53 protein-coding genes (2 of these 53 cut by a window edge) are annotated in these 56,899 nt (G+C 58.0%); 34 read left to right on the plus strand and 19 right to left on the minus strand.

The window, feature by feature from the left end:
* The 3 genes in view from ABVT35_RS19775 to ABVT35_RS19785 are tightly spaced (at most 13 nt apart) and all read right to left on the minus strand, a layout consistent with a single transcriptional unit that may run on beyond the window.
* Window positions 1–1,827, minus strand: the 5' portion of a protein-coding gene (locus ABVT35_RS19775) for a xanthine dehydrogenase family protein molybdopterin-binding subunit (protein ID WP_368468692.1). 513 nt of this gene lie to the left of the window's left edge; 1,827 of the gene's 2,340 nt are visible here — the first part of the coding sequence; the start codon lies at window positions 1,825–1,827; its stop codon lies beyond the left edge, outside the window.
* Complete coding sequence (locus tag ABVT35_RS19780; protein WP_368468694.1) at window positions 1,824–2,312, minus strand: (2Fe-2S)-binding protein; 489 nt, start codon at window positions 2,310–2,312, stop codon at window positions 1,824–1,826. The genes ABVT35_RS19775 and ABVT35_RS19780 overlap by 4 nt, the downstream gene beginning before the upstream one ends.
* Before the next feature lie 13 nt (window positions 2,313–2,325).
* Entirely contained in the window at window positions 2,326–3,183 is an 858-nt protein-coding gene (locus ABVT35_RS19785) for a xanthine dehydrogenase family protein subunit M (RefSeq protein ID WP_368468696.1), read from the minus strand.
* Between the two features lie 156 nt (window positions 3,184–3,339).
* On the opposite strand from ABVT35_RS19785, the gene ABVT35_RS19790 reads away from it, so the two are divergent.
* From ABVT35_RS19790 to ABVT35_RS19885, 20 genes are all read left to right on the plus strand, one after another.
* Window positions 3,340–4,251 carry a LysR family transcriptional regulator gene (locus ABVT35_RS19790; protein ID WP_368468697.1) on the plus strand — a complete coding sequence of 304 codons (912 nt, stop codon included), beginning with the start codon at window positions 3,340–3,342 and terminating at the stop codon, window positions 4,249–4,251.
* 540 nt (window positions 4,252–4,791) lie between these two features.
* Entirely contained in the window at window positions 4,792–5,802 is a 1,011-nt protein-coding gene (locus tag ABVT35_RS19795) for an ABC transporter substrate-binding protein (protein ID WP_368468699.1), read from the plus strand.
* 136 nt (window positions 5,803–5,938) lie between these two features.
* Window positions 5,939–6,811 (plus strand): ABC transporter permease, encoded by an 873-nt coding sequence (locus tag ABVT35_RS19800; RefSeq protein ID WP_368468700.1) that lies wholly within the window; start codon window positions 5,939–5,941, stop codon window positions 6,809–6,811.
* A gap of 4 nt (window positions 6,812–6,815) precedes the next feature.
* The gene (locus ABVT35_RS19805; RefSeq protein ID WP_368468701.1) at window positions 6,816–7,997 is read left to right on the plus strand and encodes a glycine betaine/L-proline ABC transporter ATP-binding protein; all 1,182 of its coding nucleotides are present in this window, start codon (window positions 6,816–6,818) and stop codon (window positions 7,995–7,997) included.
* A 205-nt stretch (window positions 7,998–8,202) separates the two neighbouring features.
* Window positions 8,203–9,204: a Gfo/Idh/MocA family protein gene (locus tag ABVT35_RS19810; RefSeq protein ID WP_368468703.1), complete on the plus strand. Its 1,002-nt coding sequence runs from the start codon at window positions 8,203–8,205 to the stop codon at window positions 9,202–9,204.
* A gap of 3 nt (window positions 9,205–9,207) precedes the next feature.
* On the plus strand, window positions 9,208–10,782 hold the full coding sequence (locus tag ABVT35_RS19815) for an acyl CoA:acetate/3-ketoacid CoA transferase (RefSeq protein WP_368468705.1): 1,575 nt from the start codon (window positions 9,208–9,210) through the stop codon (window positions 10,780–10,782).
* Complete coding sequence (locus tag ABVT35_RS19820) at window positions 10,779–11,546, plus strand: enoyl-CoA hydratase/isomerase family protein (protein ID WP_368468706.1); 768 nt, start codon at window positions 10,779–10,781, stop codon at window positions 11,544–11,546. Before ABVT35_RS19815 ends, ABVT35_RS19820 begins: the two co-directional genes overlap by 4 nt.
* Before the next feature lie 2 nt (window positions 11,547–11,548).
* Complete coding sequence (locus tag ABVT35_RS19825; protein ID WP_368468707.1) at window positions 11,549–13,084, plus strand: aldehyde dehydrogenase family protein; 1,536 nt, start codon at window positions 11,549–11,551, stop codon at window positions 13,082–13,084.
* Window positions 13,085–13,137: 53 nt separating this feature from the next.
* Window positions 13,138–14,388 carry an ABC transporter substrate-binding protein gene (locus ABVT35_RS19830; protein ID WP_368468708.1) on the plus strand — a complete coding sequence of 417 codons (1,251 nt, stop codon included), beginning with the start codon at window positions 13,138–13,140 and terminating at the stop codon, window positions 14,386–14,388.
* A gap of 56 nt (window positions 14,389–14,444) precedes the next feature.
* Window positions 14,445–15,341 (plus strand): carbohydrate ABC transporter permease, encoded by an 897-nt coding sequence (locus tag ABVT35_RS19835; RefSeq protein WP_368468709.1) that lies wholly within the window; start codon window positions 14,445–14,447, stop codon window positions 15,339–15,341.
* Complete coding sequence (locus tag ABVT35_RS19840) at window positions 15,341–16,222, plus strand: carbohydrate ABC transporter permease (protein ID WP_368468711.1); 882 nt, start codon at window positions 15,341–15,343, stop codon at window positions 16,220–16,222. The genes ABVT35_RS19835 and ABVT35_RS19840 overlap by 1 nt, the downstream gene beginning before the upstream one ends.
* 4 nt (window positions 16,223–16,226) lie before the next feature.
* Entirely contained in the window at window positions 16,227–17,339 is a 1,113-nt protein-coding gene (locus ABVT35_RS19845) for an ABC transporter ATP-binding protein (RefSeq protein ID WP_368468713.1), read from the plus strand.
* Between the two features lie 5 nt (window positions 17,340–17,344).
* Window positions 17,345–18,829, plus strand: a complete 1,485-nt coding sequence (locus ABVT35_RS19850) for an FAD-dependent oxidoreductase (protein WP_368468715.1) — start codon at window positions 17,345–17,347, stop codon at window positions 18,827–18,829.
* Window positions 18,826–19,584, plus strand: coding sequence for a 3-ketoacyl-ACP reductase (locus ABVT35_RS19855; RefSeq protein ID WP_368468716.1), 759 nt, complete (start codon window positions 18,826–18,828; stop codon window positions 19,582–19,584). The genes ABVT35_RS19850 and ABVT35_RS19855 overlap by 4 nt, the downstream gene beginning before the upstream one ends.
* Window positions 19,585–19,595: 11 nt before the next feature.
* A complete protein-coding gene (locus ABVT35_RS19860) occupies window positions 19,596–21,179 on the plus strand; it encodes a GMC family oxidoreductase (RefSeq protein WP_368468717.1) in 1,584 nt (527 codons plus the stop codon).
* Window positions 21,180–21,187: 8 nt separating this feature from the next.
* Window positions 21,188–22,348, plus strand: a complete 1,161-nt coding sequence (locus tag ABVT35_RS19865) for a dihydrodipicolinate synthase family protein (RefSeq protein WP_368468719.1) — start codon at window positions 21,188–21,190, stop codon at window positions 22,346–22,348.
* Between the two features lie 12 nt (window positions 22,349–22,360).
* Complete coding sequence (locus tag ABVT35_RS19870) at window positions 22,361–23,368, plus strand: LacI family DNA-binding transcriptional regulator (RefSeq protein ID WP_368468721.1); 1,008 nt, start codon at window positions 22,361–22,363, stop codon at window positions 23,366–23,368.
* A gap of 3 nt (window positions 23,369–23,371) precedes the next feature.
* Window positions 23,372–24,640: a glycerate kinase gene (locus ABVT35_RS19875; RefSeq protein ID WP_368468723.1), complete on the plus strand. Its 1,269-nt coding sequence runs from the start codon at window positions 23,372–23,374 to the stop codon at window positions 24,638–24,640.
* A 1-nt stretch (window position 24,641) separates the two neighbouring features.
* Window positions 24,642–24,953: a Dabb family protein gene (locus tag ABVT35_RS19880; RefSeq protein ID WP_368468725.1), complete on the plus strand. Its 312-nt coding sequence runs from the start codon at window positions 24,642–24,644 to the stop codon at window positions 24,951–24,953.
* Window positions 24,954–25,058: 105 nt separating this feature from the next.
* Window positions 25,059–25,844, plus strand: coding sequence for an HAD-IIA family hydrolase (locus tag ABVT35_RS19885; RefSeq protein WP_368468727.1), 786 nt, complete (start codon window positions 25,059–25,061; stop codon window positions 25,842–25,844).
* Between the two features lie 35 nt (window positions 25,845–25,879).
* On the opposite strand, the gene ABVT35_RS19890 is transcribed toward ABVT35_RS19885, so the two are convergent.
* The 3 genes from ABVT35_RS19890 to ABVT35_RS19900 all read right to left on the minus strand — a co-directional run bounded on the left by ABVT35_RS19890 (window position 25,880) and on the right by ABVT35_RS19900 (window position 29,038).
* Complete coding sequence (locus tag ABVT35_RS19890; RefSeq protein WP_368468728.1) at window positions 25,880–26,950, minus strand: YeeE/YedE family protein; 1,071 nt, start codon at window positions 26,948–26,950, stop codon at window positions 25,880–25,882.
* 127 nt (window positions 26,951–27,077) lie between these two features.
* Complete coding sequence (locus tag ABVT35_RS19895) at window positions 27,078–28,133, minus strand: sugar phosphate isomerase/epimerase family protein (RefSeq protein ID WP_368468729.1); 1,056 nt, start codon at window positions 28,131–28,133, stop codon at window positions 27,078–27,080.
* 41 nt (window positions 28,134–28,174) lie between these two features.
* Window positions 28,175–29,038 carry a sugar phosphate isomerase/epimerase family protein gene (locus ABVT35_RS19900; protein WP_368468730.1) on the minus strand — a complete coding sequence of 288 codons (864 nt, stop codon included), beginning with the start codon at window positions 29,036–29,038 and terminating at the stop codon, window positions 28,175–28,177.
* A gap of 312 nt (window positions 29,039–29,350) precedes the next feature.
* Here ABVT35_RS19900 and ABVT35_RS19905 point away from each other — a divergent pair, with 312 nt between their 5' ends.
* From ABVT35_RS19905 to ABVT35_RS19920, 4 genes are all read left to right on the plus strand, one after another.
* Window positions 29,351–30,238 carry a sugar phosphate isomerase/epimerase family protein gene (locus ABVT35_RS19905; protein WP_368468731.1) on the plus strand — a complete coding sequence of 296 codons (888 nt, stop codon included), beginning with the start codon at window positions 29,351–29,353 and terminating at the stop codon, window positions 30,236–30,238.
* Between the two features lie 76 nt (window positions 30,239–30,314).
* The gene (locus ABVT35_RS19910; protein ID WP_368468732.1) at window positions 30,315–31,484 is read left to right on the plus strand and encodes a mandelate racemase/muconate lactonizing enzyme family protein; all 1,170 of its coding nucleotides are present in this window, start codon (window positions 30,315–30,317) and stop codon (window positions 31,482–31,484) included.
* On the plus strand, window positions 31,481–32,185 hold the full coding sequence (locus tag ABVT35_RS19915; protein ID WP_368468733.1) for a FadR/GntR family transcriptional regulator: 705 nt from the start codon (window positions 31,481–31,483) through the stop codon (window positions 32,183–32,185). Before ABVT35_RS19910 ends, ABVT35_RS19915 begins: the two co-directional genes overlap by 4 nt.
* A gap of 8 nt (window positions 32,186–32,193) precedes the next feature.
* Window positions 32,194–33,180 carry an NAD(P)-dependent oxidoreductase gene (locus ABVT35_RS19920; RefSeq protein WP_368468734.1) on the plus strand — a complete coding sequence of 329 codons (987 nt, stop codon included), beginning with the start codon at window positions 32,194–32,196 and terminating at the stop codon, window positions 33,178–33,180.
* 203 nt (window positions 33,181–33,383) lie between these two features.
* Here the strand turns inward: ABVT35_RS19920 and ABVT35_RS19925 are convergent, their stop codons facing one another.
* From ABVT35_RS19925 to ABVT35_RS19935, 3 genes are all read right to left on the minus strand, one after another.
* Window positions 33,384–34,880 carry a PLP-dependent aminotransferase family protein gene (locus ABVT35_RS19925; RefSeq protein ID WP_368468736.1) on the minus strand — a complete coding sequence of 499 codons (1,497 nt, stop codon included), beginning with the start codon at window positions 34,878–34,880 and terminating at the stop codon, window positions 33,384–33,386.
* 120 nt (window positions 34,881–35,000) lie between these two features.
* Entirely contained in the window at window positions 35,001–36,497 is a 1,497-nt protein-coding gene (locus ABVT35_RS19930) for an aldehyde dehydrogenase (protein ID WP_368468737.1), read from the minus strand.
* Between the two features lie 33 nt (window positions 36,498–36,530).
* The gene (locus ABVT35_RS19935) at window positions 36,531–37,679 is read right to left on the minus strand and encodes an epoxide hydrolase family protein (RefSeq protein ID WP_368468738.1); all 1,149 of its coding nucleotides are present in this window, start codon (window positions 37,677–37,679) and stop codon (window positions 36,531–36,533) included.
* 416 nt (window positions 37,680–38,095) lie between these two features.
* Between ABVT35_RS19935 and ABVT35_RS19940 the strand changes: the two genes are divergently transcribed.
* The 3 genes from ABVT35_RS19940 to ABVT35_RS19950 all read left to right on the plus strand — a co-directional run bounded on the left by ABVT35_RS19940 (window position 38,096) and on the right by ABVT35_RS19950 (window position 41,200).
* Window positions 38,096–39,136 carry a TRAP transporter substrate-binding protein gene (locus tag ABVT35_RS19940; protein ID WP_368468740.1) on the plus strand — a complete coding sequence of 347 codons (1,041 nt, stop codon included), beginning with the start codon at window positions 38,096–38,098 and terminating at the stop codon, window positions 39,134–39,136.
* Between the two features lie 128 nt (window positions 39,137–39,264).
* Window positions 39,265–40,554: a TRAP transporter large permease gene (locus tag ABVT35_RS19945; RefSeq protein WP_368468742.1), complete on the plus strand. Its 1,290-nt coding sequence runs from the start codon at window positions 39,265–39,267 to the stop codon at window positions 40,552–40,554.
* A 76-nt stretch (window positions 40,555–40,630) separates the two neighbouring features.
* Window positions 40,631–41,200 carry a TRAP transporter small permease gene (locus ABVT35_RS19950; RefSeq protein WP_368468743.1) on the plus strand — a complete coding sequence of 190 codons (570 nt, stop codon included), beginning with the start codon at window positions 40,631–40,633 and terminating at the stop codon, window positions 41,198–41,200.
* A gap of 151 nt (window positions 41,201–41,351) precedes the next feature.
* Here the strand turns inward: ABVT35_RS19950 and ABVT35_RS19955 are convergent, their stop codons facing one another.
* The 7 genes from ABVT35_RS19955 to ABVT35_RS19985 all read right to left on the minus strand — a co-directional run bounded on the left by ABVT35_RS19955 (window position 41,352) and on the right by ABVT35_RS19985 (window position 47,847).
* Entirely contained in the window at window positions 41,352–42,422 is a 1,071-nt protein-coding gene (locus tag ABVT35_RS19955; protein ID WP_368468744.1) for an ABC transporter ATP-binding protein, read from the minus strand.
* Window positions 42,422–43,522 carry an ABC transporter ATP-binding protein gene (locus ABVT35_RS19960; protein ID WP_368468746.1) on the minus strand — a complete coding sequence of 367 codons (1,101 nt, stop codon included), beginning with the start codon at window positions 43,520–43,522 and terminating at the stop codon, window positions 42,422–42,424. The genes ABVT35_RS19955 and ABVT35_RS19960 overlap by 1 nt, the downstream gene beginning before the upstream one ends.
* A 15-nt stretch (window positions 43,523–43,537) precedes the next feature.
* On the minus strand, window positions 43,538–43,720 hold the full coding sequence (locus ABVT35_RS19965) for a hypothetical protein (protein WP_368468747.1): 183 nt from the start codon (window positions 43,718–43,720) through the stop codon (window positions 43,538–43,540).
* 9 nt (window positions 43,721–43,729) lie between these two features.
* Complete coding sequence (locus tag ABVT35_RS19970; RefSeq protein ID WP_368468749.1) at window positions 43,730–44,686, minus strand: carbohydrate ABC transporter permease; 957 nt, start codon at window positions 44,684–44,686, stop codon at window positions 43,730–43,732.
* Window position 44,687: 1 nt separating this feature from the next.
* A complete protein-coding gene (locus ABVT35_RS19975) occupies window positions 44,688–45,584 on the minus strand; it encodes a carbohydrate ABC transporter permease (protein ID WP_368468750.1) in 897 nt (298 codons plus the stop codon).
* Window positions 45,585–45,662: 78 nt separating this feature from the next.
* Window positions 45,663–46,961 (minus strand): extracellular solute-binding protein, encoded by a 1,299-nt coding sequence (locus tag ABVT35_RS19980; protein ID WP_368468752.1) that lies wholly within the window; start codon window positions 46,959–46,961, stop codon window positions 45,663–45,665.
* A 322-nt stretch (window positions 46,962–47,283) separates the two neighbouring features.
* Window positions 47,284–47,847: a TetR/AcrR family transcriptional regulator gene (locus ABVT35_RS19985; RefSeq protein WP_368468754.1), complete on the minus strand. Its 564-nt coding sequence runs from the start codon at window positions 47,845–47,847 to the stop codon at window positions 47,284–47,286.
* A gap of 164 nt (window positions 47,848–48,011) precedes the next feature.
* Between ABVT35_RS19985 and ABVT35_RS19990 the strand changes: the two genes are divergently transcribed.
* From ABVT35_RS19990 to ABVT35_RS20005, 4 genes are read left to right on the plus strand one after another with little or no spacing between them, the layout of a single operon-like run.
* On the plus strand, window positions 48,012–49,214 hold the full coding sequence (locus ABVT35_RS19990; RefSeq protein ID WP_368468755.1) for a Tm-1-like ATP-binding domain-containing protein: 1,203 nt from the start codon (window positions 48,012–48,014) through the stop codon (window positions 49,212–49,214).
* 9 nt (window positions 49,215–49,223) lie between these two features.
* Window positions 49,224–50,063 carry a phosphoenolpyruvate hydrolase family protein gene (locus ABVT35_RS19995; RefSeq protein ID WP_368468756.1) on the plus strand — a complete coding sequence of 280 codons (840 nt, stop codon included), beginning with the start codon at window positions 49,224–49,226 and terminating at the stop codon, window positions 50,061–50,063.
* Between the two features lie 24 nt (window positions 50,064–50,087).
* Window positions 50,088–50,507, plus strand: coding sequence for a cupin domain-containing protein (locus ABVT35_RS20000; RefSeq protein ID WP_368468757.1), 420 nt, complete (start codon window positions 50,088–50,090; stop codon window positions 50,505–50,507).
* A gap of 42 nt (window positions 50,508–50,549) precedes the next feature.
* The gene (locus ABVT35_RS20005; protein ID WP_368468759.1) at window positions 50,550–51,728 is read left to right on the plus strand and encodes a M24 family metallopeptidase; all 1,179 of its coding nucleotides are present in this window, start codon (window positions 50,550–50,552) and stop codon (window positions 51,726–51,728) included.
* A 6-nt stretch (window positions 51,729–51,734) separates the two neighbouring features.
* Here the strand turns inward: ABVT35_RS20005 and ABVT35_RS20010 are convergent, their stop codons facing one another.
* Window positions 51,735–52,202 carry a MarR family winged helix-turn-helix transcriptional regulator gene (locus tag ABVT35_RS20010; protein ID WP_368468760.1) on the minus strand — a complete coding sequence of 156 codons (468 nt, stop codon included), beginning with the start codon at window positions 52,200–52,202 and terminating at the stop codon, window positions 51,735–51,737.
* A gap of 316 nt (window positions 52,203–52,518) precedes the next feature.
* On the opposite strand from ABVT35_RS20010, the gene ABVT35_RS20015 reads away from it, so the two are divergent.
* From ABVT35_RS20015 to ABVT35_RS20025, 3 genes are read left to right on the plus strand one after another with little or no spacing between them, the layout of a single operon-like run.
* Entirely contained in the window at window positions 52,519–53,292 is a 774-nt protein-coding gene (locus tag ABVT35_RS20015; RefSeq protein ID WP_368468761.1) for an aspartate/glutamate racemase family protein, read from the plus strand.
* A 35-nt stretch (window positions 53,293–53,327) separates the two neighbouring features.
* The gene (locus ABVT35_RS20020) at window positions 53,328–54,413 is read left to right on the plus strand and encodes an NAD/NADP octopine/nopaline dehydrogenase family protein (protein ID WP_368468762.1); all 1,086 of its coding nucleotides are present in this window, start codon (window positions 53,328–53,330) and stop codon (window positions 54,411–54,413) included.
* A complete protein-coding gene (locus tag ABVT35_RS20025) occupies window positions 54,410–55,381 on the plus strand; it encodes a 3-hydroxybutyryl-CoA dehydrogenase (RefSeq protein WP_368468764.1) in 972 nt (323 codons plus the stop codon). The genes ABVT35_RS20020 and ABVT35_RS20025 overlap by 4 nt, the downstream gene beginning before the upstream one ends.
* A gap of 12 nt (window positions 55,382–55,393) precedes the next feature.
* Here ABVT35_RS20025 and ABVT35_RS20030 read toward each other — a convergent pair whose 3' ends face one another.
* Complete coding sequence (locus ABVT35_RS20030; protein ID WP_368468766.1) at window positions 55,394–56,488, minus strand: histidinol-phosphate transaminase; 1,095 nt, start codon at window positions 56,486–56,488, stop codon at window positions 55,394–55,396.
* A 22-nt stretch (window positions 56,489–56,510) separates the two neighbouring features.
* Window positions 56,511–56,899: the 3' portion of a TRAP transporter large permease subunit gene (locus ABVT35_RS20035; protein WP_368468768.1), read on the minus strand. The gene runs 949 nt beyond the window's last position; only the last 389 of its 1,338 coding nucleotides appear in the window; its start codon lies beyond the right edge, outside the window; it ends in the stop codon at window positions 56,511–56,513.

Consider the following 56,899-nt stretch of genomic DNA (forward strand, 5'->3'; position numbering starts at 1 on the left):
TGTCTGGTGAAACATTGCCAGTTCCGTCCGGCTTATGCCCTCATCTCTGCAGATTTTTGCAAGGGCGCCCAGGCTCATTGAAAGACCGGGATTCGATTTTGCCGCCACCGTACCGTCAGCCATTTCAATCTCATCCTGCCGTACGTCAAACGCCTGTGCGGCCCGGTGTGTCAACCGGGTGCGTATGGCCTCGGCCGCCTTTTTGGTGGCGTTGCCGGTCATGTACAGAGTGCGGGTTGCGGCGGTTCTTCCGGACATTGGCGTCACGGCCGAGTCGGTGGAGTAAACGGTCACCTTATCAAGTGAAACGCCCAAAATTTCCGCTGCAATCTGGCAGAGGGCAGATACCTGTCCCGCGCCAATATCCGCGACGCCTGACCGCACAATAACGGTTCCGTCCAGTTCCACGCCAACCCAGGCTTCGGAGGAGTCGTCGAGAAAACTCAGGCGGCCGTAGCTTTGCTGATAGGCGGCAATCCCGCGTCCGATCTTTACGGGGCCTTGTGCGGGCTTTGCGCGACCACCGATTGCCTTCCACGCAAGATCCACGCATTGTTCGGTCCAGATTGCACCGGGCGGGACAAATCCGGTGGCAACCGGATCGCCGGTCCGCAGATAGTTGAGCCGGCGGAATTCGATCGGGTCCATCTCCAGGACCTTTGCCACTTCTTCCATCTGCTGCTCATAGGCGGCGCAGGCCTGCATGGCGCCATAGCCGCGAAAGGCGCTCGTATACATGTTGTTTGTCGCAACGGCGCGAGCGCGAACATTCAGATTGTCGATCCGGTAGGGTCCGGGCGAAGCGACCGCCGCATACAGCAACACATAGGGGCTGAGATAAAGATAGGCGCCGGAGTCCGCGATGATTTCGACGTCGAGTCCGCAGATCGTTCCGTCTTTCATCACGCCGGTCTTGTATCGAAGAATGAGTGGGTGACGTTTGCCGTGACCGACAAATGAATCTTCCCGGCTATATTCAAGTCGTACGGGGCGTCCCGTCTTCCTGGCCATCACAGCCAGGAATTTCTCAAGTGTGCAGTCTTCCTTGCCCCCGAAACCGCCGCCGACGAGCGCACCGCGAATGCGCACCTTGTTGTGGGGAACACCGATGGCATCCGCGATCGCCCGGAAATGGGCGATATCCTGGGTGCATACCCTGATGTTGACCACATCGTTCTCGTCAACCCATGCCAGCCCGGCCTCCGGCTCAAGAAAGGCATGTTCCTGGAAGGGTGTCCTGAACGTGTTTTCTATAATAAAATCAGCATTTTCCAGCGCTGCGGCGGCATCACCTTTGCGGATCTTGCGCTCCGCCACGATATTGCTGTTTCCCTGAATGACGGGAGCCCCGGGTTTCATGGCTTCAAGCGGGTCGTAAACACCGCGAACGGGCTTCAGCTCGAATTCAACCAGTTGCCTGGCTTGCTCTGCTATGTCGCGGGATTCGGCTGCAATCAGCGCCAACGGCTCGCCGTAATAACGTATGCGCTCAGCGGCCAGTATCGGCGATTCAGTATCCGCACCGTTCGTTCTGTCCTGACCGGAAATTTCCTCCTGAACGTCTGGAGTCGGCATATCCGCAGCCGTCAATATTTCAACCACGCCTTTCAGTGCACGGGCTTTTTCAACGTCCAGGGCTACCAGAATTGCACTGGCTACATTTGCGCGCACGACACACATATGCAGCATGCCCGGCATGGTGTGGTCACCCGCAAAGCGCGTGCTTCCGAAAACCTTTCCGGGTGCGTCGGTGCGCGGCAGGGGCTTGCCGATCTGGCTGCGTTTTACGTTTGGCGCGGTCTGGTCCGGATAGTCGACGCAGGTCAAGACTTTCCCCCTTCTTCACGCATGAGCAGAGCGGCATGTTTTACGGCGTCAAGGATTTTGGCGTATCCGGTGCAACGGCATAAATTGCCGCTGAGCGCCATCCGGATGTCGTCGTCGGTGGGGTCGGTAACTTCCTCAAGAAATCCCTTGGCCGCCACAATCATACCCGGGGAACAATATCCACACTGGGCGGCGCCGAGATCAATGAATGCAGTTTGCAGGGGATGTGGATCCTGCGCATTTCCAAGGCCGGAAACGGTGGTGATTTCGGAGCCCTCGCACATCCATGCCAGGGTCAGGCAACTGTCCAGCGCTACCCCGTCAACAAGCACCGCACAGGCACCGCAGTCGCCCTTTTCACATCCTCGCTTGACTTCGACATGACCGAGGTCCCGCAATGCTTCGAGCAGGGTTCGATGGGCGGGTACGTTGATCTCTTCGTTGCGGCCGTTGATGCACAGCGTTACTGGTTTGCTGTTTGACATGGCTACCAACTCCTCACGCAAGCCTGTTCCATGCTTGTAAAAGCAGACGGCCCACAAGGACCTGAACGCAGTGACGGCGATAGACAGCGCTCGCGCGGACATCATCAATGGGATTACACTGAGCCGCGGCCTGCTCAGCGGCATCTGCTATCAGCGTTTCGCTGAGTATTTGCCCCTCAAGCAGCTGTTCCGGTTCTTTTGCGCGGACGACACAGGGCGCAACGGCGCCAAGCGCAATGCGGGCCCCGGCGCACTTTCCATTCGACATGCTCAGGGTAACGGCAACACTCGTAACGGTGATGGCATCGCCTTTGCGCCGCGCCAGTTTGTAAAACATGTTGACGCTATTGCGCGGAAGCTGGGCCCAGGAAATCCGGGTGATCAGTTCGTCGGGACGCCGGATGTCCTGTTTATAACCTTGATAATAGTCGGCCAGCGCAACGGTTCTGTTTCCTGACGAACCGGCAAGCGTCACTTCGGCGTCCAGCGACATGAGCGGAGGGATCAAGTCGGCCGCGGGCGAAGCGCAGGCGATATTGCCGCCGACCGTTCCGGCGTTGCGAACCATCTGACCTGCAAAAACCCGTGCAGCCTCAATCAGCGAGGGGCCTGAATTCGCAATCTCCGGTGACTGCAACAGGTCGCTTATGGTTGTGCGGGCGCCGACAACGGTTTTTTCTCCGTCAAAACTGATCCCCCGCAATCCGGTGACACGACCAAGGGCAACGACGCGTTTCGGCCTTTCCCGCTGAGACCGCACATCAACCAGTAAATTGGTTCCGCCGGCCAGCGGCGTGCTTTCCATGTCGGACAGGACGTTCAGGGCGTCTTCCAAACTGTCAGGCATATGCAAGTCGAATTCACGAGACATTTGCTGTTGTCCGAACTTCCAAAATGCGCGCGGGATTGCATTTGGCTGGATGGAAATACTGACAATAGAGAGCTGAAATCCGCTTGATTTTTGAAATTCAAAAATCCACAATATTAATTAGAAAAAATTATAAATGTATCCGATGGCCTGCCGATCATGAAATCCGCGGTAAATATGAGGCATCTGCGTGCCTTCATTGCGGTTGCCCGCGAAGGCAGCTTTACCCGCGCCGCTGAGCACCTGCTGTTGTCCCAATCGGCACTCACCGTGACGATCCGCCAGCTTGAGGAACAGCTGGGGGTATCGCTGTTCAACAGGACAACCCGGCAGGTCATATTGACCGCCGACGGAGAAAACTTTCTCAGTTCTGCAGAAGAGGTGGTCGACAAATTCGACGAGGCGATCATAGGCGTGCGCCAATCGGCAGCCCAGCGCGGCGGTCAGGTATCCATTGCAGTGCTGCCGTCAATCGCCATTCGACTGTTGCCGGAAATCGTCCAGGGATTCCACGACGCCCATCCCGATATCCGCGTTACGCTGCGGGACGACAACGGGCGCGGTGTGCATCGCCAGGTACTCGACCGGGACGTGGATTTCGGTGTGAGCAATATGTGGCACCCGTATCCGGAACTTGAATTCACGCCGCTGACCACGGATCGGTTCGGTCTTGTCTGCAGGCGGGATGATCCACTGGCCAAAATCGACTCTCCCCTGAACTGGACGATGATCGATGAAGAACGTCTGTTCGTCATGGCCGGCGACACCGGCGTCTACAAGGCCCTGCAGGAATCTGACGAGTTTACCGAGCGTTTTCAGACTCCGGCAGGCGAGGTGTTGGCCATGGTTACGTTGCTGGAAATGGTTCGTGCAGGCCTTGGCGTTACAGTCGTGCCCCAGCTTGCCCGGCCTGCTGCCAACGAGCCGGATCTGATTTTCAGGCGTCTTTCAAATCCTGTGCTGATCCGCAAGATCTGCCTTATCCGGCGTCGCAACGAAGCTTTGTCCCCTGGCGCCCGGCGTGCCTGGGACGCCATTCGTGCCCAGGTGCCGCGCGAAGTCGATATCTAGAGCAATTCAGAAATGCTCTAGGCATGTGCGCCCAAGCGGGGGACGCCGACCGGAACCCTATTCGGCAGATTTATTCTTCTGATCGAATAATCCATTTTATTTTTGAAATTGTTTGATTAATTCGTGTGCCCTTACTGTCTACCCACAGGACGGAACGGAAAGCGACGCTGCCCGTTCCCGGCTGACAATCGTGTCGCCGGCCGAAAGAGAGGATTGGGCAAGGCAATTGTTAGCCGGAATGCCGGTGCCACGGCCAGCCAGCCGGAGGAACATGGCTCTGTCCTGCATATATGTCCGTTCGCCGGGAAGCGCGTTGGATGCAGGCCCGTTCTTGGGAGCAACGTCGTTAGAAACGTTGGAATGATCCTGTAAGCACCCAACAGACAGCGGTCGCCGCGCTTACCATATGTTCAATTTTTTTGAAATCCATCTAAGATGTTTCGATTTGCCTGAAGTTCTCAATTGGAACATCTTTTAGATTGGCTGTTGATGACAGCCGGCCGGGGCGTGCTTGGGAGCCCCGCCAACGGGAGGAAACTGATGACCAAACTGACTTCACTGATCGTCGGAGCCGCGGCAATGGCGACGCTATCGCTTGGCACGGCCAACACCGCGTCGGCCACTGACTGCGGCACCGAAGACAAGATCACCATTGCGGAAATGACCTGGCTTTCGGCCAGTTCGCTTGCCTTTATCGCCCAAAGAATTCTTGTGGACGGATATGGCTGTAACGCTGAGCTCGTGCCGGGCGATACCGTGCCGACCGCAACATCCATGCTGAGTAAAGGCGAGCCCGATATTGCACCGGAGCTTTGGGTCTCGACCGCACAGTCGATCTGGGACCAGATGCAGGAAAAGGGCAATGTTTACAAAGCCAATGACATTTTTGCCGGTGGCGGCGAAGAGGGCTGGTGGATCCCGGACTATGTCGCCAAGGAACACCCGCAGATCAAGACCATTTCCGATCTGAAGGACAATTGGGAAGTCTTTGCCGATATTTCCGACCCCAACAGGGGAAGGCTTTACGGGTGCCCACCGGGCTGGGGTTGTGAGATCATCACCAACAATCTCTACAAGGCGCTCAAGATGGAGGACACGTTCGAGCTGTTCTCGCCGGGATCGGGTGCAAACCTGAAGGCGTCCTTTGCCCGCCAGGTTACCCGCAAAAAACCGATTGTCGGCTACTACTGGGGCCCGACGGACGTTATCGGCAAGTATAATCTGGTTCGCCTAGGCATGCCCGAATACAACGCCGAAAAGTTCACCTGTCTGACCGACAAGAACTGCGAAAATCCGCAGGTAACGGGCTGGGCGGTCGGTGAAGTGGCGATTGCCGTTGTCAGCGAACTGAAGGATAAGGCGCCCAACGTGGCCGAGTTCCTTTCAAAGATGCAGGTGCCCAATGCCGAGATCAGCGCGGTCCTTGCGTGGGGCGACGACAACAAGGCTTCGCCCGAAGAAGTGGCTGAGTATTTCCTCGTCAACTATGAATCCGTCTGGACACAGTGGGTGCCCGAGGACGTCGCCGCATCCGTGAAATCGTCGCTCTAGCGAATTCACCTGAACCGATGATCAATTCCGGGGGCTGGAAACGTCCCCGGGTTTTGGTCAGATTTGATGGTCCTGCGGATCGCCTGCTGAGCGGCCGCACGGGCCATCCAGAATGGCAGTGACCGGAGTGTCAGACATGACTGCAGATTTCCCCGAACTGATCGATACAAGAGCACTGCGGATCGCGATCGACGACAGCTTCAATCTGATTGTTGCGAATTACGGAGAAGCGCTGGAGATCGCATTCCTGCCGGTGCTGCGCATGTTGACGGCCATGGAGCAGTTCCTGCAGTGGCTTCCCTGGTATGTTGTCCTGATCGCACTTACGGCGCTGACGTATCAGATGGTGAGAAATATCGGCGCTACGGTCGGGACGGCCGTCATGATGTTCCTGATTGGTGTCATCGGTATCTGGGATGCCGCGATGGCAACAATCGCCCTGATGCTGACGGCGACGTTCCTCGCCATCCTTCTCGGCATTCCCATCGGCATCGTGATGTCGCGGTCCAATCCGCTGCAATCGGTTACGCTGCCGGTTCTCGACATCATGCAGACCATGCCGATCTTCGTCTATCTCATTCCGTTTGTCATGCTCTTCGGACCGGGCAAAATCCCTGCGCTCCTGGCAACGATCGTCTTTGCGATACCGCCGGTTATCCGCCTGACCAATCTCGGTATCCGGCAAGTGGATGCCGAGGTGACGGAGGCAATGACGTCGTTCGGCGCAACGTCGAGACAACGTCTGTTCATTGCCCAGATTCCACTGGCACTGCCGACCATCATGGCCGGCATCAACCAGACAACGATGATGGCATTGTCGATGGTGGTGATTGCGTCGATGATCGGCGCCGGCGGCCTTGGCTATCAGGTGCTTCAGGGTATTCAGCGGCTTGAAGTGAGCCGTGGCCTGCTGGCTGGCCTGGCGATTGTCTTCCTGGCCATCATTTTCGACCGTATCGCGCAGGCCTATGGCCGCCGCATGCAGCAACATCTTCACATCGGAGGATGATGCCATGGCTGACGATGAAATGAAGATCCGCGTCAAAAACGTCTACAAGGTGTTCGGCGATAATCCGGCGGCTGTGATGGACAAGGTCAAGGCCGGGGCCAGCAAGTCCGAAATACTCGAAAAAACAGGCCATGTCGTCGGTATCCGCGATGTCAGCCTCGACATCCGCGCCGGCGAAACATTCGTTATCATGGGACTGTCCGGGTCAGGCAAATCGACTCTCATCCGCCACTTCAACCGGCTGATCGAGCCGACTGCCGGACATATTCTGGTCGATGATGTCGATGTTCTGAAAATGAGCGAGACCGAACTGCGCGCGTTTCGCCGCAAGAAGGTATCTATGGTGTTTCAGCGTTTTGCGCTATTGCCCCATAAAACGGTGCTCGACAATGTCGTTTGCGGCCTGACCATCGCCGGCATGGGCAAGGCCGAGGCACGCGAACACGGTATGCGGCAGATCGAGCAGGTCGGTCTGGACGGCTTTGAGAACCAGTATCCGAAGCAGCTTTCAGGCGGCATGCAGCAGCGTGTCGGTCTTGCACGCGCACTTGCAACCGATGCCGAAATCCTGCTCATGGATGAAGCCTTCAGTGCACTTGATCCGCTGATCCGCAACGACATGCAGGCGCAACTCAAGGAACTTCAGGAAAGGCTTCACAAGACGATCGTGTTCATTACCCACGATCTCGACGAGGCGCTACGGCTCGGCGATCACATTGCAATCCTCAAGGATGGCGAGCTGCGTCAGGCAGGAACCGGCGCTGACATTCTGATGAATCCGGCCGACGATTATGTCGCGCGCTTTGTCAACGATGTGAACCGCGCTCGGGTGGTGACGGTGGGCTCGCTTGTCGAAAAGGCCGGTCTTCTGCCGCTCAGCGATGCCAATGCCGCGAATTGCGGTGCGTTGCTGGAGGACAATGAGGCCATCATCCTGACAGATGAGGGCAAGCCGCGCCATGTTGTCGGGCAGGGCGACCGCCATCGGCTCGATGATCTGCTGCGCAGCAAATCGGCGATGCCTGCGGCGGTCTGTGTTGACGGTGGCATGGTGCTGGAAGACGGCTTTTCAATTCTTGCCGGGTCGCACAATCCGCTTGTCATCACCAACGGGTCAGATGTGCCGGTAGGCGTTGTCACCCAGCAAAGTGTCATGCGTGCACTTGCGCGCGATGCTGCCGGATAATCGGGATCTCCGAATTCCAACTGGCGGTGTCTTTTTGCAAGATGCTTTCATTTCGCGAGCATTTCCCCGTTGCAAACGAGCGCTGAAAACCAATTTGCATAAATTTCTGGAATTAATTCGAGCAAACTCACTTGACTCTTTTGGAACGATCCAATAATTCAGTTTTTGAGTAATTTGGAACGTGCCAAAAGTAGAGGGTGTGAGAATGCAGTGGGGTCTAATCGGTGCAAGCACCATCGCATCCGAACATGTGATTGCCGCAATCAGGGCCCAGGAGGGAAACAGCATTAAGTCCGTGCTGAGTTCCAATCCGCAGCGCGGTGCCGACTACGCGGCCAAGCATTCCATCCCGCAAAGCGTCACCGATCTTGATACGGTGGTTGGCGACCCAGACATCGCCGCGGTTTACATCTCCACGACAAATGAGAAGCACTATGCGCAGGCCATGGCGGCGATTGCGCAAGGCAAGCATGTATTGTGTGAAAAACCCCTGGCGATGACGCTGGGCGAGGCTGTCGAGATGGTGCACGCAGCGGACAAGGCCGGGGTCGTTTTTGCCACCAACCATCATCTGCGCAATGCGGGATCGCATCTGGCAATCCGCGATCTTATTCAGTCGGGACGCCTTGGTCAGGTCCTCAGCGTACGTATCTTTCATGCGGTTCACCTGCCGGCGCATCTGCAGGGCTGGCGCATAAATGACGCGGCCGCGGGTGGCGGCGTCATCGCCGATATTGTTGTTCACGACGCTGACACCGTACGATTTTACCTCGGCGAGGACCCGGTGGATGTTGTCGCGAAAGCAGGTGCATCGGGAATGGGGCAGGGCGTTGAGGACAGCGTCATGTCCGTGTGGTCGATGCCGTCTGGAGCGATGGTACAGACCCATGAGAGTTTTACCCATGCATTCGCAGGAACCGGTATCGAGGTGCATGGCACGGAAGCATCGGTTATCGGACGCAATGTCATGACACAGCAGCCGGTCGGTGAGATTGCCCTTGTCGATGAAGACGGCCGTCAGGACATTTCCTATTCCGGTCACGGTCTTTATGTGCGTTCGTTGTCGCTGTTTACGCAGGCGATTGCAGGCAACGGCCGTCCGGCTGCGGACGGTGTCGACGGTGTGAAGTCGCTTGCTGTGGCGCTTGCCGTCCGCGATGCGGCCGAAAGCGGGCAGACCGTGCGCGTCGACTACGGAGGCATCTAGGTCATGGCCTCAAAGACTGTCACCGCCGAAGCTGCTGTTGCCCGAATTGCTGACAATGCGGTTGTTTCTGTCTCCTCCTCATCCGGCCTTGGCTGCCCTGACAAGATGCTTGCGGCCATTGGCGCGCGTTTTGACCGTGAGGGGCATCCAAGGAACCTGACAACGCTTCATCCGATCGCCGCCGGCGACATGTACGGCATCAAGGGTGTCGATCACATCGCGAAAGACGGGCTTTTGGCGACGATTATCGGTGGCTCCTATCCGAGTGGCCCGTCTTCCATGCCGATGCCTGAAATCTGGCGCATGATCGTCGAGAACCGGGTTGCCGCCTATAACGTGCCCTCAGGCATCATGTTCGATATGCATCGCGATGTCGCTGCGCGCCGCCCGGGCGTGTTGACGAAGGTCGGGCTCGGCACCTTTGTCGACCCGGTTCGCGAGGGCTGTGCCATGAACGCTTCGGCTGCCGCCCGTCCCATCGTTTCAAGGGTCGAATTCGGCGATGAGACCTGGCTGCACTTCCCCAATATCGTGCCGGATGTCGCGATCCTGCGCGCCACGACAGCCGATGATAGCGGCAACCTTACCTATGAGCATGAGGGCGCCTATCTCGGCGGTCTTGATCAGGCGATCGCGGTGCGCAATCACGGCGGGCTGGTCATCGCGCAGGTCAAGCGGGTGACCGCATCCGGGTCCCTTCGCCCGCATGACGTGCGCGTTCCGGGCCACCTCGTTGACCTTATTGTCGTTGACCCGGAGCAGAAACAGACCACCGAAACGGATTACGATCCGGCAATATCGGGTGAGATCATCCGGCCGCTGTCGAGTTTTACACTCGCTGAGCATGGCATCGAAAAGACCATCGCGCGCCGCGCTGCGATGGAGCTGTCTGCCGGCCAGACGGCAAATCTTGGCTTTGGAATTTCGGCGATGGTGCCCCGTGTTCTCCTCGAAGAAGGACACGCCGGCTCCGTGACCTGGGCGATTGAGCAAGGCGCTGTCGGCGGAGTCCCGCTGACCGGATTCGCGTTTGGCTGCGCTTCTAATGCCGATGCCTTCGTGCCGTCACCCAATCAGTTCACCTATTTCCAGGGTGGGGGGTTTGATGTCTCTTTCCTTTCTTTCCTGGAAGTCGATGTCGAAGGCAATGTAAATGTCTCCAAGCTTGGCAAAAAGCCCTATCTGACAGCGGGTTGCGGTGGCTTCGTCGATATTACGGCGCACGCCAAGAAGATTGTTTTCGCAGGGCTATTCGAAGCGGGCGCCGAACTCGAACTGACCGGCGAAGGCCTGCGTGTTGTCAGGCCCGGCAAATTCACCAAGATGGTCGATGCTGTCGAGCATGTGACGTTTTCGGGACGCCGCGCCCGCGAAACCGGACAGGAAATCCTCTACGTCACGGAGCGTTGCGTCATTCGCCTAGAAACCGATGGCCTCGTTGCCACCGAAATCATGCCCGGCATTGAGCCGGAAGCCGATATCGTTGCTGCATCGGGGGGGCGTGTGCGCATCGCCGAAGGCGCCCGGACGATGCCTGTATCCCTTCTTGCGGAAGAAAAGATGGGGCTGACACTATGAGCGATCTTCACCTCATCGTCGAAGAAGCAATTGCCGAACTCCGCCTTGACAACCCGGCAAAATTGAATGCGCTGACCATGCCCATGCTGGAAGCGCTCGAAGCCCATTGCGCCAGGCTGGACCGTGATGAAACGATACACGCGGTCGTTCTTACGGCCGTGGGCGATCGCGCCTTTTGCGCCGGTGCCGATATCAATGCCTGGTCGGAACTTCCTCCCGCCGAATTTGCCAGGCACTGGGTGCGGGACGGTCATCGTATCTTCGACCGTCTCGCACGCCTTTCAAAGCCAACCATCGCAGCAATCAACGGCCATGCTTTCGGCGGCGGACTGGAACTTTCAGCGGCCTGCGACATTCGCGTGATGGCCCCTGCCGCCACACTTGCCCTGCCGGAAACCGGCGTCGGAATCATCCCCGGCTGGTCCGGAACGCAGCGTCTCGCGCGTCTGCTGCCAGAACCCGTCCTGAAGGAAATGGCCCTGTTCGGCCGGCGCCTTACCGCGGACCGTGCGCTGGCAGTGGGTTACGTGGCGGCGGTCGCTGAAGATCCCGCCGCCGTCGCACGCGAGATCGCTGAGCGAACGCTCGCCACATCACCGCGCGCGACCGAGATTGCAAAATACATGATCCATGGTGCGGTCGGAGAGGACCGCGGCGCCATGATTGAAGCGCTTGGCGGCGGCATGATCGCGGCAAGTGAAGACAAAGCCGAGGGTGTTTCCGCCTTCCGCGAGAAACGCAAACCACAATTTCCCGGCAGATAAACATGACGAAACACGACCTTACCCTCATTTCCGCAACCGACGGCTCAGAACTGCCGCAAGAGCCGTTTCCCGCCCGCCATCTCATTGACGGGCAGTGGTGTGAGAGCGCCGATGGTGCTGCCTTCGAACGCCGTTCGCCGGCCCACGGCGTTCTGGTGACACGCGCCGCACAAGCAGGTGCGAAAGAAACCGAAGCCGCTATTGCGGCCGCGCGCCGGGCATTTGACGATGGGCGCTGGTCGCAGATTTCCGGCAAGGAAAGAGCAGCGCTGCTGTTGCGAGTGGCCGAACTGATCGAGCGCGACCTCGAGCAGATCGCGTTGATGGAAACGCTGGAAAGTGGCAAGCCGATCAGCCAGGCAAAAGCCGAGATTGAGGGCGCGGCGGACCTTTGGCGCTATGCTGCTTCGCTAGCGCGCACCCTGCACGGCGACAGCCACAACAGTCTCGGTTCTGAAATGCTGGGCGTCGTCTTGAAGGAACCGATTGGTGTCGCCTCCATCATCACGCCGTGGAACTTTCCATTCCTGATCGTTTCACAGAAGCTGCCGTTCGCGCTGGCGGCGGGTTGCACGGCGGTGGTCAAGCCGTCGGAGCTGACGCCGGCGACCACGGTTATTCTCGGCGAACTGCTGCTCGAAGCCGGGCTTCCAGCCGGCGTTGTCAACATCGTACTGGGCTTCGGGCAGCCTGTCGGTGCGCTGATGAGCACCCATGCGGATGTCGACATGGTGTCCTTTACCGGGTCAACCGCCGTCGGCAAGGCAATTGTTGCTGCCGCATCGACAACGCTGAAGAGGGTGTCACTTGAACTCGGCGGAAAGAATCCGCAGGTCGTCTTTGCCGACGCGGATGTCGACAGTGCCGTCGATGCCATCGTCTTTGGAATCTATTTCAATGCCGGCGAGTGCTGCAATTCCGGATCACGCATCATTGTCCACAAGGATGTGGCTGAAGAGGTCACCGAACGGGTCGTTGCCCTGTCGCGAAAGGTGCCTTTCGGCGATCCGCTCCATGCGGACACCAAGGTCGGCGCCATCGTGTCGGCGGAACATCAAAAAAAGATCGACGGCTACGTGAAGTCGGCTGCACAAGCGGGCGCGTCGATCCGTCTTGGCGGTGGCCCGCTCACGGTACCCGGATTGCAAGAACAGTTTTATCAGCCTACCGTCTTGTCAGGCGTGACGGGCGATATGGCAATCGCCCGTGAGGAGGTTTTCGGACCGGTACTGTCGGTACTCGAATTCAGCACGTTTGACGAAGCAGTAGCACTTGCAAATGATGCGGCATACGGCCTTTCGGCAGGTGTGTGGAGCGAAAATGTCCACACATGCCTGGAATTCACCCGCCGGGTGCAGGCAGGAACCGTCTGGACAAACACCTGGATGGACGGATTTGCCGAAATGCCATTCGGTGGCGTGAAAGAAAGCGGTCTCGGGCGTGAGCTCGGGCGCTACGGACTAGAAGAATACCTGGAGGTGAAAACCGTGCAGATGCGGATCGGCCGCACGCGCGCGCCCTGGGTACCCAATCGCTGACCGCCGACACTATCGTTCGGCAGCGTAAAACAACGCAACTTCAGGAGGAAACCATGCGTTTGAAAATCAGAAAAACAATATCGGCCTTTGCCGTGCTCGCTGCATCCGCAAGTTTTGCGCATGCCGGCGACGTGGAAGTTCTTCACTGGTGGACGTCCGGCGGCGAAGCCGCGGCTCTGAACGTGCTCAAGCAGGATCTTGAATCCCAGGGAATCGGCTGGCAGGACATGCCGGTTGCAGGGGGCGGCGGCACCCAGGCGATGACCGTGCTGCGCGCACGCGTGACGTCGGGTAACGCTCCGACCGCTGTGCAGATGCTTGGATTTGACATTACCGACTGGGCCAAGGAAGGCGCCCTTGCCAACCTGAACGATATCGCCGCCGAGGAAGGCTGGGACAGTGTCGTTCCGGAAGCGCTGCAGAAGTTCTCCAAGAATGACGGTCAGTGGGTTGCAGCACCGGTCAACGTGCATTCGACCAACTGGGTGTGGGCCAACAAGGCTGTGCTTGACGAGCTTGGCATTGCCCAGCCCACCACGTGGGATGAACTCGTCGCCGCGATGGACAAGGTCAAGGCATCGGGTAAGACAGCCGTCGCTCATGGCGGGCAGGCCTGGCAGGATGCAACGATCTTCGATGCCGTCGCCATGTCGACCGGCGGACCGGATTTCTACAAGGCGGCCTTCGTCGATCTTGATCCGGCGGCGCTTGGATCCGACACGATGAAAGAAGCATTCGACCGCATGGCGGTCATCAGAAGTTATGTCGACGACAACTTTTCCGGTCGCGACTGGAACCTTGCTTCTGCGATGGTGATCAATGGCGATGCCGCCTTCCAGTTCATGGGTGACTGGGCGAAGGGCGAGTTCATCAATGCCGGCAAGGTGCCGGGGCAGGATTTCCTTTGCTTCCGCTTCCCCGGAACTCAGGAACAGGTCACCTTCAACTCCGACCAGTTTGCTCTGTTCAACCAGGGCGGCACCGTATCGGACGAGCAGGGCGCGCTTGCCAAGGCGATTATGTCACCGGCCTTCCAGTCCGCGTTCAACGTCGTGAAGGGCTCGGTTCCGGCGCGTGTCGATGTTTCCGACGAGGCGTTTGACGCCTGTGGCAAACAGGGCATGAAGGACCTTGCAGCAGCATCGAAATCGGGCAACCTTTATGGCTCGGCTGCTCATGGCCACGCCAACCCCGCATCGGTGAAGAATGCTATCTATGATGTCGTCACCGCGCACTTTAACGGCGAGTACGATTCAGCAACGGCTGTTTCGGAACTTGTGAGTGCCGTTGAGCTTGCTCAGTAAGAACGCAGGAACAGGGGAGAGCAGTCTCTGCTCTCCCTCCACAAGGAGGGCTTTAAATGTCGACGACCGTTCGATCCCGCAGCGGCAATGACTGGCTGCGCGACGCGCTGCCCAGGATCGTGCTCAGTCCCAGTCTCGCAATTGTGCTCGTCTTCGTTTACGGCTTTATCCTCTTTACCTTCTACCTGTCATTCACCGACAGCCGCATTCTGCCGAGTTACGATCTTGTCGGATGGCGGAACTATACGCGCCTGTTTTCGGTCAGGGCCTGGGGCATTGCGGTCGACAACCTTTTGATCTTCGGATCGCTCTATATCGTTATCAGCTGTGCGCTGGGTCTCGGCCTTGCAATCCTGCTTGACCAGAAAATCCGCGCGGAAGGCTTTATTCGCACAATCTATCTTTATCCGATGGCGCTCAGCTTTATCGTCACCGGCACTGCCTGGAAATGGTTTCTCGATCCCGGCATCGGACTGCAGGCGGTGGTGCGGAGCTGGGGCTGGGAAAGCTTCACCTTCGAGTGGATCAAGGACAGCGACATGGCGATCTACACAATCGTCATCGCAGCGGTATGGCAGACCAGCGGCTTCGTCATGGCGATGTTCCTTGCCGGGTTGCGCGGGATCGACAACGAGGTGCTGAAGGCCGCGCAGATAGACGGGGCGTCAAACTGGGCGCTCTATCGGCGCATCGTCATCCCGCAGTTGCGTCCTGCTTTCATGTCGGCCTTTGTGGTGCTGGCGCACATGGCGATCAAATCCTATGACCTGATCATCGCGCTGACCGGCGGCGGACCGGGCACGGCGACGGAGCTGCCCGCGACCTTCATGTATTCCTACACTTTCACACGCAACCAGATGGGCATCGGCGCGGCATCGGCGACAATCATGCTGATGTCGATCGCGGCGATCATGGTGCCCTATATCTGGTCCGAACTGCGGGAGAAAAAGTGATGGCCTCGAACGCTTCCGCAAATGTCATCCGCACAGGTAACAGCGCCAGGTTCGTCATCTATTCGATCCTGATCCTGTTTTGCCTCTATTACCTGCTGCCGCTCTATGTGATGGCTGTCAATTCGCTCAAACCGCTCAGCGAGATTCAGGCAGGCGGCATGATGGCGCTGCCGTCGCAATGGACGATCGCTCCCTGGGGCAGCGCCTGGTCGACAGCTCAGATCGGCGTCGAGGCGACCGGACTTAAACCCTATTTTCTGAATTCGATTCTGATGGTCGTGCCTGCCGTTGCTATTTCCACGGTCCTGGGCGCATTGAACGGCTATGTGCTTACCAAATGGCGATTTCCGGGCGATACGATTGTCTTCGGTCTGCTGCTTTTCGGTTGCTTCATTCCCTTCCAGATGGTGCTCATTCCGATGGCCCGTATGCTCGGTCTGATGGGGCTTGCGGGTACGGTTCCGGGGCTGATCTTCGTTCATCTCGTCTACGGGATAGGCTTTTCGACGCTCTATTTCCGCAATTACTACCAGCAGTTTCCGACGGAACTCGTTCGTGCCGCTATGATAGACGGGGCGGGTTTTTTCACCATCTTCAGACGCATCATGCTACCGTCTTCGGGGCCGATAGCCGTTGTCTGCATCATCTGGCAGTTCACCAATATCTGGAACGACTTCCTGTTCGGCGCGAGCTTTTCCGATTTCGACAGCCAGCCGATGACGGTGGCGCTGAACAATCTGGTTCAGTCCTCCACCGGCGTGAAGGAATATAATGTGCATTTCGCCGGGGCGATCATGGCGGCATTGCCGACACTCCTCGTCTATATCGTCGCCGGCCGGTACTTCGTGCGCGGCCTGATGGCCGGCAGCGTGAAAGGGTAACAGAATGGGTTTTCTCGACATCAAGAACGCAACCAAATCCTACGGTTCCGTCAAAGTGCTGCACGAGACCGATATATCGGTCGAGGAGGGCGAGTTCCTGGTTCTCGTCGGTCCCTCCGGCTGCGGCAAGTCCACGCTGCTCAACATGATTGCGGGCCTTGAAGAGGTGACAAGCGGAGACATCGCCATCAAGGGACGGTCGATGAACGGCGTGCGTCCGGCCGACAGGAACATCGCCATGGTGTTCCAGTCCTATGCGCTCTATCCGAACATGAATGTCGCCCAGAACATTGCATTCGGCCTTGAGATGCACGGTGTGCCGAAGGTTGAGCGCGACAAGGCAGTTGCCGATGTTGCCGAACTGCTGCAGATCCAGCATCTGCTCGACCGCAAGCCGGGCCAGCTTTCCGGCGGCCAGCGCCAGCGTGTTGCCATGGGCCGCGCTCTGGTGCGCAACCCGGATGTATTCCTGTTCGATGAGCCGCTGTCGAACCTCGACGCCAAGCTGCGCGTCGACATGCGCACCGAAATCAAGAAGCTGCACCAGAAGCTCGGCACCACGATTGTTTATGTCACCCACGACCAGATCGAAGCGCTAACGCTCTCAACCCGGATTGCGGTGATGTTCGGCGGCCATGTGCAGCAGCTCGGCACGCCGAAGGAGATTTACGACAATCCGGCCAACATCTTCGTTGCGGGTTTCATGGGTTCGCCATCCATGAACCTTTTTCCCGCCAAGGTTCACGTTGAAAACGGCGCGACCATGGCCAGGGTCGGTCTTTCGAACGGTGCGACGGCTTCACTTCCATTCGCCCGGGCAAACGGCCTTGCACAGCACGATGGTCGCGAGATTATCCTCGGCATCCGCCCCGAAGCGATTACGGATGAGGATGGCGCAGACCGCAAAAGCCAGGCGATCCACAAAGTCGAAGCACGGGTGGAAGTCACGGAACCCGCAGGATCCGACATATTTGTCGTCAGCCATCTCGGCGGCAAGGAGGTTACAGGCCGGTTTCGAGCCGATGTCGATGTGCGGGCCGGAGAAGTATTCCCCTTTGCCATCAATATGGAAAAGGCGGTCGCTTTCGATCCGAAAACGGAAATGCGGATTGGCTGAACAAAATGCCATCTATGCCTGACATCGTCATTATCGGCAGCGGTATGGGCGGCGCTTCCCTTGCGGCCGGACTTGCGCCAACCGGCGCACGGATCGTCATTCTTGAGCGCGGCGAACGCATTCCCGACGATGCCCCGGCGCGCGATCCGAACCGGATCTTCCGCAACAGCGCCTTTCTGTCGGATGAGACCTGGGTCGACGAGAACGGACAGCGCTTTTCCCCGGGCAATTATTATCATGTTGGCGGCAACTCAAAGCTCTATGGCGCGGTGCTGATCCGCTATCGGGCCGAGGATTTTCAGGAAATGGAGCATGCCGAAGGTGTCTCTCCGGCCTGGCCGTTTCCCTATGAGACGCTTGCCCCCTGGTATGATGCGGCTGAACGGCTTTACCGTGTCCGCGGCGATGTGGGTTCCGACCCTACGGAGCCCCCGCATACAGGATCGCTCCCGCATCAACCCGTGCCTGATGAACCGGCAATTGCGCGGGTGCGGGCCCGGTTGAAAGAGGCCGGTGCGCATCCGTTCACGCTGCCGCTCGGTGTCGATATCGAGCGTTGGCTATCGGGTGGAAAAACCGGCTGGGACGGATATCCCGATACCCGGTCGGGCAAGATGGACGCGGAGACCTGCGGGCTCGAGGCGGCACTCGCTAATGACAATGTCGAACTGATCACGAATGCGCGCGTAACAGGTCTCAAGGCAGAACCAGGCACCAAGCGCGTTGCCGAAGTGGTCTATGAAAAGGATGGTGAAACGCACCGTCTGACCCCCCATACCGTTGCCGTTTGCGCCGGCGCTGTGCAGTCGGCAGCGCTTCTTCTAGCCTCAGATGTCGGGAACAGCTCCGATCAGGTCGGCCGCTGCTTCATGAACCACAATGCCAGTGCGCTGATCGCTTTCGATCCGCGATTTCGAAATGACTCGGTCTATCAAAAAACATTCGGCATCAATGACTGGTACCTTTCCGACGGCAATGGCGGTCCGCCGCTCGGCAACGTTCAGCTTCTCGGCCGGGTCGTGCCCGATATTCTGAAGGCCAATGTTCCCTCACTGCCGATGCCCATTGCGCGTTACGTCTCCGGCCACGCCGTCGATTTCTATGCAATCTCGGAGGACCTGCCCGACCAGAACAGCCGTGTCGTGCTCAAGGACGGTGAAATCCAGTTGATCTGGCGGCGCTCGAACATGGTCGCCCACAACCGTCTTGTTGCAAAAACAAAATCTAAACTGCGGGCCGCGGGATTTCCCGTCGTCCTGTCGCGGCTCTTCGACGGGCGCGTGCCTTCGCACCAATGCGGCACCGTGCGTATCGGTTCGGACCCTGCAAAATCGTCGCTGGATCCCGACTGCCGCTCCTGGGACCATCCCAATCTTTTTGTCACGGACGCGGCCTGCCTGCCGACTTCAGCCGCCGTCAATCCGGCGCTCACTGTTGCCGCAATGGCTTTGCGCACCGCCGACACCATCAAAAAGGACCTTGCCGCATGAAACCCGTCGCTCTCATAACCGGAGGTCAGCAGGGTATCGGTTTCGGCGTTGCCGACGCTCTTGCAGAAGCCGGATTTGCGCTCGCGCTGGCATCGCGCAGTGCGCCGGACGATCCGGGCGTTGTCACTGCCCTGGGAAAGTTGGGCAGGGATGCGCGTTATTTCCGGCATGACCTGCAGGAAATAGGCGGTATCGGATCTCTGCTGGACAGCATTGAGGCCGAGCTTGGGCCGGTCGACGCACTCGTATCGAATGCGGGTGTCCCAGCAAGGGTGCGCGGCGACCTGCTGGATATCGAACCCGAAAACTACGATTTCGTGCTCGATGTTAATCTGCGTGGCGCATTTTTTCTGGCACAGGCGGTTGCGCGCCGCATGATTGCTCGGCCTGCCGGCCATTATCGCTCCATTGTGTTCGTCACATCGGTCAGCGCTGCCATGATCTCGATCGAGCGGGCCGAATACTGCATATCGAAAGCGGGTGCTGCGATGATGTCGGAACTGTTCGCTGCTCGTCTGGCTCCCCACGGGATTGGCGTCTTCGAATTGCGACCCGGGATTATCGAGACCGGCATGACGACCGGCGTCAAGGACAAGTACACCGCGCGCATTGAAGGCGGATTGGTGCCCGCCGGGCGCTGGGGTCAGCCCGGCGATGTCGGCTCTGCGATCGTGCCGCTCGTCACCGGCAAGATGGCGTTCGCGAACGGGGCGGTCATTCCCGTCGACGGCGGCTTGTCGATTGCGCGGCTATAGGAAAAGACTGAATGGCTGAGAAATACGATTTCATCATCGTTGGCGGCGGTCCGGCCGGCTGTGTGCTGGCGCGTCGGCTGGTCGATACCGGCAATGTGTCCGTTCTGATGCTCGAAGCGGGCCCGAGCGACTGGCATCCGCTGATCCATGTGCCTGCCGGTTTCACCAAATTGACCGGCACGTCCCACACCTGGGGTTATGAAACGGTTCCACAGCAAGGATTGAACGGCAAGGCAGTGTGGTATCCGCAGGGCCGCGTGCTCGGCGGCGGTTCCTCGATCAACGCGCAGCTTTATACCCGTGGCAACCGCTGGGATTACGACAATTGGGCGGCGCATGGATGCGACGGCTGGAGCTATGACGAGGTGCTGCCCTATTTCGTCAGAGCAGAGGACAACAATCGCTATGTCAACGAGTTCCACGGGCAGGGCGGGCCGCTGCGCGTCTCGGACGTGATCCCGCACAAGCTGACAACCGCCTTTGTGCGTGCGGCACAGCAGGCCGATATGCCATTCAATCCGGATTTCAACGGCGCGCGGCAGGAAGGTCTTGGCTACTATCAGGTCACCAACCGGGACGGCCGCCGCAGTTCCGCCTCGGCATGTTATCTCCCGCAGATCCTGAAGGATCCGAATTTCACACTGCGCACACGCGCGCATGTCGAGCGGATCGAACTGAAGGGCGATCGGGCAGTGGCGGTTCATGTCGGCGGCGAGCGCATCGAGGTCGGGCGCGAAGTCCTGCTGACGGCCGGCGCCATAGGAAGTCCGCGCGTCCTGCTGCACTCGGGCATCGGCCCGTCCGATCATCTGAAATCAGTCGGCGTCGATGTCGTTGTCGACCATCCCTATGTGGGTGAAAATCTGCATGATCATATGGATGTCTTCGTGGTGACGGAATGTTCCGGCGACTATTCCTTCGACCGCTACAAGCCTTGGTACATGTCGGCCGCTGCCGGTGTGCAGTTCCTGATGTTCGGCACCGGCATTCTCGCCTCCAATATCTGCGATGGCGGCGGTTTCTGGTATGCTGACGAGGATGCGCCCGCCCCTGATATCCAGTTTCATTTTCTACCCGGTTCCGGTCTCGAACACGGTCTCGACCCGATCCGCAACGGTGTGACCCTCAATTCCGCATTCCTTCGCCCTCGCTCGCGCGGAACGGTCCGCCTTAAATCGAACGATCCGAAGGAAACGCCGCTCATCAATCCGAATTACTGGAGCGATCCCTATGACGTGAAAATGTCGGTTGAGGGCTTCAAGCTGGCGCGCCGGATCATGGGCCAGCCGGCATTCAAGGAATTCATGAATGGCGAGGCGCATCCGGGCGCACAGGCGAAGACGGACGACGACATCAAGGAATACGCCTATCGCCACGCCAAGACCGACTACCACCCCGTCGGCAGTTGCAAGATGGGCGCGGACGACGATCCGACAGCCGTGGTCAATCCGCGCCTGCAAATGAAGGGGATTGACGGGCTGCGCGTCTGCGACTCCTCAACCATGCCCTTCGTCAATTCATCGAACACCAACGCTCCGACGATGATGATCGCGGAAAAGGCCGCCGACATGATCCGCGAAGATCACAAGCTGTGAGGACCGCAATGCGCCTGCCGACCTATGCCGGAATGCTCGAAGATTACCGCCTTGTTGGCGAAGCCCTTGAGGTGCGCGCACCGGCCGTGCCGCTTACCCGAACGGCATTTGCCGCAGCTCACGTCGTGTCCGATCCGCTTGCCGAGCGTGATCCCTGGGTCGGCCGACCGGCGGTCGACTGGGAAAATACGCTGAAGTTCCGCTGCTGGCTTTGGGATCAGGGTCTTGATCTCGCAGAAGCGATGGATACCGCGCAACGCGGCATGGGCGTCGATTGGCCGACCGCAAGGGAGCTGATCGAAAGGACCATGCGGGCCGCGAAAGCCCATCCGCTGCGCCCGCGCGTTGCGTGTGGTGCCGGCACGGACCATGTGGAACTTTCTGAATTACGTGACGACGATACCCTCATTGCCGCCTACAGCCACCAGATGGAGGCGATCGAGGCGGCCGGCGGGCAGGTTATCATTATGGCATCGCGTGCATTTCCGGCAATGCGCGCCGATATCGACACCTATGCCCGTGTCTACGGCCGTCTGATCGAACAGGCGGCGGAGCCGGTCATCCTTCACTGGCTCGGCGATGCGTTCGACCCGATGCTTGCCGGCTATTGGGGGGCGGGCGATGTTTCATCGGCCACCGATGCCGTTCTTGCGATTATTGCGGCCAACCCGTTGAAGATCGACGGCATCAAGGTCTCGCTTCTCGACCAGGCCCATGAGGAGGGCCTGCGTGCACGCCTGCCGGAGGGTGTGCGCCTCTACACGGGTGACGATTTCAACTATGCAGACCTGATCGCCGGCAGTAGCGGGCAATATTCGCACGCGCTGCTCGGTATATTCGCAGCGATCGCACCGGCGGCCAGCCAGGCGCTTGAGGCGCTGGCAAAGGATGACGTGGAAACCTATCACGCGCTTCTCGCGCCGACGGTTCCGCTTTCGCGTGAAATATTCAAAGCGCCGACACAGTTCTACAAGGCAGGCATTGCCTTTCTGGCGTGGCTCAACGGCGCACAGGACCATTTCATCATGCCGGCCGGCTTTCAATCCGCACGGGAAATCACGCATTACGCGGAGGTGTTTCGGCTGGCCGATCAGGCAAGGCTTTTGACGAGGCCGGATCTTGCCATGGAACGGATGCAAACGCTCTTGCGCCTGCACGGGATAGGCTGAGGACCAGTTGGAATGAGCAAGCGACCGACCATCATTGACGTGGCCCAGCATGCGGGTGTGTCCAAGTCGACAGTCTCGCTCGTTCTGCAAAATAGCCCGCTGGTCAAGCAGGCAACGCGCGAGGCGGTCGAAAAATCGATGGCCGCGTTGAACTATGTCTACAATCGGTCGGCGGCCAATCTGCGAGGAGCGGATGCCGGTCTCATCGGTCTCGTCATCAACGATCTGCGCAACCCTTTCTTTACAGAATTTGCCACCAGTGCGCAGATGACCTTTGCCAGCCGTGGCTTTGCCACTGTCGTTGCCAACACCGACGAGGACCCGGACATCCAGTCGCAGGTGATTGCCTCCATGATCGAGCATGGCGTATCGGCGCTGGTTGTTTCGCCCGCCTATGGCGACGAGGGGGCGATCAGCGGGATCATCAAACGCGCCGGGATACCGGCTATGCAAGTCTGCCGGATGATCGACGACTGCACCGATATCTTCCCATTCGCATCGCTCGACTATGCGACAGGCGGACGACTAGCAGCGCGCCATCTGGTTGACGTCGGTGCAAGGCGCATTGCCTTTGTGGGAGGGCTGGAGGAGCGTCCCGTGACCCGCGAGCGCATGTCCGGCTATCTTGAGGTCATGGCGGAGCTTGGTATCGAACCGGTGACCTTCCACGGTCGCTCCACGCGGGCTTTCGGCCGCGACATGGCGATGACCCTTGTGAGTGAACACCCGGAAATCGACGCCGCCATGGCTTTCAACGATCTGGTGGCGCTTGGCATGCTCTCCGGTTTTGCGCAATGCGGTGTGAATGTCGGCAGTGATTTCCGGCTCGTCGGCTTCGACGACATCGAGGAATGTGCACTCGTCTATCCGCAGCTCAGTTCCGTGCGCTGCGATGTTGCCAGCTTCGGTCGCCGTTCTGCGACGACCATGCTGGAGTGGCTTGAATCCGGCAAGCGCCCACCAGAAAAGGAGTTCGCCGGCGTCGAACTCGTCGCGCGCCAGTCCAGTCTCGGGGTTTGATGGGTGACGGAGACACAGCGAACCTCATTTCTAAGCGACCTGTTCAATCAGGCCGTCGCCGTAGCGGACCCGATGCGTTGTGTCCCTGCGGCGCTTCCGCCAAGGCCGGACGGACGGGTGGTGGTGATCGGCGCCGGAAAGGCGTCTGCACGCATGGCAGAAGCGGTGGAATCGGTCTGGGGACCGTGTGAGGGGCTTGTCATCACCCGTGACGGCTACGGTCGGCCCTGCCAAGGCATTGAAATTGTCGAAGCATCCCATCCGGTGCCCGATGAGCGCGGACGAACGGCCACTACACGTATACTGAATCTCGTAGAAGGACTGGGTGAGGGGGATTTTGTGCTGGCGCTGATTTCCGGCGGCGGATCGGCGCTGCTTGTGCAGCCTGCCGGGTCCATCACACTTCAGGAAAAGCAGCAGGTGAATGCTGCTCTCCTGTCGTCCGGCGCACCCATCGATGCGATGAACAAGGTTCGCAAGCATCTGTCACGGGTCAAGGGCGGACAGCTTGCCGCCGCTGCCCATCCGGCAGAAATGCTCTCGCTGATGATCTCCGATGTGCCGGGCGATGATCCGGGCGCCATTGCCTCCGGGCCGACCGTTGGCGACGCATCGGCGCCGGTCGAGGCCGCCGCCATTCTAAACCGATGGAACATCGATGTTCCGGCGTCGGTAAAGGCTGTCCTGAGCGGCAGTACGGGTGTGATCGCGCCCGATGCGCGCGTCCTTACCCGCGTGGAAAACCGGGTCATTGCAGCGCCGTCCCAATCGCTTGCGGCAGCGGCGAAAGTGGCGTCAGATTCCGGCTGCCAGGTTCGTGTGCTCGGCGATGCGATCGAGGGTGAAGCCCGAGACGTGGCCGGGGAACAGGCCAGGTTGACGCTCGACATCAGGTCGAATCTCAAGGCTGGTGATCCGCCGGTGTTGCTGTTGTCGGGCGGCGAATGCACGGTGACACGGCGCGGTACCGGGATTGGCGGTCCGAATGCTGAATTTGCGCTTGCACTTGCGTTGGCGCTTGACGGTATGCCCGGGATTACAGCACTGGCGGCAGATACCGACGGTGTCGATGGGGCGGCGGAGGTAGCCGGCGCTTTCATCGATCCAACAACGCTTGCGCGTGCCCGTGCCTTGGGCCTCGATCCTGCCGCCGAACTTGCCGGCAACAACAGTCACAGCTTTTTTGCGGCGCTTGGCGATCAGCTCGTAACCGGGCCCACGCTCACCAATGTGAATGATTTTCGCGCCATCCTGATTTCACCGGAGACCTGACATGCTCAAACACTGTGTATTCCTTTCGCTGCGTTCCGAAGACGAGCTGCCGGCCATTGAGGATGCCATGGAACTGCTTGCCGGCCTTGTCGGCAAGGTCGACGGCATGATCGATTTTTCATGGGGTCCGAACCGTGACTTTGAAGCCAAGTCGCAGGCCTACCAATGCGGTTTTGTGACGACCTTCACGGACCGGGAGGCTCACCTTGCCTATGAGGCGCATCCGGACCATGTGCGTGCCGGAGGCATGCTGGTTGCCGCCTGCCGCGGCGGCCACGACGGGATTTTCGTTGCCGACCTTGAAGTCGGCTGAAGGTGAAATAACGCACCGGTACGTTGCAGCCTGCTGTTGCAATGGATTAGCCTTGCTCCTGCACCGTGAAGACAGCAACGGCTGAACTGTTAGGAACGAAGGAAATTGGCAGACTTTCAATGCAATGGATTGCTGATTGATATTTCCGGCGTTGTCGTCGAGGGAAAAGATCGCCCGATTGACGGGTCGCTGGAAGCCATGGCGCGTATCGAGCAAAGCGGCGTACCCTATCTCTTTGCAACCAACACGACGAGCCGGCCCCGAACGGAAATAGCGCGGGAGCTCAGATCGGCGGGTTTTGCTGTGTCCAGCGAAAGCAGGATCCTCACGCCCTTCCAGGTGGCGCAGACAATCTGTGCCGACAAGGGTCTCAATCCCCTATGCCTGGTTCGCAAGAGCGTTGCGGCGGAAATCGATACCGATCCGGGCAGGCCTTATAACGCCGTCGTTGTTGGCGATCTCGGAGATGAATTGACAAGCCATCTTTTGGAGGAGGCCTTTGAGGCAATTCACAATGGTGCGGTCTTTTTGGCCCTGGCCAAAAACAGGGACTACGTTGGCCCTAGTGGCAAACTGATTCCCGACATGGGACTTGTCGTTGCCGGGCTGGAATATTCCACAAATTCTGAGGCGACAATCCTCGGCAAGCCGAATGCCCTGTTCTTTGATGCGGCCCTGAAGCTGATGGGCGTTGTTGCCGGCGAATGCGTCATGATCGGCGATGATCTGGAAGCCGATGTGATCGGTGCCGTATCGCAAGGCATGCACGCTGTTCTGGTGGAAACGGGCAAATTCAGGGCTGAATGGGCTGCAAAAGCGGGGGAATACGGAATAGCGGTAGCCCCAAATCTGAAGCACGCTCTCGATCTGCCGCTGCTTTCAGGCTTGTAAATTCAGAATTCGCCGCTCCGAGGCTGAAGGGTGCGTTATGGCTGCGCCTTTGCAAAAGGCGCAATTCCGCTTCCCAGCACCAGGTGGGTGGCTATGGCGCCCACCCACATGAAAAAGACGGCTGCCCAGGCGGTGACTGCAAGAATGGCTCCACCGGAGACACCGGATCCCACAGCGCATCCACCGGCCAGCATTGCACCGAAACCCATGAGTGCCGCGCCTATGAGATACCGTTCCATCGGCACTTCGGAGCCGAACCGCTGAATGCGGAATTCGGCCGAAATAAAAGCCATGACGGCAGCCCCCAGGAAGACGCCCGGCACCAGCCCGATACCGAAACTCATGGTCAGTTCCCGGCTGTTGACCAGACCCATCAGCGTATCGGTGGCAGGGCCTGTAAATGTAACGCTGGAGATCGGAACGGGTTCGAAGGAAATCTGCGAAATGTGGTAGGTCGCAACCCAGCCGAGAGCAACGGCAAGTCCGACGCAAACGGCTGCTAATGTGCGTGTCCACTGGTTGCCGCGATATGCCGCCAGGGTGATGGATGCCGCCAATATCACAATCGATATAAAAATCGCACCGGCGCTGTCGAGATCCACCCAGTTGAGCAGATTGCGCAGGCTGCCGCCATCGATCAGCCAGATGGAGCCGAGTTTTTCGCGTGCCGGAGCCAGGATGCCGCGCAGGCTTGCCTGCGCAACAAGTGTCAGCACCAGCCCGGTAACAAGTGCGCGCAGATTACCGGTCGCCGAAAGGACCAGCAGACGGCTGGCGCATCCACGGGCCAGTATCATGCCGACGCCGAACATCAGGCCCCCGATCACGGCGCCGGAGATGCTGCCTGTTGCTGCAAGTTGTCTTGCGTTGGAGACGTCAAGGAAACCAAGGGCTATTGAGGCCTGAGTGGACACGACAGCTGCGGAAAAGGTAATGAGCCATACCGCAAAACGTGCGCCGAATTCGCCGTCGCCCACTTCGGCGGCCGCCGCTCGCAGACAGAACCGTGAATGCTGCGCCGACGCACCGAAAAACACGCCGACCGCCAGGCCAGCGAGCAACAGGACCGATCCATCGCCGATCGTGTCGATGAGATATTCCAGCATTGGCGAATCCAAATGGTCTGACCATTGGATAGCCAATTCAAACGCGGCTGTAGTTGACGCATGTCAAGCCGCGACCGCGTGCCGCTTATGTACCGGTTGGATCCGCCTGCGTGACGCTGTAGCTCCGTCAGCCGATGCCCAGCATCCTGCGGTTGGCAGCCTCATCCGTATCGCCACCGGCAAAATCGTCGAAAGCCCGCTCGGTGACGCGAATGATGTGATCCTTGACGAATTGTGCACCTTCGCGCGCTCCGTCTTCGGGATGCTTGATCGCGCATTCCCACTCGACCACGGCCCAGCCGTCGAAATCGTTGGCGGCCATTTTTGAAAACACCGCGGCAAAATCCACTTGTCCGTCTCCGAGCGAGCGGAAGCGGCCGGCCCGGTCGATCCATTTCTGATAGCCTGAATAGACGCCCTGGCGGCCGGTCGGATTGAACTCCGCATCCTTGACGTGAAACATGCGGATGCGATCCTTGTAGATGTCGATATTGTCAAGATAATCAAGGCACTGAAGCACGTAGTGCGACGGATCGTAGAGCATGTTGCAGCGCCGGTGATTGCCGGTTCGTTCGAGGAACATTTCAAACGTCACGCCGTCATGCAGGTCTTCGCCGGGGTGGATTTCGTAGCACACGTCGACACCCATTTCGTCGGCGTGATCGAGGATCGGTCTCCAGCGGTCGGCAAGTTCGTCAAAGGCCGATTCAATCAGGCCCTGGGGGCGTTGCGGCCAGGGATAGAGAAAAGGCCAGGCGAGCGCGCCCGAAAATGTCGCATGGGCTCCGATCCCCAGATTTCGCGATGCGGTGAGCGCCTTTTTCACCTGGTCGACCGCCCATTCCTGGCGGGCCTTGGGATTGTTGTGCACATGCGGGGCGGCAAAGCCGTCGAAGGCTTCGTCATAGACCGGATGTACCGCGACAAGCTGACCTTGCAGATGGGTGGAGAGTTCGGTGATTTCGACGCCGTTTTCTGCGGCCATGCCCTTCAGTTCATCGCAATAGTCCTTGGATGAAGCGGCTTTTTCGAGATCCACCAGACGCCCGTCCCAGCTTGGCAGCTGCACACCCTTATAGCCGATATCCGCGGCCCATTTTGTAATGCTGTCCCATGTGTCGAACGGCGCCTCATCGCCGGCAAACTGCGCCAGAAACAGCGCTGGTCCCTTGATCGTGCGCATGTCGATATCCTTCCTGTTCTTCCTCGCGCCGGCTTGCGGATTTAGCCCCGTTCGAGGCCCGCTTTTTCCATCGACCGGCTGATATGCGTGTAACCGTCGTGGCAGACGGCCTCATTGCTTTCTGCAAAATCGCGCCAGACTCGGGTGGCTGCCGCCAGATCGGGTAGGCCACGGCCAAAGCTCTCGATGGTCAGCCAGTTGTCATAACCCGTTGTTGCAAGGGCGGCATAAAACTCCGGCCAGGGAATATGGCCCCTGCCGGGCACGCCGCGATCATTCTCGGAAATATGGATGTGGGCGATGTGATCGGCATTTTTGGTCAAGGCGCTATTTGGGTCGGTTTCCTCGATATTGGCGTGGAACGTGTCATACATGGCCCGAATATTGGGATGGCCGATCTGACGAACGTGATCACACAGCGCATCCATCGTATTTACCAGATAGCATTCAAAACGATTGACCGCCTCAAGCGCTACGCACACGCCATAATTTGAAGCATGTTCGCCGATCTGTCTTTGAGCCTCTACCGATCGGGCCAGTTCGTCTGCTGAAGGGCTCCTGCCGGAGAAGTGGCCGAGTGTTGAATGCAACGGACCGCACAGCGACCGCGCGCCTACCGCAGCAGCGCACTCGACAGCCCATTTGACATAATCGACGCCGGCCCTGCGTTCCATCGCATCGGATGAAATCGGATTTTTTTCGGGATTACCAATTGCCGAGGTTGCCGTTCGGTCCAGCCCGATGCGGTCGAGCAATTTCGCCGTCTGTTCGAATTCATAGGGTGCGCCTTCGAATATCGGAATTTCCACGCCGTCAAAGCCAATCGCTTTGATGGTGCGCAGTATTTCCTCGTGCTCGGGACCAACATTTGTCGTCCACAGATACATGCACATCCCGATCTTCATTGGCCATCCTTCCAATGCCGACGCAGCGCCCGCTTCAGGAATATCTCTTCAACTGGTCATACCAAATAGACCGTTTCCGTCAACTGCATTATCTGCCGGAAAACTGCGCAAATCTAGATGTGAATTTGAAAAAACACATCTTTTGAAGTAAATTTTGCCATAAAAGAGGAGAAATTCATCGTTAGCTCGCCACTTGACCTGACGTCAAATTCGGCGCAATCTGGTAGAACCAGATGACGAATTGCCAAAATGAACTTCGCCATGACCCGGAACAGGGCCGCTCTAGGGGTGAAGGATCAAGGGAGGAGTGAAATGCACCTGTCGACACACAACTGGATGCGGGCGGAGCCGCTTGATGTGACGCTTAGGCGAATCAAAGTGTATGGCTATGAAAGCATCGAGATTTCGGGTGAGCCCGAACAGTACGATGTCAACGAGACGCGCGCGCATCTGAAAGAGCATGGCATTCGCTGCTGGGGTGCGGTGACATTGATGCTCGGAGAGCGGAACCTTGCCGCAAAGGATGAGGGTCAGCGCGCCATGTCGGTGCAATATGTCAAGGACGTCATTACCATGATTTCGGAACTCGACGGCGAGGTCCTGACACTGGTCCCGGCCACCGTGGGCAAAGTGGTGCCGGACGCAACACCCGAAGAGGAGTGGAAATGGGTGGTGGATGCGACAAAGGAGTGTTTTGCGCACGCCAAATCCCGTGGCGTAAAAATAGCCGTCGAACCGCTGAACCGATTCGAAACCTATCTGTTCAACCGGTGTGCACAGGCCCTTGCGCTGGCGGATGCGGTTGATCCCGAATGCGGGGTCTGCCTTGACGCATTTCACATCAATATCGAGGAATCCGACATTTATGACGCGATACGACTGGCAGGCAACCGGCTGTTCGATTTCCACGTTGCTGACAACAACCGTTTTGCTGCCGGTCTTGGACATCTCGACTGGGCAAAGATCGTCGGTACGCTCAAGGAAGTCGGATATGACGGCGCACTGACCAATGAATTCGTGGCGCCGGTGGACCGGACGCCGGCTGCCATGTTCCCGGACATGGTGGAAAAGAACCCGGTCGATATTTCTCCCGAACAACTGAAATTTATCGAAGACCACGGCTCCAGCCTGCTGTCGGAGGAATTCTATAGCGACCAGATGCGGATAACGGCGGAGACGCTCTTGCCGCTGATGAAGTAACCCGCAATCTGGCTGCCCCCCGGCGCGTTACCTCCCGTAGCGCCGGGGGCCATGGCTCATTGCTTCAGGAGTACCAATGCGCATTTCTTCGGTTCACGCCTGGTGGGTGCAAATCCCGATAAAAACGGCCGAACAGCACATCAGTGATTTCGGCCGAATGAAAACCTTCGACGCCGCTATATTGAAGATCGAGACCGATGACGGGATCGTCGGATGGGGAGAGGGTAAAAACGCCGCCGGCAGCGCCGGGCACTACGGCTCGCTGGTTCATTTGCTGAACAACGAAATCGGACCGAAAATCATCGGCCGCGATCCGGCGGACATCACATTCATCTGGGAGGATCTTTATAACGGCGTGCGCAGCCGGAAGGCTGCGATGGCCGGTCACGCTATGCCTGAACTGGCACGCCGCGGTCTGACGGTGGCGGCGATCAGCGCCGTCGATATCGCGCTTTGGGATATACTTGGAAAATCAAGGGGGGAGCCTGTCTGGAAGCTGCTGGGCGGGCGCAAGTCCGACCGGTTGCCGGCTTACGCCTCGGGTGGCTGGGCAAAGGAGGACAAGATTGGGGAACAGCTCCTTGCCTATGTGGAAGATGGCGGTTTCAGAGCCGTCAAAATGCGGGTTGGCGCCATGGACGGTCCGCCGCACGTATCGGCTGCGCGGGTCAAGGCCGCGCGGGCCGCGCTCGGGCCCGATATCGCGATCATGGTGGATGCCCACGGCACCTATACGGTGTCCGATGCGAAGCGTTTTGCGCACCAGGTTGCCGATTGCGACCTCGCATGGTTCGAGGAGCCGATAATCGCGGATGACAAACCCGGCATAGCCGATCTGCGTTCGGCAACGCATATTCCGATAGCCACGGGAGAAGGCGAGGCAACCCGCTATGCCTTCCGCGATATTGTGGTTCGCAGGGCTGCCGATATCCTGCAGCCGGATCCGGCCTTTTGCGGTGGTATTTCTGAGGCGATGCGGATAGGTTCCCTGGCAAGCGCCTTCAATTTAAGATTGGCGCCTCATCTTTGGGCGGGAGCACCTTGTTTTTTTGCAGGTCTTCATATTTGCGCGGCCTCGCCGGCGAGCTTTACGGTGGAGTATTCGCTGGGTGCCAATCCGATGATTCACGATATTGTTCAGGAAGATGTGAAGGTTGAGGACGGTAATATCGCCATACCGGAGGCTCCGGGCCTCGGTCTGACGATGAACGAAGATATGATCAAGGCTCACGCTGTAACCGAATGACCATGCAGAAAGACGCATTTCTCCCCAACCTGACCGCCCATATTGTCGAGGCGGCAAAAAACAATGACGGCAAGGCTCCCTCCGAGCGCGAACTGGCCGATCATTTTACCGTCAGCCGCGGGCAGGTGCGCGAAGCTCTTGCCATATTGGAAGCCATGCAGGTTGTGGAGCGCCGGGCGAAATCCGGAATCTATCTGAATGAAGCACATTCGGGCATCGAAGCGATGGCGTTTTTCGCCCGAGCCGGAATTCCGCTGGAGCCTAAGCAGATTTACGAGGCGGTGGAAGTCCGCAAGATCCATGAGATCAAGGCGGCCGAAATGGCGGCGGAACGGGCGACTGAAGAAAATTACGAGCGCCTGCGCGAAATCCTGGAAGAATCGGAAAAACGCATTTCAGAGGGACTGGGATTGTGGGAACTGGATCATGATTTCCATCTGGAGATTGTCAGGGCGACCCAGAACACAGTGTTTTACAATATCTGTACGACCTTCTACGCCCTCAGTGAAAAACGGCTGCCGATCTATTTTCAAAAGCCTGAGCGCAACAAACAGTCCCATCTTGAACACCAGCAGATTTTCGATGCGCTCGTCAGCCGTGACGGCGTCCTTGCACGCGCGCTTATGAACACGCATCTGCGCGGTGCGCAGAGCTACTGGACGGAACTGTTCGAATCCCAGGCCGACAGTGCGGAAAGCTGAGTACGCCCATGGCTGCCGCACCGCTGATATTTTCTACACACACGCTTCATCCGAAAGTGACATTTGACCTGCAGGCGATGGGGTCGCTCAAAATTGCAAGCGCGCCGACACCAGAGGCCATCATGGCCGAAAGCGCCGGCGCGGAAATCATCATCGTGCGGGCGCCGATCGATCCTGAAATTGTCGGGCGGGAGCGGTTGCTGAAAGCCATGATCCGGCACGGAGCGGGCCTCGACATGATCCCCGTCGATACGGCAACGGAGGCCGGCGTGCTCGTTGCAAATGTCCCGGGCGTCAATGCCGTGACCGTTGCGGAACACGTCATCTGGTCTAGCCTGGCGCTGCTGCGGCAACATCCGCGGGTCAATGGCGACCTGCGCTCGACCGGCTGGGAAGCCGGGCGCCGCCACAGCAATTCAGGCCGCGAGCTCAGCGGCCGGACACTCGGCATCGTTGGAATGGGCAATGTGGGAAGGGCCCTCTATAACATCGCCCGAAATGGTTTTGGCATGCGTGTTTTGACCCGCACGCGCACGCCGGAAAAGGTTCCGGATGGAGCATCGTCCGTGTCATTTTCCGAGCTGCTTTCGCAATCCGATATCCTGGCGCTTTGCTGCCCGCTGACGCCGCAGACCGTGGGGCTGATCGATGCGGCCGCACTGGCACGGATGAAAAATGGTGCCGTGCTGATCAATGTTTCGCGCGGTGCAGTGGTTGAGGAAGAACCATTGATCGATGCGTTGAAGTCAAACCGGTTGGGCGGGGCGGCACTGGACGTCTTCAGTGCACAGCCACTGCCACCCGACCATCCACTGTTCTCCCTCGACAACGTCATCTTGACGCCGCATATGGCCGGGATCACCGAGGAAAGCATGCTGCGCATGGGCGAGGGGGTCGTTCACGAGGTGCGGCGGATCATCGAGGGCGATTTGCCCGTGAACCTCGTCAATCCGGATGCCGTGACACTTTATAGGTCGCGGTTTGCCGGTTCCTGAGCGATTTCTGTTTTTGGATTGAGGGCTCAATGATCAGAGCTATAACCGTTGCGGCGATGAATGGCGGCAATGCGGACTTAGCGATGTGATGTTGTTGTGGGATATCGAGATTGCGGCACAGCTAAGTCAACTTGCTACTGCCTCAGTACCGGAACCTATTTCCCAACGTTTGCAAAGTCTGGATTCTGTTGATCCAGGTTGGTCTAACCACCTGCGTGCTTCGATTTTTTCAGGAAGCTTCTCGCCTCTTCGCCAATGTGCCGCAGACCTAGTCTGATTTTGTCCGTTGCAACAGAGGGAAAACCAATTCGAAATGAGTTTTTTGGATATCCGTTGTGATAAAATATGTGGCCAGGCTCTATTAAAACGCCGCGCGTTTGAAGACGTTCTGCAAAGGCATGCGCGTCAAATCCGGCCGGGCCGGTCAACCAAAAAGATGTGCCACCCGTTGCGTGACCAAGCGAGAACATAGGCAGAAGCTCCACTATTCCATCGCGCATGATATGCCAGCGTTGCGAATATATTTCCCTGAGCTTTTTCAAGTGCACATCATGATATCCGTGCGCCAGAAACAGCGCCGCCGTTTCCTGCACAATACTCGGCGGGTGACGTACCGTCAGGCTTCGTATCGTCTTGGCCGCCTCTATAATGTCGCGATGCGCGACAATAAATCCCATGCGTATACTCGGCGAAAGGGTCTTGGAGAGGCTGCCGACATAAATCACCGTTCCGCTTCTATCGCGGGATTTCAGCGCCGGACTTGGTTTTACATGCCCAAGCAAGCCCACTTCATAATCGTCTTCAATAATAAATGCTTTTGCCGCTTCCGCCTTCCGAAGCACCTGCTCACGACGGTCTTCCGGCATCGAAACCATCGTTGGAAACTGGCAGCCCGGAGTAAGGTATAGGAGCTTAAACTCCGCGGGCAACTCGTCAGGGACCATGCCATGCGCATCAACCGGCACTGGTTGAATTTCGTTCCCATACAAATGAAACAGATGGCGGGCTTCCTGATAACCAGGATTTTCGAAAGCAATGGGCCGGCGGTCTTCGGCAAACAAAGTGCTGATAATACACAAAGCGTGTTGGGCGCCGACGGTGACCAGAATTTCATCCTCCGCCGCTTTGATGCCCCGGTAATGGAGCAAACGCCGGCGTAATTGAAATATCAGATCGGGGCAGTCCACATCGACTGCTTCGCTGGTCCAGATCGGAAGTGCGTTTCGACCAAGCGCCAACCGGGAACATTCACGCCAGGCTTCGATCGGGAAGAGTTCTGAATCAATCTGGTTGTAGACGAACGGGTACTCAAACTCGGCCCAGTTCCTAGGCTGGTTCGCACGCATGTTCACGTCGGGCAAATTGCTGGCGAACACCAACTTGTCGGACAATCCCTGTTCGGGTTGATGGCCAATCTGCTCCGCGATTTTCACATCCGGCACATTCAGACCGACAGTGAAACCCGATCGATTGCGGGATTCCAGAATGCCCAGGTCAACAAGACCTGAATAGGCTTGGTAGGCACTGTTTTTTGAGACTTGAAGCTGTTCGGCTATTTCACGGCAGGAGGGGACTTTTTCGCCCTTGCGATAGATGCCTTCGACGATCCGCAAACAGATAGCGCGGCGAACGAAATCCTTCTTGCCGATTTGCTGCGCGCCGGCGTGGTCATATTCCGGTTTGGTGACAGAATGGTCCACCGCGGCCCCGTATATTGTCGATCAACTTACAGCCCAAACATAACATGGCCTCAAGATTTCGAGCAATTTACGGGGCCGGGAGCGCGCCGTTTTCGCTTCGATCCTATCCACCGGTTTTCTTCAACAGACAGGCTGGGTTGATATCCAGATTGTTTTGGTTTGAAGGTATTGGTCCAATGCTTCGGTGCCGTTGTCACGCGCCATCGAACCAGATTGCTTGTAGCCGCCAAATGGCGTCTTGATGTCCCCTTCCGAAAATCCGTTTACGGAGACTGTTCCGCAAGGGAGTTTCCGCGCCATTGAAATCGCGCGGTCAATGTCCCGGGTAAATACACTGGCATGCAATCCGTAGTCGGTATCACTGGCGATTGCGAGCGCCTCCTCCATGGTCTTGACCGGCATGACACCCAAAACCGGGCCAAAGATTTCATCTCTAGCGATAGTCATGTCATTGGTTACGTTGTCAAAAACGGTTGGCTCGATGAAATATCCGGCCAAATCCGAGTTGCCGCCTACAATGAGGTTTGCCCCCTCCTGGTTGCCCTTTTCGATGTAGCCCATCACCATGTCCTTGTGCTCTTTGGTGATCATCGAACCAATGGTTGTTTCAGGGTCAAGAGGGTCGCCGAGCCTGAATTCCGATACCCGATTGAGCATTTTCTCCATGAACGTGTCCACCAGCGGTTCAGCGATGATCTGGCGCATGTTGGCGGAGCAGTTTTGTCCTCCATTCCAGAACGCAGCCATTGCGGAATGCTCGATCAATTCATCATTAATGTCAGCGTCGTCCAGAACGATAAACGGGCTTTTGCCACCCATCTCCAGGCCAATGCTCTTAAGGTTGCTGTCGCCGGAATAGCGCATGAACATGCGGCCAACTTCGGTTGATCCGGTAAACGATACAGTATCAACGTCATTGTGAAGGCCGATCGCCTGACCGGTCGTCTCGCCAAGTCCAGGGAGTATATTAACGACGCCATCGGGAACGCCGGCCTCGATAATCAATTCAGCCAGCTTGATGGTGCTGAGCGGCGTTTGCTCCGCCGGCTTGACCACAATTGAGCAGCCGGCTGCTAGGGCGGGCGCAATTTTCCAGACGGCCATTAAAAACGGGAAATTCCACGGCAGAATTGCCCCGGCGACACCGGCAGGCTCCCTGACCACCAGCGCCAGCGTATCGTCACCAGTCGGCGCGACTTTACCGAATGTTTTGTCTGCAAGCTCCGCATACCAGCGGAAAAAATTGACCGCTTCGGTGCCCACCTCGTGGAGGCAGTCCGTTATGGTCTTCCCCGCATCGATGCTTTCAAGAACCGCCAGTTCTTTCCTATTTTGCTCAACCAGGTTTGCAAGTTTTAGAAGCACTTCCTTGCGGTATTCCGGTGCGGACCGCGACCAGATACCTTCATTGAATACCCGCCTTGCCGCTGCTATCGCCCGGTCCACATCGGCGCCACCGCAATGGGTGAAAGTCGTTATTGTTTCTCCGGTCGCGGGATTGATGGTTTCAAGTCTTGCGCCGTTAGAGGCGTCGCAGAATTTTCCGTCAATGAACGCTTGTGCGTTCAGTTTGGCATTGTCGCGAATTCTGTGAAACTCGGCCTTCGTTGCGTTCATTTTGCAGTCCTTTTTTGATCTCGCAGGTGCTTCCTAGCGCAGGCGTCGCGCAAATTTCCGAATGTCCTCGATCAACAAATCGGGTTGCTCCATGGCAGCGAAGTGGCCTCCTCGCGGCATTTCGGTCCACTGGGTGATGTTGTAAATCCGTTCTGCGTAACTGCGTGGCGGCCAAGCCAAAAGTTCCGCCGGAAACAGCGCGCAGGCCGTTGGCACCTCCACCCGCCTGCCTTCAGGAGACAGAATCCTGCCGCCTTCCTCACGCCGACCGAAGTAAATCCAGGATGCCGTATTGAAAGTTCGTGTGACGATGTAGACCATGATGTTGGTCAGGAGTTGATCCTTGGTATAGACGCTTTCAACGTCATCGCCCTCCGTATCCGACCATGCATTCATCTTTTCGAGAATCCAGGCGGCAACACCCACCGGGCTATCCATCATTGCGTAGCTCAAGGTCTGCGGTTTGGTTGCCTGTTGTGTGCGGTAGCCGTTCTGCATGATTTGATCACGCTCGAATTTCGCCGCCCATGCCTCTTCTTCTGCACCTTGCGGACCATCCTTATGGCGCATTGTCAGGATATTGATGTGAATTGCCTTACATGCCGGCGCATGCTCATAGCCAAGCCAGCTTGATATGGCACCGCCCCAATCACCGCCCTGGGCAATGTAGGATCCATATCCAAGTGTATCGGTCATCAACGTGTTGAAAACACCCGCCATTTTTCGTGGGCCGAAAGGCCGCGGCGGTCGTCCCGAAAATCCGAATCCAGGCAGTGAGGGAGCGACGACATCGAATGCGTCTTCAACATTGCCGCCATAATTTTCCGGATGCGCGAGCAGATCGATAAATTCCAAAAACTCGACGATGGTCCCGGGCCAGCCATGGCTGATGATCAGTGGCTGGGGATTATCGCCGCTCCCCTTTTCATGAATAAAGTGAAGGTCGATGCCATCAACGGGTGCCTTGAAATGCGAGAACCGGTTTATTTCCGCTTCCTGTTTTCGCCAGTCAAATCCGTCCACCCAGTAGTCACAAAACTCCTTCATGTAATCGAGGTTCGTGCCGTACTCCCATCCTCCGTCATCGGGCATTTCATGCCACGGAAAAGACGCAACACGCGCTCGAATGCTCTCGATCGTCTCGTCGGGGACGTTAACGCTGAATGGCTCGGTACACGTCATTTCAGCCTTTCCATCTCTGCGGTTGTTACGTTGAAACGCATGTTTTTTTGCCAGGTATCGTCGATTTTTATCCCCACCTCTGGCCGTGGCCGGGCGTTATTGTCTTATTCAAAATTTGGGAACGGACGTAAGGAACAGTTTATCGGGTTAGTAGGGACAGATGGGGGGTTGCCTGGTCCGGTGCGGCGAATGCGCGGTTTATTGCGATACCGCCCTGCATAAATAAGCTACTGAAATGAAAGAGGAATTATTTCAACTGGCTCAGCCGTTCCAATCGAACCGAATTTTGGTGCACCTGGTTCTGTCCCTACTAATCGAGCCTTTTGTCCCTTTTGCCGTATATTCATGTGTGAATGATGAAGCGGGGAATTAACATGAAAAAAGCAGGCGTCTGGTCTGTTCAAGGGAGATCGCACATGAACACAAGTTCAATCTGGAAAGTGGCGGTTGCGACAGCAACTCTGATTATCGGAGTAGAAGCAGCAAGTGCCGAAAAAGTCTTAAAACTTGGAACCGTAGGCTTCAAAGGGATGCCGATCGGCGACGCGATCGATCAGGCCCTGATCCCGACACTGAACGAAGTGTCAGGTGGAAAGTTGACAATCGAGCCGCACTACCGGAAGTCGCTGTGCAGTGAACAGACCTGCGGTGAGCAGGCAAATCAGGGGCTGTTGCAGCTCTGGACAAGTTCAACAGCGAATTTCGGCAATTTTGGTACTTCACTGGCCATTTTCGATCTGCCCTACATCTTCAAGAGTATCGAGGATGCCGACCGCATTTCCTCTGAATGGCTTGCCAAAAAGCAATGTGACATCGCTGCTGAGGAAGCAGGTCATGTCTGCCTGACTGTTTATTCCAGCGGCGGGTTCCGTCAACTCGGCAACGCCCATGGCCCGGTGCATGTTCCTTCAGACATGGAAGGCATCAAGTGGCGCGTCACAAAAAGCCCGATTGAATACACGCTGATCAAAAACTGGGGCGCAGTGCCGGTGCCTTATGACTGGTCGCAACTCTATCAGGGGCTGCAAACCGGCGTTGTTTCAGGCCAGTATGTCGCAACACCCTGGCAGCACGTCGCCAAATTGCATGAGGTTGCCAAATACTTCACCGAAATCGGCGGCTCGTGGTCCGGAAACCAGTTGTCGATGGACAAACGCCAGTATGATGCCTTGACCGATCAGGAAAAGGAATGGCTGCACACGGCTGCGGAGGCATTTGGCCAGAAGGTGCAGGAGCTGGACCGCAACTGGGTTGAAGCGGGCGAGACCGCCATCAAGGCCGACATCGAGGAATGGTATGTTCCGTCTGAAGACGAAATGAAACTCTGGCGGGCAGGTGCAATTGATGCATGGATCAATGCCAAGGGCACGTTTGATCCGGCAACAGCCGAGCGTGTGCTGGAAGAGCAGGGCATGACCGATTTCATTGCCCAGCTGAAAGAAGCAGGCGCACTGTAATACGGCCGCCCGCATGTCCAAAGTGAAGTGGCGCGGAATAACGTCCGCGCCCTTCCTTGTGCCGACAGCCGAAGACCAGTTGCTGTAGAACGACACTCGCTATCGAGCGGAAAGGGGACGAAGCTCAAATGGAAAGCATTGCGCTTCTTCTCATACTTGTGCTGCTTATCTTACTTGGCGCACCTGTCGGCTTTACACTGCTCCTGATCCCGGTGGTTTACATCTTGATCACCGACGCTGCTCCCATGATCCTGATCCCCAGTCAGATGTTCAGCGCCATCGATGCGGTGCCCCTGACTGCGATCCCGTTCTTCATGCTGACGGGAGAGCTCATGACAAGCGCCACCATCACCGACAGGCTGGTGGAATTGAGCCAGCGGTTGATTGGAAGAATGCGCGGCAGCATGGCGCAAGCCAATGTTTTGGTCAGCATGTTCTTTGCCGGGATGAATGGATCGGTGGTGGCCGATACCGCGACCGTCGGTTCGTTGTTGGTGCCGGCGATGAAGCGTGCCGGCTATCCATCCGCATTCGCCGCCGCGATCACAGCGGTCAGTTCCACAATCGGCGGGATCATCCCGCCGTCGATCATGATGATCGTTCTGGCGAACGCCGGCGGTATTTCGGTTGGCGCGTTGTTTGCCGCCGGCATAGTGCCGGGCATCATGATCGGCCTGTTGCTGATGGTGATCAATTATTTCATAGCGAGGCGCAACAATTTCGAGCGCAGCGAAGAGCCCTTCAGCCTGAAGGCGATCGCGATCGTCGGCTACAAGTCGTCATTCGCGCTGCTTATTCCCATCGTCCTTGTAGGTTCAGTCGTCTTTGGGATCGCCGGCGTTGTCGAAGCGGGTGCACTGACAGCCACCATTGCACTATTTGTCGGGCTGTTCATCTACCGCACCATCACCTGGAACAATTGCAGAAGTGCATTTGTTCGCGCTTTTCGAAATTCGGCCATGGTATTCATCATCATAGCGGCCTCCGGCCCGTTCAGTTGGTTGCTGACGTCGCTGGGTGCCATCAACCAACTGGAGGAGTGGCTCCTGAGCTATACCCACAACCAGCTCCTGTTCGCTCTGGTGCTGGTCCTGTTCATTTGTTTGCTCGGGATGGTCATGGACTCCGCAGCCAATATCATTGTCGTTGGCCCAGTTCTGGTTGATGTGATGGTGGCCGCGGGTTACCCGGATGTTCAGGCAGCTCTTGTTGTTGTTGTCGGGTTCCTTATCGGGTCCGTCACGCCGCCGGTCGGTGTGGCGTTCTTTACGGCGGGGGCGATCGCGAATGTTCGGCTGGAAAAAGTAGCCGTGGCGATGTTGCCCTACCTGATTGCCCTGTTCGCGTTGTTGTTTGTGCTGATCGTAGTCCCGGATATCACCATGTATCTTCCGAAGGTTTTTGGGTTCGTGAAATGATGTGTGCGCGGACATTCAAAACGGTTTGCGAAAGCCACTGGAGGGACGCAGCGAATGGTCTCGGGGGACGCGGGCCATGCTAGCCTTCGCAAAAAGTGTCGATAGAGCCGTCAAGAAGATTTTGACTGCTTTCTGTGCAATTCTTCTTTTGCTGATGGTGGTATTCACGGTCTATTCCGTTGTCATGCGGTACGTTTTTGAGAACCCTCCGGTCTGGGGCGACCTGCTGACGGTTCTCAGCAATATCTGGCTGGTCTTCCTTGCACTCGCACTGACGGTCCGCGACAAGGATCACATCGCTTTGGATCTCATCTACACACGGCTGCCGCTCAAAGGCGCTTTCCTGGTGCAGCAATTCTGGTCTCTGATTATTTTTGGTCTTGGCCTTGTGATGATCATCTATGGGATTGAAGCCGTTGCCACTATGGGCGGCAAGTACTGGGAGATGTGGTATTTTGCCTGGGAAGATGGAGGGTTTGTCTTCAAGCCGAACTACATGCCCAAGAAATATGCCATCGCAATTGTGCCCATCTCAGGCTTCCTTGTCTGCGTTGCAGCTCTTGCATCAATCCTTGAAGATTGTGTGCGGCTAAAGGCGGGAACATACCGACTGTCAGGGGATACAGATATCCAAACAGAGAGCTAGCGGGGTTAGTTTGCTGTTTGCCCGGATAATGAGCGCCGCGTTGGGACGTCTTCGACATCGAAAATCGCCATTTTGATTTACGACACTTCTTAGATACCTCGACTGGGCGCCATGCAGTCGTGCCACCCTGCTGGAACAACGGGCTCAGAGCCTAGTCAATCGCGACGTTGTTTCCGGTTTCCGGATCGAACAACAGCACCTTGTCCGGCTTCCAGCCGAAACGGACCGTTTCGTCAAGAGCAACGTGCAGTCTTGCGGGCACGGTCGCATGGATCTTGTCGCCGCCCACTTCCATGTTGAGGATTTTGACGACCCCGTGATCTTCAATGTCGAACACCCTGGCCTCGACGGGGGCGCCGCTTTCTAGCTGGATGTTTTCCGGCCGCACACCGAAAATCAGATTCCGGCCGTCCTCGGCGCCATTGGCGGTGACCGGCAGTTCGAAGCCGCCGCCGTTGATGACGGCACGGCCAGATGACAGTTTGCCGTCGATCAGGTTCATTGGCGGGGTTCCGACGGAGCGGGCGACAAAGGTATTGCAGGGGGCGCTGTAGACTTCAGCCGGCGTGCCGACCTGCACCAGCCGTCCCTCGTTCAAAACGCCGATCTTGTCGCCCATCGACATGGCTTCCACCTGATCATGGGTGACGAAAAGGAATGTCGCGCCAAGGTCATTGTGGAGTTTCTTCAATTCAACCCGGAGCGCTTCGCGCAGCTTGGCGTCGAGCGCCGACAGCGGCTCGTCCATTAAAAACACCCGCGGCTCGCGGACGATGGCGCGGCCGATGGAGACACGCTGCATCTCACCGCCGGAGAGCTTTTCGACCTTGCGGTCGAGCAGCGGCGTGATCTGCAGGGTAGCGGCTGCCTTTGCAACCCGTTCCTCGATCTCGACAGTGCTTAAATTGCGGATCTTCGATTTCAGCGGAAATTCCAGATTGCCGCGCACCGTCAGCCGCGGATAGAGCGAATATTGCTGCAGCACCAGCGCAACGTCCCGCTGCGCCGCGTTCCAGTCGGCAACGTTCTCGCCGTCGAGATAGACGTCGCCGCTGGTGGGTTTTTCCAACCCGGCAATTACCCGCAAGGTGGTGGTCTTGCCGGCGCCTGTCTGGCCGAGCAGAACAAAAAACTCCCCATCGGCTATCTCCAGATCAAGGCCGCTCAGAGCCCGGTTGGCGCCGAAATCCTTGGTGACGCCCATTAGCTTGATACTGGCCATCAGACATCACTCCGCAGGGACTGACCGCTCTGGCGGTCGAAGAAATGCGCCTGTGCAGGATCCAGATTGACCCACAGGCGCTGGCCTTCGCCGGAGGCGAAGCCGCTTTCGGTGCGAGCGCGCAGAACTTCCTCCCCGATCTGTACGTCGACGATATCGTGCGAGCCAAGAGGCTCGATATTGGTCGTTGCGACCTCCATCGCGCCGTTGATTTGTTCGTGGCTCAACAATACCGCTTCGGGCCGAATACCAAGCGCGATCTCGGCGCTGTTGACATTGACGCCGCCAAGCGCGGTTTGCGGAAAGGCAAAACCGTCATCCGCGCCGCCCATGATGAGTGTTGCGCCGTCGCCATTTGCCTTCAACTTGATATCGGCGACATTCATGACCGGGCTGCCGACGAACTGCGCGACGAACAAGTTGGCTGGCTTGAGGTAGACCTCGTCCGGTTTGCCGATCTGCTGGAGGATGCCGTCATGCATGATGACGATCCGGTCGGCGAGCGACATTGCTTCGATCTGGTCGTGCGTGACGTAAACGCTGGTGGAGCCACGGGCGATGTGCAGTCGCTTGATCTCGGCCCGCATTTCCTCGCGCAGCTTGGCATCGAGCGCGCCGATCGGCTCGTCCATGAGCAGGGCTTTCGGACGGCGCACCAGGGCGCGGCCGATGGCGACCCTTTGCATGTCGCCGCCCGACAGGGCAGAAGGCCTGCGGGTCAGAAGGTCGGAAATGCGCAGGATTTCTGCAACGTCCTTGACGGCCTTGTCGCGTTCGGCATTGCTCATGCCGACTGCCCGCAGGGGAAATGCGATATTCTCGTAAACCGTCATGTGGGGATAGAGCGAGAACGACTGGAACACGAAAGCGATATCACGGTCGCCTGCTCGGCGCTCGTGAACCGGTTCGCCATCGATCAGGATGTCACCGGAATCGATGGTCTCCAGCCCGGCGATCGCCCTGAGCGTCGTCGTCTTGCCGCAACCGGAAGGCCCGAGCAGGACCACGAATTCACAGTCCGCGATATCCAAATTTAGCTTCCGGATGACATAGTTGTCGCCGAAATACTTCTCGATGTTCTGGAGGCTGATATTGGCCATGTCGTCTCGTCCGCCTCAGCTCTCGTCGGGCTTTATGTGTGAGAATATGATGAATCCAACGAGACCGATCAACATGATGGTCACGCTGTAGCGGTGCAGCACTTCGATCCATGGCTGGCACAGGAAGGCGACGCCGGCCAGCATGGTCCATTGGCTCACCGGTTCGAGGACGCGGTTGCTGAGCTCCTTGAAGTTCATCACACCCTCCTATTTCCGGATCGCGCCGAAGGTGACGCCGCGCAGCAAATGGTTGCGCAACAGGAAGGTGAAGATCGCCACCGGCAGCAGGAACAGGAACGTTCCGGCGGCGATCGCGGTCCAGTCGACGATGCCGGAGCCGATCTGCGACGGGATGAACGGTGGGGCGGTCTGGGCGCGACGGTTGGTCAGGATCAGCGCAAACGCATATTCGTTCCAGGCAGTGATGAAACTGAAGACCGCTGTCGCTGCAATGCCGGTGGTGGCTTGAGGCAACACGATCTTGAAGAACGCCTGCATACGCGTGTAACCATCCACGAGCGCTGCTTCCTCGTATTCCTTCGGGATCTCGTCCATGAAGCCTTTCATCAGCCAGACCGCGAAGGACAGGTTGAAGGCAGTATAGAGAATTATGAGTCCAATATGTGTGTCTGTTAGACCAAAAGTCCGATACATCAGGAACATCGGGATCGCGACCACAATGGGCGGCAGCATGCGCGTCGACAGTATGAAGAACAGCAGATCGTCCTGCCCGCCGATTCTGAAGCGCGAAAAGCCGTAGGCCGTGAAGGTGCCCATGCCGACTGCCAGAACCGTGGAGATGGTCGCAACGATCAGGCTGTTGATGAAGCGGTTGGGATACTGGCTGAGTTGAACGTTGCCGCGCACCCGCAGGACGCGTTCGCCGCCGTCATAGATACGTTGCTCCCACCAGGGCGCGGCGTCGTAAACCTCCTTAGTCGGCTGTTCCTTCAACTGCACACGCTTGGTGAACAGCTTGACGAAGGCAGTGGTCTCCGGCTGGAAGATGACCGTCGGCGGCACCGACGTTGCGACCGCCCGCGGCTTGAAGGCGGTCGATGCAATCCACAGGATTGGCGCCAGGGAGATGAGCGTCGCGATGATGATCAAAACGATCGCGATCGGATGCCAGACGCGCTCGGCGCGGGAGGAAACGGCCGCCATCTCAGCGCTCCTTGGCCTTGTTGAGATATTTTACGTAGATGTTGGTGATCGCCAGGACGACAATCAGCACGATGTAGGCAAGCGCAGACGACATGCCGGTATCCCAGCTCTGGAATGCCATCTGATAGAGGCGAATGGCGACCGTCTCGACGCTGGCCGTGCTCATCACGAAGGGCAGGTCGAAGGTCTTGAAGGCCTCCATGGTGCGGAAGATGAGCGCGATCATCAGCAGCGGCATGACGAGCGGCAGGGTGATGCGCGTGAAGGTGTACCAGCTACCGGCGCGATCGATCTCGGCAGCCTCGTAAAGATGCTTGGGCACCGCGGACAGGCCGGCGAGAGACAGCAGCATGACAAAGGGCGACCACATCCAGATATCGGTCAGGGCGGTCGCGAACAGCGCGTTGGTCGGATGGCTCAGCCATTCGAACTTGCCGAGGCCGAGGGCGTAGTTGATGGGCCCCCACGACGGATCGTAGAGCAGCTTCCAGAACAGCCCGACCACAGCCGGTGACAGCATCATCGGCAGCAGCAGCAGGGTGGTGACGAGGCCCTTGAGCGGGAACTTGCGGTTGAGCAGAAGCGCCAGACCGAAACCGACAAGCATCTGGCCGCCCACCGACACGATTACATAGAGCGCGGTGATGCGGAAATTGTCCCAGATACCTGGATCGTTGAGCAGCTCGCGGTAGTTCTGCAGGCCGACGAATTCCGGTGGCTTCTGCAGCGAGGCACGGAATTCCGTGAACGACAGGCCAAGCGAGTAAATCAGCGGGAAGATGTTGAAGATGATCAGAAATGCGAGCGTCGGGAGGATGAAAGCATTGCGAATGGTCAGATCGCTCCAACCACGGGCTGCCGCCTTCGACTGCGGATCGAGGGTTGCAATGACAGTCATCGAATTTTCCCTTGAATGGTCCTTGAAGATCGGGACCGGGGAGCATCCCCGGTCCCGGTTGTTGTGGGCTGGCCGGACTTAGTTGTTGCCCAGCGTCTTGTTCCAGTCCTCGGCCAGTGCGTCGAGCGATTCCTTGGCCGAGCCCTCACCCGTGGTGATGTACGGATGCAGACGGTCGTTCATCTGGAAGAGCATGTCGGCGAACTGCGGATTGGCCCAGAAGTCCTTCACGATTTCCATGGATTCGGCGAAGGCCTTGTTGTACGGCGTGGCATTCAGGAACTCCGGCGAAGAAAGCGTGCCCGCATGGGCCGTGTAGCCGCCGAGTTCCGCCCACTTCTTCTGGACGTCGTCGCGGATAAACCACTCCAGAAATTTGAATGCTTCGTCCTTGTTGCGGCTGTACTCGATGATCGAGACGCCCTGGCCACCAAGCGCCGCGTGATGGTCACCGTTGGGACCGGGCGGGTTGGCGAAGTAGCCGGTGTTGGCGGCGTGGGGATTGATCGCCGAATTGGCCAGCGCCGGGAAGAAGGCGAAATAGTTCATGTTGAGCGCCACCAGTCCTTCGGTAAAGGCCTGGTTGTTCTCAAGGAAGAACGCCTGCGTCCAGTTCGGCGGCGTGAACGTGTAGAGCTTGCGATAGGCTTCAAGCGCTTCGACGTTCTGCGGCGAGTTCAGGATGCCGTCGACCTGGTTGGTCGCGTAGTCGCCGAGGTCGCCGCCCCAGGTGAAGATGGTCTGCTCGACGCCCATGGCCATCGCGTCATACGCAGTCTGCGTGTAGAGCGCCACGCCGTACCGGTTGTCGTCCGGACGGTGGAAAAACTCGGCAATGTCGATGAGCTGGTTGAAGTCCTTAGGAACACCCAGATCGTAGCCGTACTTCTCCTTGAAGGCGGCCATCTCGGCCGGATCCTCGAACCAGTCCTTGCGGTAGGCCCAGCCGTTTGCGTCGCCCTCAAGCGGAACCGACCAGTAGGTGCCACTGCCCTTCGGATATTCGGCGTAGTAGGTGACCGTCGCCGGAGTCATGATGTCCTTGACACCGTGCTGGGCATACCACTCGGTCAGGTCAACATAGTGACCGCCGGTCGAGGCCGCGCCCAGCCACTGGGAGTCGCCGACAACCATGTCGTAGGCATCGCCACGGGCGTTGAGTTCGGCAAACGTCTTGGTCTGGAAGTCCGGCCATGGCGTCGTTTCGACCGTCACCGAAACACCGGTTTCCTCCGTATAGTCGTTGACCAGTTCCTGCAGGTAGTTCGCCGGATCCCACTCCGCCCAGAAGATCACGAGATCTTCCGCCATAGCCGATGTCGCGCTCAGCGCGAACATCGCTGTACCGGCCAGCAGACCGGTGAGTTTGGTTTTCATCTAGATATCCTCCCAGTTTAGCATTCAAAGAAATAGTTTCTCGGTGCCTTTGGTGGCCGATTTTTTCGGCTGCTTTTTCTTGTTGAAGTCTCGACTTTTCTGTCTATTTTGGTACTACCAGATTTGGCGTCCTGTCAAGTGGTTGTTTCAGGCGGTTTCGGAGAGAAAAAAAGGAATATACAGCAAAAATGCCAATCTTTATCGAATTTTTTGCACAGTTTTGCCTCTCCTCTACGAGATACTTCGTTGTGGGCCTGCGTGTTTTTTTCTGTCAATCTTCACAACTGGCCGGACCAGATAGGGCGTCATGACAGATGTATTTTCAATCTCCCGAACCGCTTGTCTCGGCCATGGCAGCCTGGACGAGAGCCCGGGCCGCCCACCGGGCAACATCGGTCGCGTCCTCGCCTTCAATCCCGCAAATATCCTTAAGCACGATCAGCCCCTCGATCCCGTAGATCATCGACAAAGCACGCGAGAGGCGCGTGACCTGCTCCTCCGAGCAGGTCTTTCTTATCGGCGACAGCGCCCGCTCCAACAGCTCGATCCTGTGCCCCCTGGCGAAGGACTTGTTTTCCTCCGGGTCAGTGGAGCCGATCTGATTTTCCAGGGACAGTTTGAGTGCCGCCCGGAACGTCGTCGCATTTTTGGAAATGCTTGGAAACGATTCCTCCACCAGCGCGGCGACGCGGTCGCCCGGGTCGGACAACTCCGACTGCCACGCAAGGATCGGGCCCAGCGTTTCTGCGACCACGGCCTGGATCATGACTGCCTGCGTCGGAAAATACCGGTAGGCGGTCGATCTCGATACGCCTGCGGTTTCCGCTACCTCGCTGACCGAGGGCGAAAGCCCTTGGCGCATCATGTCGTTCGCGGTTTCGACCATCAGCCGCCAGGTGCGCGCGCGCGGTCCTTTTTCGGGTGGAGCCTGGGGTGCATCTTGTTGACGTGGGACTGTCATCCCAATATGGTACTACAGTCCCAAAAAATTGCAAGACGGTTTAATATTCCGGTTTTGCAAAGGCGGTCTGCAGGGAGGTCGAGTGGAAAATGAGCAGCATTTACCTTGCGGGAACAGCCGACACGAAGGGTGACGAACTCGCCTATCTCCACGATATTCTGACAAGGTCGTACGCTAATGTGCTGCGCGTCGATCTGGGCACACGCGCGCCAAAGACAGAAATGGATATCCCGGCGCGCGACGTTGCCGCCTGTCATCCCGATGGTGCCGACCGGATACTCGGAACGAATGACAGAGGGGCCGCGATGAACGCCATGGGCGTTGCATTCGAACGCTTCTGCAAGGACCGCGAGGACGATATAGCGGGCATCATCGGGATCGGCGGCGGCGGTGGAACATCGATCGTTACGGCGGGAATGCGCCAGCTTCCTTACGGTGTGCCCAAGGTTATGGTTTCAACGCTTGCCTCGGGCGATGTTGCTCCTTATGTCGACGTGTCGGACATCATCATGTTTCCGTCCGTCACCGACATTGCCGGTCTCAACCGCCTCAGCCGGGTGATCCTCCACAATGCCGCCCAGGCCCTGCTGGGCATGGTCGGATCGCCACCTCCCGAGCAAATGGATGACAAGCCTGCCATTGGTCTCAGCATGTTCGGAGTGACGACACAGTCCGTTACCGCTATCTCGGCCGCACTGCAGGAAAGTCATGATTGCCTCGTTTTCCACGCGACCGGTACTGGCGGCCGTGCAATGGAAAGGCTGGCTGCTGGCGGGATACTCAGCGGACTGATCGACATAACCACCACGGAAATCTGCGATCTTCTGTTCGGGGGGGTTCTGCCGGCGAACCGCAATCGTCTGGATGTCGTTGCGCAAACGCGCATACCCTATGTGGGGTCCGTCGGAGCACTGGACATGGTCAATTTCTGGGCACCCGATACAGTTCCGGAACGCTACAGGGACCGTAAGCTCTACTGTCACAACTCCAACGTCACCCTGATGAGGACGACGGCGGAAGAATGCGGGCAGCTTGGACGGTGGATCGGGCACAAGCTCAATGCCTGCGAAGGCCCGGTGCGGTTCCTCATTCCGCAAAAGGGTGTGTCCGCCCTTGACATTGAGGGCGGCGATTTCTGGGACCGTGCGGCAGACTCGGCATTGTTCGAAGCCCTTGAGACGACCGTCGTTGAGACCGAATTGCGCCGGATCACAATACTGCCGCATCACATCAACGACCCGGAATTTTCCGCGGCCGCCGCCGCTGCCTTTCTCGAAATTTGCCAGAACTGAGAAGACGTTATGCCTGTAATTTCCCGAGCACAGATACTGTCCCGCTTTCAGACCCTGATCGAGGAGGGACGTCCCATTATCGGTGGGGGGGCCGGAACCGGCCTTTCGGCAAAATCAGAGGAGGCCGGCGGTATCGATCTGATCATCATCTATAATTCCGGCCGCTACCGCATGGCCGGGCGCGGTTCGGCAGCAGGGCTGCTTGCCTATGGAAATGCCAATGAAATCGTAAAGGAAATGGCCGTCGAAGTGTTGCCGGTTGTGAAACGCACGCCCGTTCTGGCGGGCGTCAACGGCACCGACCCATTTGTCCTGATGCCGCAGTTCCTTGCCGAACTTAAGCAGATGGGATTTTCTGGTGTCCAGAATTTTCCGACAATCGGGCTCTTCGACGGGGCAATGCGCCAGAGTTTTGAAGAGACCGGCATGGGCTTTGGCCTTGAAGTGGATATGATTGCGCAGGCGCATGACCTCGACCTTCTCACCACGCCCTACGTCTTCAACGGTGATGAGGCGATTGCCATGACCAGGGCCGGTGCGGACGTCATCGTGGCGCATATGGGCGTGACAACGGGCGGTGCCATTGGTGCGACTTCGGCAAAAACGCTCGAAAGCTGCGTCGCTGAAATCGACACAATCGCTGCTGCTGCCCGCACGGTCCGTGAGGATGTGATCGTTCTTTGCCATGGCGGTCCGATTTCAATGCCGGATGACGCTGCCTTCGTTCTTGAGCACTGCGATCGCTGCCACGGGTTTTACGGTGCGAGCTCGGCAGAGCGCCTGCCGGCCGAAACTGCCATTCGCGATCAGATTGCTTCCTTCAAGTCACTGAAATTCGGAAGCGCATGAAACTTAAATCAGGAGGACTTCACCATGGGCGACATGAACAAGCTGTTCGTCTATCCCGGCGATGTCGACAATTTCGGATTTGACTGGGGGCGCCTTGCCCTGACGGTCGGTCCTGAAGTCAATGATGCTGCTCAGTTTTCAGGCGGCGTGGTGTTCGTGCCGCCCGGCCAGGGACACACGCGCCACAATCATCCTGGCGCCGAGGAGATTATCTTCATTATCAAGGGAACCGGCGAGCAGATGGTTGAAGACGAGGACGGCGCTCCGGTAACGCGCCAGGTCGGCCCCGGATGCACAATATTCATCCCCGAAAGCCGGTTTCATTCGACCTTGAACACCGGTGATGAGCCGATGGAGATATTTGTCGTCTATTCGCCGACCGGGCCCGAGCGGGTTCTGCGCGAACTTCCCGATTTTCATATCATTCCGGCAGGCCAGGTCTGACGGGCAGGCGCCGGTTTTACGGTCAATTTCGAGGATATCACCATGAACACGCATGTCGCATCGTCGGTGGAAGGTCTGCCGTTCAGTTTTTCCCGCCTGGATGCCCTGATGGACGAGGCCGGGCTCGATGTGTTGATAGCCACATCGAAGCACAATGTCGGCTACCTGCTCGGCGGCTACAAATTCATCTTCTTTTCGACCATGGACGCCATCGGCCACAGCCGCTACCTGCCGGTCTTTGTCTATGTGAGGGAGAATGTTGAAAAGACCCTTTATGTCGGCAACAAGATGGAAGGGCAGGAGAACGAGGTTCATCCCTTCTGGGTGCCGAACTTCCAGCCGGTGGCGTGGGGTTCGGTGGATTCCATGGAAGCGGCGCTCGACCACCTGAAGAAGGCGGGTGTCTCTTCTGTCCGCATAGGCATCGAGCCAAGCTTCATGCCGGTCAATTCCTACAATGCACTTGCCGGCGTGTTCGGGGACGCAAATATCGTCGATGCGACCGGCGTTTTCGAACGTCTCCGCGCGATCAAGACCGAAGAGGAACTGGCGTTGTTGAAACAGGCGTCCGAGCGCATTACGGAGGCCATGCAGGCAACGATCCGCGGATCGAATGCCGGCGATACGAAACAGGAAATCATCGAGAGGCTGCGGCGCGAGGAAACCAATCGCGGCCTGCAGTTCGAATACTGCCTGCTGACCCTCGGCTCCAGCCACAACCGTGCCTCATCGCAACAGGCATGGGCGCAAGGCGAGGTTCTTTCCATTGATTCCGGCGGCAATCTGTGCGGCTATATTGGCGACATCTGCCGTATGGGCGTTCTGGGAGAGCCGGATGCCGAGCTTGAGGATTTGCTGGCGGAGGTCGAGACCGTTCAGCAGGCAGCATTTTCCAAGGTCGCTCCCGGTATTTCGGGTGGCGAAATGATCGACTACGGACGCGAGGTGCTGGCACAACAGACAAACAGCCAGTGCACCGACTTCTTTGCCCACGGGATGGGACTTATCAGCCACGAGGCGCCCTTTTTGATGACCAATCACCCGGTTGCCTATGAGGGCGTGGATGCCGACAACCCGCTGGAAAAGGGCATGGTGATCTCGGTCGAGACAACCATGCTTCATCCGCGCCGGGGCTTTATCAAGCTGGAAGACACGGTGGCGGTTGCGGATGACGGCTTTGAGCTGTTCGGGACAGAAGGGCGGGGCTGGAACCGGCGCTGAGGAAACTCAGAACTTGTGCACCCGTATGTTTTCCAGCATGTGGTTGAGCACCTTCAGCAATACCTCGTAATCCTCCGCAGGAACGCCCTCGAACATAGAGCGCTCGGCCTTGCGCATTTCCGGCCATATTTCCCGGTATGCCTGCCAGCCGTCTTCCGTGAGTGAAATGTGGCGGGCGCGGCTGTCGCTCTCGCTGACTTTGCGCTCGATCAGCCCGTCGCGGGCCATCTGGTCGAGCGTGCGGCTCATGGTGGATTGTTCGGTCACCGCGTAGACGGTCAGCTCATTGACTGTCAGGCCGTCCTGAGCGGCCAGGGCAGCCAGTGCACGCATTTTGGTAACGCTCAGCCCCATCTCGTTCATCTTTGCGAGCAAGGTCTGGTTATAGCGATGTATGACCCTGTTCATCAGATAGGGTGCAAAAGCCGACATGCCGACGGAGGCAATGTCTTCATCCATGTTGTTTCCTGTCATGTCCGCTCCAATACCCGGGAACCTCCGCAAGGGGCAAGTGTAACCGCCTGTTATTGCGGCGGCTGGTGTTCTTCCGATCAATGCATTCCATCGCGGCCACTCCACCGAGACGGCGCTTCGTGGCGAGAAACACATTGATTTTCCGACCAAGAGCAGTTTATATGCAAATGCATATGAATTGGAACCGGCTATGTGATCTGGCGATCAAAAAAGCGACCGTCAGACAACGACGCGCCGTGGCCAGATGACGGATAAACCGGCTGTACCGGCCGTTGGAAAACCTTCGGGCAAACCATGGAGACAGGGAGGGTGAAACATGAAAATCTGGTATCAGTCTTTTGTCGATTATGAAAACGGCGCCTCCTACTGGGATGCTCTTGATGCGCATCTGAACACCGTCAAGGATCCGGAAACGACGATTGATATCAACGGCATAACTCCGTTCGACAGTTACGCGCATCCGATCGTCGAATGGCGGTGCGCACGCGAAATGATCTGCAACGCAGTGAAGGCGGAACGCCAGGGCTACGACGCTTTCATCGTCGGCCATTTCCAGGATGCCGGGCTTTATGAGGCGCGATCGGTCGTCGACATTCCCGTTATCGCCCTTGGTGAGGCATCCATGCTTTATTCCTGCCAGCTTGGGCAGCGGTCCGGCGTTGTGACGATCAACACGCGGTTCATTCCCTGGTTCCATCACCAGATCGGAAAATACGGTCTGCGTGAGCGGGTGACCGGCGTTCACGCCATGAGTTTCGAACCGGGGCAGATTCTGAGCGCCATCGGATCCGATGAAAAACTCGCCGAAGTAAGGGATCTTTTTGAGGCGCAGGGCCGACCCCTTGTAGAAGAGGGTGTGGATATCCTCATCCCGGGTGGCGGCATTCCCATGCTTCTATTCAGCCAGATCAAGGATCATCGCGTCGACGATGCGCCCGTCATCAACGGTATTCCGATTGCGGTGAAGATGGCTGAGGCGGCGGTCAAGCTGCGCAGGCTTACGGGCCTCGGCGTCTCGCGTGTGTCTGACTACGTGAAAGCGCCGGATGCGGTGATCGAGGAGTTCATGACACATCCAAAGGGTCTTTGATCCAACCACCAATAATCAAAGAGGGATAACGAACGATGGACGTAGCAGTTCTGGGTGGCGGCAACGGTTCGATCGCCTCGGCAGTTGATTTGACCGAGCAGGGCCACAAGGTGCGGCTTTGGCGGCGGGACGCCGCAACAGTCGAAGCCATGAATGCCAAAGACCGGACCGTTACCTTGAAGGATTTCAAGGGCGCGCGGCCGGTGCAGATCGATGTTGTGACATCCGATCTTGCGGAGGCGATTTCGGGGGTCTCGCTGATCGTCTGTCCGACACCGGCAACGGCGCAGCCGGACATTGCGGCAAGGCTCGGCCCGTTGCTTGCCGACGGACAGGTGGTGTTCATGCCGCCCGGTTCGCTCGGTACCTATGTAATGGCCAAGGCTATGCGTGACGCCGGCAACACTGCCGATGCGAGTTTCGTCGAAGCGGGCACCTTGCCCTATCTGACCCGCTGGCACGGGGAAGATGCCGTAGCCATCACGACGCGGGCGACCCGGCTGCCGAGCGGCGTTCTGCCGCTGCGCAATCGAGAGCACGCGCTGGAAGTGGTTCGCGGCGCCTATCCATCGGTCGAAGATGCGGGTGACGGCCTTTCCGGCGCACTGATGAATGCCGGACCGATCATCCATCCGCCGCTGATCCTGATGAATGCGGGTCCCATCGAACATTTTGAACATTGGGACATTCACAATGAAGGCACGCAGCCTGCCATCCGCCGGGTGACCACGGCGCTCGACGGCGAGCGCATGGCGGTTCGCGAGGCGCTTGGATATGGCGCGCCGCACTTTCCTCTGGCGGACCATTATGACGATGAGGCGGAAGAGTGGATGTATGGCAATGCCGCCCATGAGAAGCTGACCGACAGCGGTGACTGGCGCGAGAATCTGGTTCTGACCGAGCATCGCTACATGCTCGAGGATGTGAAAGTCGGCCTGTCCCTGCTGGTTTCTATCGCAGATTGGGCGGGTGTTGCGGCGCCGGTGGCGACGGGCCTGTTGTCAATTGCATCGGCCGTCTGCGGCGAGGATTTCCGCAAGACCGGCCGGACAATTGAAAATTTGGGCCTGGCGGGGCTCGACCGGTCTGCGATGAGTGAGCTTTTGGAGGCAGGACCATGAGTGGCGAGATCATTGCTGCGGCGGGAGCCGGCCGCATGGGCCGGGGCCTTGCCATTGTCTTTGCCTATGCAGGTCACCCGGTACGGCTGATCGATTTGAAGCAACGTGAGGATACCGCCGACTATCTATCTGAAGCGAAAGCCGAAATTCGCGCCACGCTCGAGATGCTTGTGGCCTGTGGCATGATCGATGCAGTGGATGTAGACCGCATTTCCAAGCGTGTTGCCTATGTCGGGGCTGGGTCGGCGGAAGACGCGCTTCGCGAAGCCGACTTGATCTTTGAGGCCGCGCCGGAAACGGTCGAAGCGAAGGAAACAGCACTCGGGTTCATTTCCAAGTCCTGCCGGCCGGACGTCATCATCGCTTCAACGACCTCGACTTTCCTGTCGGACAAGCTGCAGGCCATGGTGTCGGGACCGGAGAGGTTCCTCAATGCCCATTGGCTGAACCCTGCTTTCCTGGTGCCGCTGGTCGAGGTTTCGCCGGGACAAAAGACGGAGCCTGACGTCACGGCCCGCACGGTGGCCCTGCTTGAGGCGGTGGGCAAGGTGCCGGTTGTATGCAAGGCCAGTCCCGGTTTCATCGTGCCACGCCTCCAGGCGCTGTGCCTGAACGAGGCAGCGCGGATGTGCGAGGAGGGTGTGGCGTCTCCCGAGGACATCGACAAGGCGACCAAATTCGGTTTCGGTTTTCGCTTTGCGATCCTCGGCATGCTGGAGTTCATTGACTGGGGCGGCGGCGACATCCTCCACTACGCCAGCCGCAACATGGTAGAGGCAACCGGTGAAGAGCGGTTTGCAGCGCCGAAGATCGTCTCGGACAACATGGAAGCCGGGCGTATTGGGTTGAGGACCGGTGCAGGTTTTCTCGACTATGAGGGAATGGATATTCCGGCCTACCAGAAGACGCGGTTCAAAGCCTTTGTCGGCATGCTCAAACACATGGAGCTGCTGCCGCCGGCGCGGTAATCACACCCGGAATTACGCTCCGGCAGCCGGAAATGACTCCATGCTTTTCAAAAGCAGATCATTGTGCTCGGGAAATGACAGCGAGAAACGGATGAACCGTTCAAGCCCGGCCTCACGGGTGCGATTGACGATGATACCGGCCGTGTCGAACACGTGCTCGGCCAGTGCATCCGCGCGCGTTCCGTCATCGCCCGGCTCGCCGACCATCAGGAAATTGGTGTGGCTCTGTACGACCTGCAGGCCCATGGCGGCGCAGGCCTTGGCAACCCGCTCCCGCTCACCGACGATGGAAGCGACCTGCTCTGCAACGGTTTGCGGCTGCTCAAGGGCCGCGAGAGCTGCGGCCTGTGCCACGGCGTTGACAGTGCCCATGCCGCGCCCCGCGTAAAGCACGGGAACCAATGCGGCGGGCGCGACGCACCAGCCAGCGCGCAGGCCCGCCAATCCGAATGCCTTTGAAAATGTGCGTGTCACGATCACATTGTCATGCCGCAGCGCCAGCCTGTGCACGGCGGGGCAATAGTTCGGGTCGACGAATTCTCCGTAGGCAAGGTCCAGTGTCAGCACGATATTTTCAGGCAGTTCCCGCGCCAGCCGGTCAAGCTCGGCAACCGAACACATGGTGCCGGTTGGATTGTTCGGATTGGCCAGAAACACGATCCGCGTCCTGTCGGTCACGGCGGCGAGGATGGCGTCGACATTGGTGCAAAAATCAGTCTCAGCGGCTTTGACCAGGGTAGCGCCGACCCTGTTGGCGACGATGGGAAACTGGATATATCCGAATTCGGGAATGAGGATCCCGTCGCCCGGACGCGCGAAACAGCGGCCGATCACGTCGAGCAGTTCTTCGGAGCCGTTTCCGCAAATGATTGAATCGGCCGGCAAATCATGGATGTCGGAAAGCGCTTGCCGCAGTTTACGGCAGGTCGGATCGCCATAAGAGTTGATCCGGCCCATGGCCTCCTTGATTGCGGTGCTGACATGCGGCGAAGGCGGGTAGGGCAGTTCGTTGTAGCCCATATTGATGAGCGGCAGGCCGTGCGGTTGTGCCCGCTGGATTCGCTGACGCACCGTGAGCGGTTCGATATAGGCGCTCGGACCCTTCATGCGTTACCTCCAAGCCCCGATGCTATCTGCTGAGTCCCGGCAGCCACAACGCTATTCCCGGGAACAGGATCAAAAGTGCCACCAGAATGATCGCGCAGCCCATGAACGGCAATGCGGCGACATAGATATCCCGCATCGTCGTATCGGGCGGCGAGACCCCCTTCATGACGAAAAGCAAAAGGCCGAAGGGCGGGGTCGTGAAGCTGATTTCCAGTGCCAGGAGCACGATCACCGCGAACCAGATCAGATCAAGGCCGAGCGTCTGGGCCAGCGGAAAGAAGATCGGAACGGTCAGCAGCATCATAGAGAGCTGGTCCATGAACATGCCGAGCACAAGCAGGATGGCGAACATGACGAGCAGCATGGTGATGGGCGCAAGGTCGAAGGCGGTCGCCCACCGGATCAATCCGG

The organism is Hoeflea sp. TYP-13, assembly GCF_040932035.1.
In the GTDB taxonomy this organism is placed as follows: domain Bacteria; phylum Pseudomonadota; class Alphaproteobacteria; order Rhizobiales; family Rhizobiaceae; genus Hoeflea_A.

Excerpts from the sequence above, each read along its gene's own strand:
- ABVT35_RS19780 (WP_368468694.1), bottom strand. The coding sequence starts at position 2,312 with ATGTCAAACAGCAAACCAGTAACGCTGTGCATCAACGGCCGCAACGAA.
- ABVT35_RS19785 (WP_368468696.1), bottom strand. The coding sequence starts at position 3,183 with ATGTCTCGTGAATTCGACTTGCATATGCCTGACAGTTTGGAAGACGCC.
- ABVT35_RS19790 (WP_368468697.1), top strand. The coding sequence starts at position 3,340 with ATGAAATCCGCGGTAAATATGAGGCATCTGCGTGCCTTCATTGCGGTT.
- ABVT35_RS19795 (WP_368468699.1), top strand. The coding sequence starts at position 4,792 with ATGACCAAACTGACTTCACTGATCGTCGGAGCCGCGGCAATGGCGACG.
- ABVT35_RS19800 (WP_368468700.1), top strand. The coding sequence starts at position 5,939 with ATGACTGCAGATTTCCCCGAACTGATCGATACAAGAGCACTGCGGATC.
- ABVT35_RS19805 (WP_368468701.1), top strand. The coding sequence starts at position 6,816 with ATGGCTGACGATGAAATGAAGATCCGCGTCAAAAACGTCTACAAGGTG.
- ABVT35_RS19810 (WP_368468703.1), top strand. The coding sequence starts at position 8,203 with ATGCAGTGGGGTCTAATCGGTGCAAGCACCATCGCATCCGAACATGTG.
- ABVT35_RS19815 (WP_368468705.1), top strand. The coding sequence starts at position 9,208 with ATGGCCTCAAAGACTGTCACCGCCGAAGCTGCTGTTGCCCGAATTGCT.
- ABVT35_RS19820 (WP_368468706.1), top strand. The coding sequence starts at position 10,779 with ATGAGCGATCTTCACCTCATCGTCGAAGAAGCAATTGCCGAACTCCGC.
- ABVT35_RS19825 (WP_368468707.1), top strand. The coding sequence starts at position 11,549 with ATGACGAAACACGACCTTACCCTCATTTCCGCAACCGACGGCTCAGAA.
- ABVT35_RS19830 (WP_368468708.1), top strand. The coding sequence starts at position 13,138 with ATGCGTTTGAAAATCAGAAAAACAATATCGGCCTTTGCCGTGCTCGCT.
- ABVT35_RS19835 (WP_368468709.1), top strand. The coding sequence starts at position 14,445 with ATGTCGACGACCGTTCGATCCCGCAGCGGCAATGACTGGCTGCGCGAC.
- ABVT35_RS19840 (WP_368468711.1), top strand. The coding sequence starts at position 15,341 with ATGGCCTCGAACGCTTCCGCAAATGTCATCCGCACAGGTAACAGCGCC.
- ABVT35_RS19845 (WP_368468713.1), top strand. The coding sequence starts at position 16,227 with ATGGGTTTTCTCGACATCAAGAACGCAACCAAATCCTACGGTTCCGTC.
- ABVT35_RS19850 (WP_368468715.1), top strand. The coding sequence starts at position 17,345 with ATGCCATCTATGCCTGACATCGTCATTATCGGCAGCGGTATGGGCGGC.
- ABVT35_RS19855 (WP_368468716.1), top strand. The coding sequence starts at position 18,826 with ATGAAACCCGTCGCTCTCATAACCGGAGGTCAGCAGGGTATCGGTTTC.
- ABVT35_RS19860 (WP_368468717.1), top strand. The coding sequence starts at position 19,596 with ATGGCTGAGAAATACGATTTCATCATCGTTGGCGGCGGTCCGGCCGGC.
- ABVT35_RS19865 (WP_368468719.1), top strand. The coding sequence starts at position 21,188 with ATGCGCCTGCCGACCTATGCCGGAATGCTCGAAGATTACCGCCTTGTT.
- ABVT35_RS19870 (WP_368468721.1), top strand. The coding sequence starts at position 22,361 with ATGAGCAAGCGACCGACCATCATTGACGTGGCCCAGCATGCGGGTGTG.
- ABVT35_RS19880 (WP_368468725.1), top strand. The coding sequence starts at position 24,642 with ATGCTCAAACACTGTGTATTCCTTTCGCTGCGTTCCGAAGACGAGCTG.
- ABVT35_RS19890 (WP_368468728.1), bottom strand. The coding sequence starts at position 26,950 with ATGCTGGAATATCTCATCGACACGATCGGCGATGGATCGGTCCTGTTG.
- ABVT35_RS19895 (WP_368468729.1), bottom strand. The coding sequence starts at position 28,133 with ATGCGCACGATCAAGGGACCAGCGCTGTTTCTGGCGCAGTTTGCCGGC.
- ABVT35_RS19900 (WP_368468730.1), bottom strand. The coding sequence starts at position 29,038 with ATGAAGATCGGGATGTGCATGTATCTGTGGACGACAAATGTTGGTCCC.
- ABVT35_RS19905 (WP_368468731.1), top strand. The coding sequence starts at position 29,351 with ATGCACCTGTCGACACACAACTGGATGCGGGCGGAGCCGCTTGATGTG.
- ABVT35_RS19910 (WP_368468732.1), top strand. The coding sequence starts at position 30,315 with ATGCGCATTTCTTCGGTTCACGCCTGGTGGGTGCAAATCCCGATAAAA.
- ABVT35_RS19915 (WP_368468733.1), top strand. The coding sequence starts at position 31,481 with ATGACCATGCAGAAAGACGCATTTCTCCCCAACCTGACCGCCCATATT.
- ABVT35_RS19920 (WP_368468734.1), top strand. The coding sequence starts at position 32,194 with ATGGCTGCCGCACCGCTGATATTTTCTACACACACGCTTCATCCGAAA.
- ABVT35_RS19930 (WP_368468737.1), bottom strand. The coding sequence starts at position 36,497 with ATGAACGCAACGAAGGCCGAGTTTCACAGAATTCGCGACAATGCCAAA.
- ABVT35_RS19935 (WP_368468738.1), bottom strand. The coding sequence starts at position 37,679 with ATGACGTGTACCGAGCCATTCAGCGTTAACGTCCCCGACGAGACGATC.
- ABVT35_RS19940 (WP_368468740.1), top strand. The coding sequence starts at position 38,096 with ATGAACACAAGTTCAATCTGGAAAGTGGCGGTTGCGACAGCAACTCTG.
- ABVT35_RS19945 (WP_368468742.1), top strand. The coding sequence starts at position 39,265 with ATGGAAAGCATTGCGCTTCTTCTCATACTTGTGCTGCTTATCTTACTT.
- ABVT35_RS19950 (WP_368468743.1), top strand. The coding sequence starts at position 40,631 with ATGCTAGCCTTCGCAAAAAGTGTCGATAGAGCCGTCAAGAAGATTTTG.
- ABVT35_RS19955 (WP_368468744.1), bottom strand. The coding sequence starts at position 42,422 with ATGGCCAGTATCAAGCTAATGGGCGTCACCAAGGATTTCGGCGCCAAC.
- ABVT35_RS19960 (WP_368468746.1), bottom strand. The coding sequence starts at position 43,522 with ATGGCCAATATCAGCCTCCAGAACATCGAGAAGTATTTCGGCGACAAC.
- ABVT35_RS19965 (WP_368468747.1), bottom strand. The coding sequence starts at position 43,720 with ATGAACTTCAAGGAGCTCAGCAACCGCGTCCTCGAACCGGTGAGCCAA.
- ABVT35_RS19970 (WP_368468749.1), bottom strand. The coding sequence starts at position 44,686 with ATGGCGGCCGTTTCCTCCCGCGCCGAGCGCGTCTGGCATCCGATCGCG.
- ABVT35_RS19975 (WP_368468750.1), bottom strand. The coding sequence starts at position 45,584 with ATGACTGTCATTGCAACCCTCGATCCGCAGTCGAAGGCGGCAGCCCGT.
- ABVT35_RS19980 (WP_368468752.1), bottom strand. The coding sequence starts at position 46,961 with ATGAAAACCAAACTCACCGGTCTGCTGGCCGGTACAGCGATGTTCGCG.
- ABVT35_RS19985 (WP_368468754.1), bottom strand. The coding sequence starts at position 47,847 with ATGGTCGAAACCGCGAACGACATGATGCGCCAAGGGCTTTCGCCCTCG.
- ABVT35_RS19990 (WP_368468755.1), top strand. The coding sequence starts at position 48,012 with ATGAGCAGCATTTACCTTGCGGGAACAGCCGACACGAAGGGTGACGAA.
- ABVT35_RS19995 (WP_368468756.1), top strand. The coding sequence starts at position 49,224 with ATGCCTGTAATTTCCCGAGCACAGATACTGTCCCGCTTTCAGACCCTG.
- ABVT35_RS20000 (WP_368468757.1), top strand. The coding sequence starts at position 50,088 with ATGGGCGACATGAACAAGCTGTTCGTCTATCCCGGCGATGTCGACAAT.
- ABVT35_RS20005 (WP_368468759.1), top strand. The coding sequence starts at position 50,550 with ATGAACACGCATGTCGCATCGTCGGTGGAAGGTCTGCCGTTCAGTTTT.
- ABVT35_RS20010 (WP_368468760.1), bottom strand. The coding sequence starts at position 52,202 with ATGACAGGAAACAACATGGATGAAGACATTGCCTCCGTCGGCATGTCG.
- ABVT35_RS20015 (WP_368468761.1), top strand. The coding sequence starts at position 52,519 with ATGAAAATCTGGTATCAGTCTTTTGTCGATTATGAAAACGGCGCCTCC.
- ABVT35_RS20020 (WP_368468762.1), top strand. The coding sequence starts at position 53,328 with ATGGACGTAGCAGTTCTGGGTGGCGGCAACGGTTCGATCGCCTCGGCA.
- ABVT35_RS20025 (WP_368468764.1), top strand. The coding sequence starts at position 54,410 with ATGAGTGGCGAGATCATTGCTGCGGCGGGAGCCGGCCGCATGGGCCGG.
- ABVT35_RS20030 (WP_368468766.1), bottom strand. The coding sequence starts at position 56,488 with ATGAAGGGTCCGAGCGCCTATATCGAACCGCTCACGGTGCGTCAGCGA.